Consider the following 55,064-nt stretch of genomic DNA (forward strand, 5'->3'; position numbering starts at 1 on the left):
GCCTACTGCCTACTGCCTACTGCCTACTGCCTACTGCCTACTGCCTACTGCCTACTGCCTACTGCCTACTGCCTACCTCACCACCCTGACCACCGTCCTGTCCGACAGCAGTGGCAGCAGCCGCGCCATGGTCCGCGCCGTCACCGCGACGCAGCCTTGCGTCGGCGTGAAGCCTGGCCGCGCCAGATGGAAAAAGATCGCGCTGCCGCGCCCGCGGCGGCGCGGAGCGATGTTCCAGTCGAGCACCAGGCAGGCGTCATAGAGCCGGTCGTCGCGCCGCATGCGCTCGTGGCTGGCGCCATAGGGAATCTTGACCGGACGGTTGTAGTTGCGGTCATCAGGCACCTCGCACCAGCCGAGATCGGGCCCGATCGGCGTCATCGCCAGCCGGGTCCGGCGCGCGCCGGCAAACTGATCCCCCCGGAAATAGCCTGACAGCACCCGCATCGAGCCGAGCGGCGTGGCGCCATCGCCCTCACGCTTGTCGGCCGAGATGCCGCCACGCCCCAGCGCGCAGGCAAACACCGTGTTTCCGGCCTGCAGCAGGCCCTGGGTTGGGTGCCCTGGCCTCGCCCGCACGGTCAGCACACGCAGCCGTTTTACCAAAATTGCGCCGGCTGCATTGCGATCGTGTTTTTTCTTGTATGATCGTGCCACGGAACAAATCACTGTGATCGGCTGTTGTGCCGGCCAGCTTCCGCATAAATACGCAGCGGTCAACTGAATTCACTTTTCAAAACAACGGATTGATCCATGACTTCACGCACCATCCTGATCGTCGACGACGATGACGACCTGCGCGGCACACTGGTCGAGCAATTGTCCCTCTACGAGGAATTCGACGTGCTGCAGGAATCGACTGCGGCAAAAGGCGTCAACACGGCGCGCGGCGGCCTCATCGATCTGCTCATCATGGATGTCGGCCTCCCCGACATGGATGGCCGAGAGGCGGTGAAGATTCTGCGCAAGGGCGGCTACAAGGCGCCCATCATCATGCTGACCGGCCACGACACCGATTCGGACACGATTCTCGGTCTCGAGGCCGGCGCCAATGACTATGTGACGAAGCCGTTCCGCTTCGCGGTGCTTCTGGCACGCATCCGCGCGCAGCTGCGCCAGCATGAGCAGAGCGAGGACGCCACCTTCTCGGTCGGTCCCTACACATTCAAGCCAAGCCAGAAGCTGCTTATCGACCCGCGCGGCGCCAAGGTGCGGCTGACGGAAAAGGAAGCCTCGATCATCAAATATCTCTATCGCGCCGACCAGAAGGTGGTGACCCGCGACGTGCTGCTCGAAGAGGTCTGGGGCTACAATTCCGGCGTCACCACGCACACGCTGGAAACCCATGTCTACCGGTTGCGCCAGAAGATCGAGCGCGATCCTTCCAATGCGGAAATTCTTGTGACAGAAAGCGGTGGCTACAAGCTGGTTCCTTAAACATTTCATTATCCAATGAGCGGTCTGGGCGGAACCGCTTTCGGGTGCGATCCTGTCGGAGGGGATTCAGGGTCTGCTCGTGAAGGAGGGATTGGACTGACCGTTCGGGGACGCAGCTAGAGATGGCGTTGGATGACGACATCCGCATCCTGTCCGCCGTGAGGCTCTTCGAGGGCTTCACGCAGGAACAGTTGCGCCTACTCGCCTTCGGCGCCGAAACCACCTTTTTGCAGGCCAACCACAAGCTTTACCGTGAAGACGACGTCGCTGACTCGGCCTATGTCGTCGTCAGCGGCCTCATCGTGCTCTATCGCGAACAGAACGGTGAACGCATCCCGATCGGCAAGGTCGGCCCCGGTACCATGCTCAGCGAACTGGCGTTGATCGCCGATACCAACCGGCTGACCAGCGCGTCGGCCGAGATCGACTCGGAAGTGATCCGGCTCAGCCGCAAGATGTTCCGCCGCATCCTGGAGGAATATCCGGAAGTCGCGGTGAAGTTGCATGAGCGCATATCCGAGGAATTCCAGGCGATGATCCGCCGCATCGAGAAACTGGCGCCGCGCTTTTCGGAGTGAGCGGGAGAAGCACGTGGATTTCCAGCTTGTTCGCGCCACCGAAACCGACCTGCCTTTCATCATGGCGACCGAACGGCGCGAGGGCTACGACGCATACGTCGGGCGTTGGGACGAAGCGCCATTGCAAGGCACTTGGCGATGACAGCCATGCCTATTTCGTTGGGATCGCTGGTTCCGTGCCGATTGGCTTCGTGATCCTGCGCGATTGGGCTTCCGCCGAACGGGTGACACTGGTCAAGCGCATGGCCGTCGTCACCCCGGGGCAGGGCCAAGGCAGAATGCTGCTGGCGGCGGCGGTCGACCGGGTATTTGTCGAAACCGACGCCTATCGGCTCTGCATCGGTCTTTTCCCGGACAACCACCGCGCGCGGCGTGCCTATGAGGCTGTCGGCTTCACGGCTGAAGGCATTGCGCGCGGCAGCGCGTTTTTCCAGGGTGTGCATCGCGACGAACTGGTCATGGCGCAGCTGCGGCCGGAGTGGGAAGATCGCCCCGGATAGTCAGTCCAGGTCGAACCGCGCAATCACCGGCACGTGGTCCGACGGGCGTTCCCAGCCGCGCGCCAGGCGCAGGATTTCGTAGCCGGTGAAGCTTGGCACCAGGTTCGGCGACGACCAGACATGGTCGAGCCGCCGGCCCCGGTTCGACGCTTCCCAGTCCTGCGCGCGATAGCTCCACCAGGTGTAGAGTTTCTGTTCTGATGGCACGTTGAGCCGCATCAGGTCGATCCAATTGCCGGCCAGCCGCATCGCTTCGAAGTTCTCGGTCTCGACCGGCGTGTGGCTGACCACGTTGAGCAGTTGCTTGTGCGACCAGACATCATGTTCGAGCGGCGCGATGTTGAGATCGCCGACCAGGACCGAAGCCGAGACCTCGTCATGCTCGGCGCGGATAGCGTTCATCTCGGCGACGAAATCGAGCTTGTGCTTGAATTTCTTGTTGATCACGGGATCTGGCTCGTCGCCGCCCGCCGGCACGTAGAAATTGTGCACCAGGATCGTCTTGCCGCCGGCCCGCACCGTCACCGACAGATGCCGGCTGTCCTCGATCTCGCAAAAGCGGCGCTTCTCGACCACCGCGATCGGCCGCCGCGCCACCGTCGCCACGCCGTGGTAGCCCTTCTGGCCGTGGAAGGCGATGTGCTCGTAGCCGAGCTTGCGGAACGCCTTTTCGGGAAACAGCTCGTCGGGAACCTTGGTTTCCTGCAGGCACAGCACATCCGGCGCCTGCTCGACCAGCAAGCGCTCGACGATCGGCATGCGCAGGCGCACGGAGTTGATGTTCCAGGTGGCGATGGAAAAGGGCATGCGCGGGAATCCAGTCCGGGGCAGAGCAAGCCCCGCCAGCTCTAAGACGGCCGGACAGGACATTGTGCCCTATGAAGTTGGCTCCCGAACTACTGCCAGCCGCGCGATATAAAAACAAGCGGGTGCTAACCGCCAATCTCAGCGCCGCCCCTCATTGCCCTGCCGGGCGTTTCTCCCCGTAAACGGAGAGAAAGAAGCTGGCCGGGCCGCAGCGCCTTCTTTCAACGCTTGCAACTGGCGAAATCGGCAATGGCAGCGTCCTTCTCCCCGTTCACGGGGAGAAGATGGCGGCAGCCAGATGAGGGGCAGCGCTAGCGCCCAAAAACCTTGCCGCAGCGACGGAAACTACCTTGTCTTCGTATTCAGCTCGCGGTTGGCCGTATAGTCGATGGCAAAGGTGTCCGGGGCGAAGCTGACGCCTTCCTTGGTGTTGAAGATCATCACCGTGGTGTCCTTGCCCTGCGCATCGGTGATCGTCCACTGGCGCAAATCATAGGTTTTCGGATCGAACATCATGGTGATGCGCGCATTGCCGAACACCGACTTGTCGGAAAGCTGGATGGTGGTGAGATCATCCTCTTGCTTGACGCTTTTGACGCGGTCGCCGGAGAGGTCGATGCGGTCGTCGAGCAAAAGTTTCAGCGGCGTCTTCGACAGCGGATAGAGATCGGACGTGTTCATTTTCTTGTTGAGGATGACCACCGACTTGCCGTCGGAAATCACCTTGAAATTCGACGAGCCGTCATAGTTGAAGCGGATCTTGCCCGGCCGTTCGAGGAAGAACTTGCCGCCGGTCTGCTCGCCCTTGGGGCCGAACTGGACGAATTCGCCACTCATCGATTTGACCGCGGAAAAATGGTCGGCGATCTTCTGCGCGGCAGCGGGCACGGCCGCCTGCGCCGAGGCCAGCAGCTGGAACCCGGGCACCAAATTGATGGCGGCGGCACCCGCGAAGGCAAGGCCAAGGCCGAGCAGTTGGCGGCGCGTCGGGGCAAGATCGCTGAGCACTGAAAGATCGTTTTTCATATCGGTCACTCTCGTCTGATTCCTGATTTGGTGGCTGTGGTGGACCCCCAGTTGGGCTTAAGTTTGACCGGGCGAACGCTGCCTCCTGCCATGAACGCGCCAGAAAGTTCAAAGTTGCCGCGAACGCCCCATCGTCAGAACTTGTCGTCTTCGGTCGGCACCAGGATTTCGCGTTTTCCCGCATGGTTGGCCGGGCCGACAATGCCTTCCTTTTCCATCTTCTCGATGATCGAGGCGGCGCGGTTGTAGCCGATGCCGAGACGGCGCTGGATATAGCTGGTCGACGCCTTGCCGTCGCGCAGCACCACGGCGACCGCCTGGTCGTAGGGGTCGTCGGAATCCTCGAAATTGCCGCCGCCACCGCCGCCCGATCCGCCCTTGCCGGACGGCTCGTCATCCTCCTCGTCGTCATCCTCGGTGATCGCGTCGAGATATTCGGGCACGCCTTGCAGCTTCAGATGCGCAACGATCTTCTCCACCTCCTCGTCGGCGACGAAGGGGCCGTGCACGCGCTGGATGCGGCCGCCGCCGGCCATGTAGAGCATGTCGCCCATGCCGAGCAGCTGTTCGGCGCCCTGCTCGCCCAGGATGGTACGGCTGTCGATCTTCGACGTCACCTGGAAGGAGATGCGGGTCGGGAAGTTGGCCTTGATGGTGCCGGTGATGACGTCGACCGACGGACGCTGCGTCGCCATGATGACGTGGATGCCGGCGGCACGCGCCATCTGCGCCAGGCGCTGCACAGCACCTTCGATGTCCTTGCCGGCGACCATCATCAGGTCGGCCATTTCGTCGATGATGACGACGATATAGGGCATCGGCTCGAGATCGAGATCCTCGGTCTCGTAGATCGCCTCGCCCGTCTGGCGGTCGAAGCCGGTCTGCACCGTACGCGAAATCTTCTCGCCCTTCTTCTCGGCCTGTTGGACGCGTGCGTTGAAACCGTCGATGTTGCGCACACCGACCTTGGACATCTTGCGGTAGCGGTCCTCCATCTCGCGCACGGTCCATTTCAGCGCCACGACCGCCTTCTTCGGATCGGTGACGACCGGCGTGAGCAGATGCGGGATGCCGTCATAGACGGAGAGTTCCAGCATCTTCGGGTCGATCATGATCAGCCGGCATTCCTGCGGCGTCAGCCGGTAGAGCAGCGACAGGATCATCGTGTTGATGGCGACCGACTTGCCCGAGCCGGTGGTGCCGGCGACCAGCACGTGCGGCATCTTGGCGATGTCGACGATGACCGCCTCGCCATTGATGGTCTTGCCCAGCGCCAGCGCCAGCTTGGCCTTGGTGGTCTCGAAATCACGGCTGGCCATGATTTCCCGGAGATACACCGTCTCGCGCTTGGCGTTCGGCAGTTCGATGCCGATGGCGTTGCGGCCAGGCACCACGGCGACGCGGCAGGCGATCGCGCTCATCGAGCGGGCGATGTCGTCGGAAAGGCCGATAACGCGTGACGATTTGATGCCCGGCGCCGGTTCGAGCTCGTAGAGCGTCACGACGGGACCCGGGCGGACGGCGATGATCTCGCCCTTGACGCCGAAATCTTCCAGAACGCCTTCGAGCAGGCGCGCATTCTGTTCCAGCGCGTCCTTGGAGAGGCTTGGGTCTCGCGCGACGTTCTTCGGTTCGGACAGGAAATGCAGCGACGGCATTTCGAACGTGTCCGAGCCGATCATCGATGTCTGCGCCTCGCGCTGGACGCGGGCGCCCGGGGCCGGGCGCGGCGCCGGCGCCTCGACGCGGGTGGCGGCATCGGAACGGAACTGCTGCACCTTGGCCGTGGGCGCGGCGCGGCGCAGGGCGACGGGCTCGTCGTCGAAATCCATGTCCCGGTCGTCGCGGTCGAAGATGTCGTCATCGTCGGGATCGACGGAAACGCTGCGGTCATTGACCATGGCGGCGAAGAATTCCGGCTCGACGCGGGCGCGGCCGTCCTGACTCATGCGTGATTCGGCGAACTCAGCCGATTCGACCCGTTCGGCGGCACGGCGCCAGGCGCTGGCGCGCGGCTCCATCTCCGGCTCGTACTCGTCCCGCTCGCGCTGGCGGCGCACGGCGCGGCGATGCATCCATGCACGCAACGAGAGCCACCAATGGGTGATCGCACCGAGTGCCAATATGCCCTCGTCGCCCTCATCCTCATCATTGTCGAACAAAAGCTCGTCCTCGCGCGGGTCAGCGGCGGCCGGCTCTTCCATGACGGCGAAGCCGTTCTTGCGTCCGGTCAGCGCCGCGCCGTAGGCGAACAGCCAGAGCGCCGGCGCGGCCAAAAGCACGGCAAGCACGCTGGCGATCAGGCCGGTCGGATAGCCGCCGATGAGGACACCGGGAATCTTCAGCACCATGTCGCCGAACACGCCGCCAAGGCCGGTCGGCAGCGGCCAGGTCTTGGGCGGGACGATGCAGCCGGCGATCGCGGCGCAAAGCAGCGCGAAGCCGAACCAGTACAGACCGCGCTTGGGCAGCCTGTCGACACCGCGCGCCGAAAACAGGAGGTAGCCCCAGATCACCGCCGGAACCAGCGCGGCAACCGCGGCGAGGCCGAAAAACTGCATGGCAAGGTCGGAGAACACCGCGCCGGCATAGCCCATGGCGTTGGTGACGATGTTGTTCGTCGCGTGCGAGAAGCTTGGATCGGCAACGTTCCAGGTGGCGAGGCTGGCGATCCCGAAGGCAACAGTCAGGAACAGGCCGACGCCGACAAGCCGGCCGACCTGGCGTCGCGCGAAAGCCTGGATGCCGTGCCCCGTATCGGCCATCGCGAGCGGTGCTGAAGCCCCTGAACGCATGCTCTTCCCCGTCAGTGATTGCCTGGCCCGAGCGCATGACGCACTCCGGCAGATTCGGAGGCCAGACTAGCCGTGGGAAGGTTAAGGCTGCATTAACTATAAGGCCGGTGAAGCCACTCCCATTGCATGAAAATCTTCCGGCCAACCCAGCCGCATGAAAATGGCGGGCGCGTTGGCCCGCCATCCATTCGTTTTGGGATCGGGCAGCGCGTTACTTGTTGGCCCCGCCAAGCGCCTTCACATTGGCGCAGAACTCGGCATGAGGCTTGCTCATCGCCGCGTCCTGGCATTCCTTCATCATCGCGTCCTGCTTCTCCTTCGGCATGGCCATGAAGGCGGCCTTGAATTCTTCCATCGGCTTCATGGTTTTCATGCTGGAATCGGTGAAGAACGGCGCCATGTTGTCCGGTTCGTCGAGAGCACCGGCAAGTGCCACGCCACTGACCATGGAAAGCGCGAGTGCCCCGAGGCAGATATTCTTGAAGTTCATGTGAAAATTCCTTCCCTGTGTTTAAAAAAACGATCGTCGGAACGGCGATCGTCCCCATAGTTCGGGGCCAGGGCGGTCAATGTTTCCTCGAAAAGCTTGTTCACGCGAACGTGATTTCGTGAATCCGGACAGCGACAGAATGCCTGCACCAAAAAAGAGGCCCGGATGCGATCCGGGCCTCAAGGCGTGAACTCCTTTCGGGAGTGTCACGACGGGATTTTCTTCGAAGCAATTCCAGGGTGCAAGTGCATTGCCGCCCGCGATTGCGTGGAACAGGCAGGGGACCGGCGGGAGGAGGATCCGCCGGTCCCGTTGGCCAAGCAGGCCTTATGGCACCACTTCGCCATGCTGGGAGATGTCGAGGCCCTCGACCTCTTCCTGGGTCGTCGGACGCAGCCCAACCAGTGCCTTGACCACGTAGAGGATCACGAAGGTGGCGACGGCTGTCCATACGATGGTGACCGCAACGCCGTAGATCTGCTTGCCGAGCGAAGCGCCCGACGACAGGCTGTTGATCGCAGGATCGGCCAGCACGCCGGTGAGCAGAGCGCCCACCACGCCGCCGACGCCGTGCACGCCGAAGGCGTCCAGCGAGTCGTCATAGCCGAATATGTGCTTCACCTTGACCGCCGAGATGTAGCAGATGACGCCGGCAAGAATGCCGACGATGAAGGCGCCGGTCGGGTTGACGAAGCCGGAAGCCGGCGTCACCGCGACGAGGCCGGCGACGGCACCCGAGATGATGCCGAGCACCGAAGGCTTCTTGGCGACGATCCATTCGGCGAACATCCAGGCCAGCGCCGCCGCGGCGGTGGCAACCTGGGTGTTGAGCATGGCCGCACCGGCAAGGCCGTCGGCCGCCAGTTCCGAACCGGCGTTGAAGCCGAACCAGCCGACCCACAGCAGCGAGGCGCCGATCACCGAATAGACCAGGTTGTGCGGCGCCATGTTGGTGGTGCCGTAGCCTTCGCGCTTGCCCAGGACCAGCGCGCAGACCAGGCCCGCGACACCGGCATTGATGTGGACGACCGTGCCGCCGGCGAAGTCGAGCACGCCAGCTGAGCCGAGGAAGCCGCCGCCCCAGACCCAATGCGCGATCGGCACGTAGACGATGAGCAGCCAGAGCGCCATGAAGATCAGCAGCGCCGAGAATTTGAATCGTTCGGCGAAGGCGCCGGCAATCAGCGCCGGGGTGATGATGGCAAAGGTCATCTGGAACATCGAGAAGACGAACTCGGGAATGTTCGCGACCCCCGGCAGCCACAACGACGAGGTCGTGATGCCGTGGTGGAAGAATTTCGAGGCGCCGCCGATATAGCTGTTCATGCCGCCGCCGTCTGAGAAGGCCAGCGAATAGCCGAACATGAACCACAGCACCGTCACCAGGCAGGTGATGGCAAAGCTCTGCATGACGGTGGCAAGCACGTTCTTCTTGCGCACCATGCCGCCGTAGAACAGCGCCAGCCCGGGGATGGTCATCATCAGCACCAGCGCCGTCGAGGTCAGCATCCAGGCGGTGTTGCCGGTGTCGAGCACTGGCGTTGGCGCGGCGGCCGCCGCGGCCGGAGCCGCTTCCTGCGCGAAGGCGGCGACGCTGCCCAACGCTGCGAGAGCGAGCGAGCCCAAAAGGGCGGCGCGTCCCGTCGTCTTCAAGGTAGAAGAAATATTCATTGAACTCTCCATTGGAATACGTGTTCGCCGCTCAGAGCGCGTCGGTGTCTGTTTCGCCGGTGCGGATGCGCACCGCCTGATCGATGCCGAAAACGAAGATCTTGCCGTCGCCGATCTGGCCGGTCTTGGCGGCCGCCGTGATGGCTTCGACGGCCTTGTCGACCATGTCGCCACTGACCGCGACCTCGATCTTGATCTTCGGCAGGAAACTGACCGCGTATTCCGCCCCGCGATAGATTTCCGTATGCCCCTTCTGACGCCCGTAGCCTTTGACTTCGGTGACGGTCAGGCCCTGGATGCCGACGGCGGTCAGCGCTTCGCGTACCTCGTCGAGCTTGAACGGCTTGATGATTGCCATCACGATTTTCATAAGGTTTCACCCTTTGCTGTTGCGGTGACCCGCGTTTGCACGACTTCACCGATCCCAAAGAGCCGGAGAGTGCCAACAAGGATTCAAGCTTCATGCCAATTGCGGAGGCAGAACATTAACCCGTTGTAAACAAAAGGATTGAGAGGCTGTCGGCCGCCTCGTGCACGCAGGCACGCCAAAGCGTATGCACAAAAAATGTGCAATTTTTCGAAATTGCCTATTTCGCCGGCTTTGTGCATGGGACCGAAACACGGAGCCGGTTTTCGCGGACAAACGGTTTTCGTTTGTCCAGAGATCCTGCTCAAACAAGACTCGCATTGCTCAACGCTTGAGCCGGATCAAGCCTTCCTGGGCCATCGAGGCGATCAGCGTGCCGTCGCGTGCATAGAGCGTACCGCGGCTGAAGCCGCGCGATCCCGAGCTCGACGGGCTGTCCTGCGCATAGAGCAGCCAGCCGTCGAGCGCGTGCGGCCGGTGAAACCACATCGAATGGTCGAGGCTCGCCGCCTGGATATCGGGATCGAACAGGCCGCGCCCATGCGCGAAGGTCGAGGTGTCGAGCAGCGTCATGTCGGAGAGATAGGCGAGCAGCACCGACTGCAGCGCCCGGTCGTCGGGAACCGGCCCGGCAAGGCGGATCCAGACATTCTGGCGGGGCGGCAGCTTGTCGCGGCTTTCATAGTGCTGGAGATTGACCGGCCTGAGCTCCAGCGGCCGCTCGCGCGCCCAGAAACGGCGCACCGCGTCCGGCACGCGCTCGGCTTTTTCGAGCAACTGACGCTGCGTCTGCAGACCTTCCGGCGGCGGCACGTCGTCGGGCAGCGCGAATTGGTGTTCGAGCCCCTTCTCGTCGACCTGGAACGAGGCTTCCAGCGAAAAGATCGCCTGTCCGTGCTGGATCGCCAGCACGCGGCGGGTGGTGAAGGAGCCGCCGTCGCGAATGCGGTCGACCTCGTAGATGATCGGCACCTTGATGTCGCCGGGCCGCATGAAATAGCCGTGCAGCGAATGCACGAAGCGGTCCGGCTCCACCGTACGCTGCGCCGCCACCAGGGCCTGGGCGATGGTCTGGCCGCCGAACACGCGCTGCCACTCCACCTGGGGGCTGCGACCACGATACAGATTGTGTTCCAGCCTCTCGAGGTCGAGAATGCCGAGAAGCTCGTCCATGGCCGCCGTCATGTTTTGTGACCTCGCCTCAAAATTGCTATGGCGGTTTCCGACAGGAAGAACGAGCCGTCAAGGGCGCAAGCCCCGGCCGACGCGCAAGGAGCCAAGACATGGAACGCAAGGCGGACGCCAAGACCAGATCCGGGCTCGATGTTCTCGTGGCCGGCGCCGGCTATGTCGGCCTGGCCACCGCCGTCTCGCTGAAGCAGGCCCGTCCGGGCCTTGCCGTGGCGCTGGTCGATGCCGCGCCCGCCGGCGCCTGGCAAAAGGATGGCCGCGCCTCGGCGATCGCCGCGGCCGCCTGCCGCATGCTCGACCAGCTCGGCGTCTGGGCCGAGATCGCGCCGCAGGCGCAGGCGATCACCGAAATGATCATCACCGATTCGCGCAGCACCGATCCGGTGCGCCCGGTCTTCCTGACCTTCGGCGGCGAAGTGGCGCCGGGCGAGCCCTTCGCGCATATGGTCGCCAACCAGGTCCTGAACGGCGCCTTGCGGGCCAGGGCCGAAAGGCTCGGCATCGACATCATCGAAGGTGTTGCCGTGCAAGGCTTCGAAACCAATAGCGCCGGCATGTCGGTGCATCTGGCCGACGGTGCCGCGCTGACGGCACGGCTTTTGGTTGCCGCCGACGGCGTCAATTCGAAACTGCGCGACATGGCCGGCATCAAGACGGTGAAGTGGGACTATGGCCAGTCGGGCATCGTCTGCACCGTGGCGCATGAACGCCCGCACAATGGCCGCGCCGAAGAGCACTTCCTGCCAGCCGGCCCGTTTGCCACCTTGCCGCTGAAACCCGATGAGGACGGCACCAACCGCTCTTCGATCGTCTGGGTCGAACGCGCCGAGGATGCCAAGGCGCTCGTGGAAGGCGACGATCTCGTCTTCGAGCACGAACTCGAACTGCGCTTCGGCCTGAAGCTCGGCGAAATCCGCGTCGCCGACAAGCCGCGCGCCTGGCCGCTCGGCCTCACCATCGCACGTGCCTTCGTCGCCCCGCGCATCGCGCTTGCCGGCGACGCAGCCCACGGCATCCACCCGATTGCCGGCCAGGGGCTCAATCTCGGCTTCAAGGATGTGGCGGCGCTCGCCGAGGTGATCGTCGAGGCGGACCGGCTCGGCCAGGACATCGGCGCGCTCGACGTGCTCGAGCGCTACCAGCAATGGCGCCGCTTCGACACGGTGCAGATGGGCATCACGACGGATGTGCTGAACCGGCTGTTTTCCAACGACATCGCCCCGCTGCGCACCGTCCGCGACATCGGCCTCGGCCTCGTCGAACGCATGCCGCGCCTGAAGGATTTCTTCATCCGCCAGGCGTCGGGACTGTCAGCCGGCACGCCGCGCCTGTTGAAGGGCGAAGCGATCTGACCGTCTCACGGACGGACACGCCAGAGAGTGCGGTCAAGCCTAGTTGACCTCGAAACCGAGCTTCTGCCGCAGCCGCAAAATGCGCTGGTCGGCGATCTCGAGGCGCTTCTCGCCGCCCTGGGCGGCGCGGTTGACCATCTGCAGGAGATCGTTGCGTTCCGACACGTCGAGACGCTCGCGCAGGAACGGCGCCAGTTTGTCGATGACGATCGTCGTGTCGTCGATCTGCGAGGCCGCCCATTTGGCGTAGATCACCGCCTCGTCGGTCTTCTTCTTGTCGGCGATTTCCGAGATCACCGACCGGATGACGGCCTCACGCTGCGGCAGCACCGGCCCGTCCTCGGAGACGATCGCGGTGATGAGCGTTGCCGCCGCCACCACCGGGTCTTCGATCGCCGTCAGCGGCGAAAGGGCCGCTTGCTTGCGCAGTTTCTTACGACGCACGGAGCCCTGGACCCGGCCGATCACATCGGCAACGTCACGCGCGGCCTCGTTCATGGCCTTCATCCGGTACCACCAGAGCGCCGCCGCTCCGAGCACGCCAAGAACGGCAATCAGGAAAGGCATGTCGGATTCCCCCAAGATCCCGGCGACGATAGGAGAACTCTCGGCTTGCTTCAACGGCGAAGAAATCTCGGCGGCTCCGCCAGGCACCTAGAGCAATTCCAGGAAAAGTGTGAAGCGGTTTTCCGTCCGGAATTGCGTCAAAACAAAGAGTTAGAGCAGTTCACCGTTTCCGTTAAACGGTGGACTGCTCTATCCCGTTGGGCCGCAGGCAAACAATCCTGCCTATGATCCCGGCACATTGTAGATCGCGCGCACCTCGATGGTGCCCAGTTCAGCCAGCGGAATGTCGCCGGCGATGTCCAGCGCCTCCTCGAGACTGTCGGCTTCGATCATCAAGAAACCGAGCAGCTGCTCCTTGGTTTCGGCGAAAGGGCCGTCGGTGATCAGGCGCTTGCCCTCGCGCCGCCGCACCGACTTCGACGTCCTCACCGATTGCAGCGCTTGCGCGATGATCAGCTTGCCCGCTTGATCCAGGGACCTGTCATGGGCCAGCGAATCGGCATCGAGCTTGGCCATACCCTCCGGGGTCAGCGCGTGGAGGTCTTTCTCCTCACCATAGACCAGGCAGACATATTTCATTTCGAACTCCCGTGCTGCGATGAATCATAGGATGCCGCGACAAGCATGTCAGCCTTGCCGTCGACCGCCGCCGCGTGGTCGAGAAAGCACGCCGCGACCGCGATGATGGCGACAGCCGCCAGCAGCCTGCCGAAACCGGACGCCGGCGGATCCAGCCAGAAGTCTTGCCGTCGCTGAGCCTTGTGGCCCGGCTTGTTCCACAGCGCGAAAAACAGATTGTCCATGTGAACCTCCATCCGGCCACAACCCCGTGGCCGCCCGCAGGACGGTCGGGCCGGATGGAAGTCGACATTTTTGCACGCACTTTTTTCAAAAAGTTCGAAACCGTCGCAGCCCAACACCGCGCAATGTCCAAAGAGCACAGTGGCCTTCGTGTCCGCGCGCGCTATAGTTGACCTGACGCCGGGCTCACCCAGGCAACCAGCCAAGACAACCGGCCACCGCAACCAAGGAGGACTTCATGGACCGCACTGCAAACGCCGTCTGGAAAGGCAATCTGAAAGAGGGCCAAGGCACGCTCGACACGCAGAGCGGGACGCTCAAGGGCACGCCCTATTCGTTCAAGGCGCGCTTCGAGGACGAGAGCGGTAAATCCGGCACCAATCCGGAAGAGCTGATCGCGGCGGCCCACGCCGGCTGCTACGCCATGCAGCTTTCGCACTTCCTGGCCGAGAACGGCACGCCCGCCGCCGAGCTCGACGCCAAGGCCGTGGTGACGCTGGTCCCCGGCACCGGCATCACCGGCAGCGCCATCACGCTGGTCGGCAAGGTGCCCGGCATCGACGCGGCGAAATTTGGGGAATTGGCCGAGAAAGCCAAGGCCGAGTGCCCGGTCTCGAAGGCGCTCGGCGCCATCAACGTATCGCTCGACGCCCGGCTCGGCTGAGCAGGCCGACCTGAAGTGACGAACGCCGGCCTGAGAGCCGGCGTTTTCGTTATGGGCGCCGGCGCCCCTGCGCGGCGACCTGGGATCAGAGCAATTCCAGGAAAAGTGTGAAACGGTTTTCCGTCCGGAATTGCGTCAAAACAAGAAACTAGAGTGGTTCGCCGTTTTCGTGAAACGGTGAACCGCCGCTCTGGCAGCCTCAACCGCCCAGCGCATCAAGCCGGGCGCGTAGTGCGGCGACTTCCTGCTCCAGTGCTTCCAATCGCGCTTCCAGGTCGGAGGCAGGCATGGCCGGCGCGCTCCGCTGGGCCGAAAGGGCGGCAACGTCCACCGGGCCGGCGAGGAGATGCACATAGCGGTCCTCGCGTTGGCCTGGCCCGCGCGGGATTTCCTGGATCAGCGGCGGGCGACGGCCGATCAGCATGTCGAGTTCACCGCGCAGATCCTCGATCGACGAAAACCGCGCCATGCGCTCAGTCCGCGCCAGGAGTTCATGCGCCGTCTGTGGCCCGCGCAACAGGAGCAGGCCGAGCAAGGCGGTCTGCGGCGTCGTCAGCGAGAAGCGCTGCGCCATCTGATGTTCGTAGCGCTCCACGCGCGAGCCGAACATCTGCCGCACCAGCCCCTTCTGCTCGAGCAGCTTCAATGCCCGGTGCACCTCTGTCTGCTCCAGCGCCATCACAGGTTCGCGCGCCGTCTTCTGGTTGGCGGCGGCAAGTGCGGCATTGAGCGTCAGCGGATAGACATCCGGCGTCAGCTCCTTCTTCTCGATCAGGCAGCCGAGCACCCGGGCTTCGATGGGGGAAAGGATGGGAAGGTCTTCGCTCATTGGATGAGTATCCTTTTTGAGGTCGAGGGACAGCACCCCCCTCTGTCCTGCCGGACATCTCCCCCGCAAGGGGAGAGATCAACAGCTTCAGCGCTGTCCATCCACTCTTGCAACGGTGGAAAGTAGCGAAAGTCGAGATGACGGCCAATCTCCCCCCTTGCGGGGGAGATGTCCGGCAGGACAGAGGGGGGTGTGACGGATCGCTACGGACGACAATTTCGTCGAGACTGACCTCCGCCTAGACCCGTCTCTCCACCATCATCTTCTTGATCTCGGCGATTGCCTTGGCCGGGTTCAGCCCCTTTGGACAGGTCTGGGCGCAGTTCATGATGGTGTGGCAGCGATAGAGCCGGAACGGATCCTCGAGATTGTCGAGGCGCTCGCCCGTGGCCTCGTCGCGGCTGTCGATCAGCCAGCGATAGGCCTGCAGCAGGGTTGCCGGGCCGAGATAGCGGTCGCCGTTCCACCAGTAGCTCGGGCACGAGGTCGAGCAGCAGGCGCACAATATGCATTCGTAGAGCCCGTCGAGCTTCTCGCGGTCCTCATGGCTCTGCAGCCATTCCTTGGCCGGCTCCGGCGACACCGTCTTCAGCCATGGCTCTATCGAGGCGTGCTGGGCGTAGAAATTGGTGAGGTCGGGCACCAGGTCCTTCACCACCTGCATGTGCGGCAGCGGATAGACTTTCACGGCGCCGGAAATGTCGTCGCAGCCCTTGGTGCAGGCCAGCGTGTTGGAGCCGTCGATGTTCATGGCGCAGGAGCCGCAAATGCCTTCGCGGCAGGAGCGGCGCAAGGCCAGCGTCGGGTCGATCTTGTTCTTGATCCACAGCAGCGCGTCGAGCACCATCGGCCCGCAATCGTCCATGTCGACGAAATAGGTGTCGATGCGCGGATTCTCGTCATCGTCGGGCGACCAGCGGTAGATGCGGTATTCCCGCAGATTGGTGGCGCCCTCCGGCTTCGGCCAGGTCTTGCCCTGCTGGATCTTCGAGTTCTTGGGGAGCGTCAGTTCGACCATTTATCTCAGGTCCTTTCGGATGACGAGCTTCAGCCCGGACCAGATTTCATTGACGGCGGCGACCTTCACATCGACAAGGTCGAGCTTCAGCGCTTCAGTGCGGACAACGCCTTCGGTGACGTCGGTCGGCACCTTCGACGCTTTTTTCGGCCAGTACACCCAGACCATGCCGCCGCGCTTGATCGCTGCCTCGACATCACCCAGGCGATCCTCGATCTCGGCGCGCTGCCGGGTGAAGGCATGGACGGCGTCGTATCTTTGATGGCTGGCCGAAATGTCGGACCATTCGGCAAGCCGGTCGACCTCGGCAAAGGCCACGGCGTCAGCCAAGTCGTCGAGTTCTGGCGGCAGCGCGATGAAGGCAGCGGTCATACCGTCCTTCAGGCCGAGCTTGGCCGGAAAGGGCGTGCCGGAATATCCCGCTGCCACCAGCGCCATGGTCAATACACCCTGGCCTTGGGCGCGATCTTGGCCGGGTTGATACCGCCGTCGGCTTCCTTGCGCTGCAATTCGGTGTGCACCGGCCGATAGCTGAGCGTCACCTCGCCGGCTTCGTTGAGCCGCGCCAGCGTATGCTTGCGCCAGGTCACGTCGTCGCGCGCCGAAAAGTCCTCGCGGGCGTGTGCGCCACGGCTCTCCTTGCGCGCCGCGGCGCCGTAGACCGTGGTGATGGCATTGGCCATCAAATTTTCCAGCTCAAGCGTCTCGACCAGGTCGGAGTTCCAGATCATCGAGCGGTCGGACACTTTTATGTCCTTGAGCTCGCCCCAGATCTGCGAGACGCGCCTGCAGCCATTGTCCAGCGATTCCTGGGTGCGGAACACCGCCGCGTCCTCCTGCATCGCCTTCTGCATCTTCTCCCGCAGCACCGCCGTCGGCGTCGAGCCGTTGGCGTAGCGCAGCCGGTCGAAGCGGTCCATGATCTTTTCGACCGAGGCTTCGTTGGGCGAAGGGATCGCCGAATTGCGGTCGATGACCTGGCCGGCCCGGATCGCCGCCGCGCGGCCGAACACGACAAGATCGATCAGCGAGTTCGAGCCCAGCCGGTTGGCGCCATGCACCGAGGCGCAGCCCGCCTCGCCGACCGCCATCAGCCCGGGCGACACCCGGTCCGGGTTTTCAGCGGTAGGATTGAGCACTTCGCCCCAATAGTTGGTCGGCACGCCACCCATATTGTAGTGCACCGTCGGCAGCACGGGGATCGGCTCCTTGGTCAGATCGACGCCGGCGAAGATCTTGGCCGATTCCGAAATGCCGGGCAGCCGCTCATGCAGGACGGCCGGGTCGAGATGGTCGAGATGCAGGAAGATATGGTCCTTCTTCGGACCGACGCCGCGGCCCTCGCGGATTTCCAGCGTCATGCAGCGCGACACCACATCGCGCGAGGCAAGGTCCTTGGCCGACGGCGCGTAGCGCTCCATGAAGCGCTCGCCTTCGGAATTGACGAGGTAACCGCCCTCGCCACGTGCGCCTTCGGTGATCAGGCAGCCGGCGCCGTAGATTCCGGTCGGGTGGAACTGCACGAACTCCATGTCCTGCAGCGGGAAGCCGGCCCTGGCTGCCATGCCGCCGCCGTCGCCGGTGCATGTGTGTGCCGACGTCGCCGAGAAATAGGCGCGGCCATAGCCGCCAGTCGCCAGCACCACCATCTTGGCCGAGAACCGGTGGATGGTGCCGTCGTCGAGATTCCAGGCCACGACGCCGGTGCAGGTGCCGTCCGGCTCCATGATCAGGTCGAGCGCGAAATACTCGATGAAGAACTGCGCGTTGTGCTTCAGCGACTGGCCATAGAGCGTGTGCAGCATGGCATGGCCGGTTCGGTCGGCGGCGGCACAGGTGCGCTGCACGGGCGGGCCCTCGCCGAAATTCATCATCATGCCGCCGAACGGCCGCTGATAGATCTTGCCCTCTTCGGTGCGCGAGAACGGCACACCGTAATGCTCGAGCTCGTAGACGGCGGCGGGCGCCTGCTGGACCATATACTCCTGCGCGTCGATGTCGCCCAGCCAGTCCGACCCTTTGACGGTATCGAAGAGATGCCATTGCCAGTTGTCCGGGCCCATATTGGCGAGCGAAGCGGCAATGCCGCCTTGCGCGGCCACCGTGTGCGAGCGGGTCGGGAACACCTTGGTGATGCACGCCGTGCGCAGGCCCTGTTCGGCCATGCCGAGCGTGGCGCGCAGGCCAGCCCCTCCGGCGCCGACGACCACCACATCGAACTTGTGATCGACGAAAGTATAGCCTGCCGTATTGGCCGATTTCGCGTCCTTGGCCAAATCAGCCTCCGAATGCCAGCTTGAGCAGGGCGAAGATCGAGGCGACGCCGACCGCTACGGTGAAAAAAGTATTGAGCGCGACAAGCGCCAGCTTCATGCCTTCGCCATGCACGTAATCCTCGATGATCACCTGCATGCCGATACGCATATGGATCAGCCCGGAGACCAGCACCAGGGCCACCACCAGCGCCACGAACGGATTGGCAAGCGCTGCCCGCACCTCCGCAAAACCGGCGCCGTTGAGCGCGATCAGGAACCCGACGAAAAACAGGATCAGCGGGATGTTGGCGATCGCGGTTAGGCGCTGGCGCCAGAAATGTCCGGTGCCTTCGCGGGCGGAACCCAGGCCGCGGACCCTGGCCAGCGGCGTGCGCATGTCGGTCTTGCCAGTGCTCATGATCAGGCTCCCCGCGCCATGTAACCGGCGACCCAGATCAGCAATGTCAGCAGGATCGAGCCGGCCAGCGTCGCCCAGGCGATCTTCGATGCCGTGTCCTTTTCAAGACCGGCGCCGGTGTCCCAGACGAGGTGGCGCACACCGCCCAGCATGTGGTGCATCAGCGCCCAGGTGTAGCCGAACAGGATGAGCCGGCCGAGCCAGGTGCCGAAGGCCCAGCTGACCCAGTCGAAGGCGCCTTGCGAGCTTGCCGCCGCCATCAGCCAGATCGCGACCAGCAGAGTGCCGAAATAGAGCGCACCGCCGGTGATGCGATGGATGATCGACATCGTCATGGTGATCGGCGGCCGGTAGATCGTCAGATGCGGCGACAGCGGCCGTTCACGTCTGGCATTGGCGCGGGTGGCTGGTGATCTACTCATGGCTCCCCCAGTTCGACGTCCGGAGCCGCGATGGAGAGCGGCATTTGCCGCCCTTATGTATGACTTCGGACAGCGGGTTTCTAATGCTCTTTTTGCACCGCGTCAAAGCCAGAAAATCGTTTTGGAAACGTCATTTAGTCTGACAAAAAGGCAGGCTCGGGCTTCAATCGATTAGGGGCTGGTAGCCCGCGCCGCGCTCGATGTCGCTGCAGTGCAGCATACGCAAGTCGTTAGCCGTGCGATCTATCGCCTGCAGGTTCGCGGCGTCGAACCCCTCTTCATCACCAGCGCCTCGCGCCCATCGATCACGATTGCGTTATGCGTGGCGGCTTCCTGATAGCGGCTGGACTGGTTGGCAGGCGACGCCACGAATTCTTCGGTCGCGCCATCCGGCTCGATCACGCGCAACGATGAGCCGAGATTCTGAATGGTGATCGCGCTGCCATTGCCGCATCCATAGGTTGCCGTACCCACTGCGGATCGCGGCGCGGTAAGGTCGGTGGTGATCTTGGTTGGCGATGTCGGAGGTGCCACGGCTGCCATGGATTGCTGAGCCGGCGCGGGCGAGATGGTGTTGGCCGCCTTCGGCGCATTGTCCTGCGGCACACAGGCGGCAACGATGGCGAGCAACGGAAGAAAGGACACCCAAACCGTCCGGCGTAACGCCATATGCTGTCCTCCCCTGCGGCAAACTAGCCGCGATGCTTTGCCAAGATCAAGGTCGACCCGATGGCTGGCGGCGATGGTGCGGCCAAGCATGGCCGAATGATGGCCACGGGTTTACCCTCAGGTCGGAAATTAACCATGTTTGGCGAGACATCGCCGGCAAACGCGCCGGCCTCTTAACAAAGGTTAAGAAAAGGTTAATTTCTGATTCGAGGAGCCAATGCATGTCGCCCAAAAACGCGTCAGCGGTTTTGGGACAATGGCATGCATCCAAACAAGGATTAAGGCGCGTCGCGACGCGCTTTGGCCTTTAACCATCAGGAGGACGCCATGCGTTCCAACTCTGGCAGATCGCGCCTTGCGGCGCTCATCGTGGCGGCCTCGGTCGCCGGCCTGGCGACGGCACCCGCACTTGCCGGGGCACGCCATCAGGATCGCGTCTACGCCGATTCCTTCGGCAATCTCGTCATCGACAGCGCCGCCGGCTACAAGCGCATCATCGTCGGCGAAGGCAAGCTCGCCAAGCAACTGTCCGACTACACCAGCGCCGGCCAGCCCAAGGTGATCTACCAGGACGAAGCCGATGAGATATCGAGCGGCAGCGATTGCTACCGGCCGCCGGTCTTCGTCAAGGGCCGCAGCTACATGTACGGGCTTTCCGAAGGCGAGATGCCCGAACTCAGCCCCTGCCGCTAGAGCATGATCCCGAAAAGTGGGAACCGGAAGAGATCATGCTCCAAGAAAGAGTCGGATCAGGATCACGGTCCAACCAAACGTCATCCTGATCTGGAACTCACGACGATTGCGTTAGCCGGCCACTCGCCTCCGGGTCCGGCTGAGACACGTACGCAGTCGCGACCGGCATTCTTCGCCAGATAGAGCGCCTCGTCGGCACGCCGCATGAGATCGGCAACGGTTTCGCCCGGATGTAGTTCGGCAACCCCGAAGCTCGCCGTGCAGCGATTGTCGGCCGGCAGCCCGTCGATGGGCAGCGTGCCGAACGCGCTGCGCGTGCCCTCGGCGAACAGCCGGGCGCCGGCAAGGTTGGTTCCCGTCAGGATGATGGCGAACTCCTCGCCACCGATCCGGCCCGCGGCGTGGTGGCCGGCGGCGGCCTCTCGAAGGAGGCCGGCGAAGGTCTCGATCACCCGGTCGCCGGACGCATGGCCGAAACCGTCGTTTATGCTCTTGAAATGATCGAGATCGGCAATCACCAAGGCGACCGGCACGCCTTGCCGCACGGCGCCGAGCACCGCCAGCTCGGCCTGGCGCGTGAAGCCACCGCGATTGAACAACCCCGACAGCATATCCACCTCCGACTTCGAGATCACTTCGACCAGCACATCGCGAGCGAGTATGGCCAGCGTCAGCAGTGCCAGCGCCAGCGCGAAGACGGTGCCGAGCGACTGCGACACCAGCGCGTAGTTGCTTTGCAGGTAGGCCTGCGGATTGGCGCCCCAGCCGCCCAGCGCATGGGCGATGAACGGCTTGGAGGCGAACTGCAGGCCACTGGCCGCGAGCACCCCCATCAATATGAGATCGAGCCGGCCACGCCTTTGTCTTGACGACCAGACGATGACCAGCCCGACGAACTGCATGACGGCATAGGGAAGCTGGTAGGCCATCATGCGGACCAGCGACTGGCGCGGCAGGTCCTGGACGAAATAGACGGCGACGGTGGTGGCGAAAAGGAAGAACAGCATCGGCGACCATGGCGGCGCCACGCCGTATTTGCGGGCCAGCCCGCCATTGAAGGCGATGGTGGCGGCAAGGAAAACCGCGAAGGCGGCGACCACCGGGAGCCGCGCATCGGTGAAGGCGGGAATGCTGAATTCGATGGCCGAATAGACCATGCCCAGCAGGTAGCCGAAGGCAAACCAGCGCGCCGGCGCGCGGCCGGCATCATGCAACGCGACCGCCATGAAGGCAGCCGCCAGCAAGCCGGCAACCGACAGGTTGATCAACAGGATGAAGTTGGCGCCGCTCATCTTCTTTCAAACCCCGAGCCCCACCTAAGCATCGACGGGCGAAAAAGACGTTAACGCGAGGCCGGGCGCGCCGGATCAGCTCGCCTTGAGCGGCTCCGCCACGAACACCGTTTCCGGTCGCTCGTAAGACAGGCGCACACTGTCGCGGCCGTTCTTCTTGGCTTTGTAGAGCGCCTCGTCGGCGCGGCGCATCAGGGGCTCCAGCGCCTCGCCGCCGCTGCGCGCCGCCACGCCGAAACTGGCGGTGACCTTGGTGCCCGGAGGAAGCCCGTCAACGCTGCCGGCCGAATAAAGCGTGCGCACGGCCTCGGCGAACAATCGCGCCGATGCGAGATCGCTGAGCGGCAGGAGCACCGCGAACTCCTCGCCGCCGATGCGCCCCGCGGCACCCCGCGTCCCGGCCGCCGCCTGAAGCTTGGCGGCGAAGTCGGCGATCACGCGGTCGCCCGCCGCATGGCCATGCACATCGTTGAGCGCCTTGAAGTGGTCGAGGTCGGCCAGCACCAGGGCCACCGGGAATTTTGCCCTGGCGCAAGTCTCCAGCAGCCTCGCGGCGCGCTCCTCGAAACCACGGCGGTTGAGCAGGCCCGACAGCGGATCGGTAAACGTTTCGGTCTTCAGCGCCTTCATCACGTCGAGTGCGGCGGCGGTGAACAGGCAGAGCGCGATCAGCAGCGACAAAAGCGCGTGCGACAGCAGCGCCGTCGTCCAGTAGGACGAACCATAGAACCCGTCATAGCTGGCAAACGGGCCGTGCGCGATGACCACGACGAGAGTGCGCACGAAGAAGTTGAGGCCCGACAGCAGCGACAGCACGAACAGGATTTTTTCCGTCGGGCCGTTATTACGCACCGGTCTGAGTTCGGCGGCGACCAGCAGACTGATGCCGCCGAAGGCGAAATTCATCGCCAGGATGCGCCAGGTGAGATCCGGCGCCACGAACAGGAACCAACAGAAGGACACCAGCCCGCCAAGCGCCAGCACGCCGATCCCGACATAAGGCACCTTGCGGCCGTAGCGGGCGACAATGGCGCTGGACAGGCAGCAGCCGGCAATGGCGAAGCAGATGTTGGACACCAGCTTGGTCAGCACGATGCCAATTGGCAAGGTGAAATACTGGAACAGAAAGCCCGGCGCCGAGACGCAGTAACTTATCGCCAGCACGGCCAGATAGGGACGATGGCGCTGATGGGCCCATAGCACGAGGAAGGCCGCGCCGAGTGCCAGCGCGATCGTCGGATTGAGCAGCGCTATCAACAGACCGGTGTCCAAAGGACGATGACTTCCCCTCGCTGACGTCAGGGAAGACCTTAGAGCGCAAGCGCAAACAAGCGGTTAAGCCCGGGCCAAGTCTCGACATATTGTCAGGGAACCCCAACCCGCGGCCAGCGTTCTGAGGTCACAATCGGGAGCAGCCCATGGCCGACATGATTACACTGACCGACCACGAAGCAATCCGCTCGTGGGCTGCCGGACGAGCCGGTTTTCCCGCGATCGTCGATATATCGCCCGAAGCGGGAACACAGCCCATGTTGAGGCTGGTCTTTGGCCAGCATGCCTACCAGGATCAAGACCAGCCGGAACGGCCGATCAATGCCGGAGGCTATGAACTCGTCGAATGGGACGAATGGTTCAGGCTCTTCGAAGAGCAGCAGTTGGCGCTTGTGGTCGCTTCCGACCAGCCGGGACGCCGGGAGGAGTTCCACGAGCTCGTCCGCCGCGACGGAAAACCCTGAACCCGAGCCCGCGCGGCTCGGGTTCTGTTGAAGTTGGGATTATTTCCAGTCGCGGATGTCGACGAAGTGGCCGGCGATCGCCGCCGCCGCCGCCATCGCCGGCGACACCAGATGGGTGCGGCCCTTGAAACCCTGCCGGCCCTCGAAATTGCGGTTCGAAGTCGAGGCGCAGCGCTCATGCGGCTTCAGCCGGTCGTCGTTCATGGCCAGGCACATCGAGCAGCCCGGCTCGCGCCAGTCGAAGCCGGCGGCGAGGAAGATCTTGTCGAGACCCTCGGCTTCCGCCTGTTCCTTGACCAGGCCGGAGCCCGGCACGATCATCGCATCGACATGCGGGCTGACCGTTTTGCCTTCGACCACCTTGGCGACGGCGCGCAGATCCTCGATACGGCCATTGGTGCAGGAGCCGATGAAGACGCGGTCGAGCGCGATGTCGGTGATCTTCGTCCCCGGCGTCAGGCCCATATAGTCGAGCGCGCGCTGCTTGGAGGTGCGCTTGTTCTCATCGGTGATGTCGGCCGGGTTCGGCACGATGCCTTGCACCGAGACGACATCCTCGGGCGACGAACCCCAGGAGACGATCGGCGGCAGCTTGGCCGCGTCGAGCACGATCACCTTGTCGAAATGCGCCCCTTCGTCCGACTGCAGCGTCTTCCAGTATTCGAGTGCCGCATCCCAGGCAGCGCCCTTCGGCGCGCGCGGCTTGTCCTTGACATAGGCGAAGGTCGTCTCGTCGGCGGCGATCAGGCCGGCGCGCGCGCCGCCCTCGATCGACATGTTGCAGATCGTCATGCGGCCTTCCATCGACAGCGAGCGGATCGCCTCGCCGGCGTATTCGATGACATAGCCGGTGCCGCCGGCGGTGCCGATCTCGCCGATGATGGCCAGGATGATGTCCTTGGCGGTGACGCCTTCCGGCAGCACGCCGTCGACACGCACCAGCATGTTCTTGGCCTTGCGCTGGATCAGCGTCTGCGTCGCCAGCACATGCTCGACCTCGGAGGTGCCGATGCCGTGCGCCAATGCGCCGAAAGCACCGTGGGTCGAGGTGTGGCTGTCGCCGCAGACGATGGTCATGCCGGGCAAGGTAAAGCCCTGCTCGGGACCGATGATGTGGACGATGCCCTGGCGGATATCGTTCTCGGAATAATATTCGACGCCGAAATCCCTGGCGTTCTTGGCCAGCGCCTCGACCTGGATGCGGCTTTCCTCGTTCTTGATGCCGAACTTGCGCTCGGGCGAGGTCGAGACATTGTGATCGACCACGGCCAGCGTCTTTTCCGGATGCCGGACTTTCCTGCCGCTCAGGCGCAGGCCTTCGAAAGCCTGCGGGCTGGTCACTTCGTGGACGAGATGGCGATCGATGTAGAGCAGGCAGGTGCCGTCGTCCTGGCGGTCGACGACATGGTCGTCGAATATCTTGTCGTAGAGGGTGCGCGGTGCGCTCATGTGCGTAAATCCGTCGATATGAGAATTGGGGAGAGCAGATGCCGGCAGGTCGGGTCCGGCGCAACGACCTGGACAGGTCGGCCTAGCTAAGTCGGCTGGTCAGCGCGCCGCTGACGCGCGCGGAAAAGCGCGACGGCAGGCGTTTTCTATCCTGCAGCACGAAACCCTTGTAAGCCGGATCGCCAAAAAGCTCTTCCATGGCGTGGCTCATATCAATGTTTTGGCTTTTCGGCAATTGCGGCGTGGCGCGGCGCGGCTTTCCCTTCTCCCCTTGTGGGAGAAGGTGGATCGGCGCGCAGAGCCGAGACGGTTGAGGGGTGCGCGAAGGATCTCCGTCTTTGCCAAGCTGGAACACCCCTCATCCGACCTCGCTTCGCAAGGCCACCTTCCCCCACAAGGGGGGAAGGAAGAACTCGCAGCTCACAGCACCTCGAACACAAACGTCTTCACCAGCGCATCCGGCTCAGCGATCGCGTAACAGCGAAACCACGGGCTTTGCTCCACAGGCCGCCATTTCCTTGTCCGCTCCAGCTCATCGAACGCCGCCTGAAAACCGCCGTTTTCGAACACCTGGTCGCGCACGGTGAAGATGGCGTGGCCGCCCTTTCTGGTGATACGCACCAGCTCGTGCAGGCCCGAGGCCGGCGCGTGGCCTGATGGTGAAGACGCCAGTCGAGAAGAAGGCGCGGAAATACCCGTCCGGCCATGGCAACGGCCCGCCAAGCATCGCCTGCTTCAGCTCGCCATAGGCGTTGCGGCTGCCGGCGATCTTCAGCATATCGTCCGAGAGATCGAGCCCGGCAATGTCGCCGTAACCCAACGCCTTCAGCGACGGCCCCGACAAGCCGGTGCCGCAGCCGGCGTCGAGCAGCGGCCCTTCACCCGCCGGCACGTGGCGCGCCACCCAGGCGGTGATCAGGAACGGCAGCAGGTAGCCGAGCGAGGCGGTTTCGCTGTCATAGGTCGCGGCCCATGCGGCGTAGGCCTCTTCAAGCGCTTCCGGCGTGTCGGCGCCGTAGACGGAATCCAGCGCGGCATTGGCCTTGTCGACGATCATGAAACCTCCCAACCAGATATGTCGAGGTGATCGTAACGCCGTCCTTGTCCAAAAACTATTCCTCGTGCTGGCGGCGCAGCCGCCGCTCCAGCGCTCTGAGCGCCAGCGACAGGCCGACGGTCAGGATGAGATAGATGTAGGCTGTTATCGAATAGGTCTCGAAGAAGCGAAAGGAGCCGGCGGCATAGACCTTGCCCATCTGGGTGATATCGGCGACGCCGAGCACCGAGACCAGTGAGGAATCCTTGACCAGGGCGACGAAATCATTGCCGAGTGGCGGCAGGATGGTGCGGATCGCCTGCGGGAACACGATCAGCCGGAAGCGTTGCGCGCGGCTCAGCCCGAGCGCCTTCGCCGCCTCGATCTGGCCCTTTTCGACAGCCTGGATACCGGCGCGGAAAACCTCCGAGATAAAAGCCGAGTAGCCGATGGTCAGCGCCATGACTGCGCGCCACAAAAGCGACACGTCGCGCACCAGAAGCTCGCCGAACAGGCCGGCATTCTGCAGAGGCGCGGTCAGCGTGTTCCAGGCCGCGACGAAGGCCGGCGCGCCGGCGAAGGCGATCCAGAACAAAAGCACCAGGATCGGCACGCCGCGGATGATCTCGACGTAGAAGCGGGCGATCTGGCGCAGCCAGCGCGAGCCCGACAATCCCATCAGCGCAATGCCGAGACCAATGGCGGACGCCAGCGCAAAGGCGACCACGGTGACGAAGACGGTGACGCCGATGCCCTTGGCGACCGTGGCGAAGACCTGGGCATAAAGGTTGCTGGTGGCGATGAACAAGGCGGCCGCCAGGGCCAGGACGGCGGCAACCGCAAGCCACCAGGGGAAGTCGGGCTTGGAGGAGGACAGAGGTGCCATCAGGCAATGCTGACAAGGCAGATATCGCGAAGGTCAGGTGCCAAGGCGCCCCCCTCTGTCCTGCCGGACATCTCCCCCTCAAGGGGGGAGATTGGCAGCCTCGTCGGCGGTACTCTTCTTACAACATTGCTGATTAGCGAAATCGGAAAAGACATCCGATCTCCCCCCTTGAGGGGGAGATGCCCGGCAGGGCGGAGGGGGGCGTTCAAGCGCAAAGTCAGCGGGAAATCACTGCCCCATCTTGTAGTCAAGGAACCACTTCTTGTTGAGCGCATCGAAGGTCCCATCCGCCTTCAGCGCCGCGATCGCCGCGTTGACCGGCTTCACCAGGTCGGACCCTTTCGGGAAGATGAAGCCGAAATCCTCGGTGCCGAGCGGGCCGCCGATCAGCTTCAGCTTGCCCTCGGAAGCATCGACATAGCCCTTGCCGGCGGTGCCGTCGGTCAGCACCACGTCGACGTCGCCGGACTTCAACGCCTGCACCGTGGCGCCGAAGGTCTCGAACAGCTTGATGCGCGGGTTCTGCTCGTTGCCATCGAGCACGCTATAGACGGCGGTGTAGAAGGGCGTGGTGCCGGCCTGCGCGCCGATCAGCCCGTCCTTGAAGGCGCCGAAGGTCTTGGCATCGGTGAAGCGGCTTTCATCGCCACGCACCAGCATGAACTGTTCCGAGCGCATATAGGGGTCGGAGAAATCGACCTTCGCCTTGCGGTCGTCCTTGATGGTGATGCCGGTCATGCCGATGTTGTACTGGTTGTCGGAAACCGCCTGGATCATCGCGTCCCAGGAGGTGTTCTGGTACTCGACCTTGAAATTGAGCCGCTTGGCGATTTCGTCCATCGCGTCATATTCCCAGCCGATCTGCTTGCCGGTCTTGGCATCGATGAATTGCAGCGGCGGATAGGCGTTCTCGGTCACCACCACTACCTTCTTGCCGCCGAGATCAGGCAGCGCCTGCGCGAGGGCGGCAACGGGCGTCAGGATGAGGGCAAGCAGGCCGGCCAGCAGCAGTTTCGATTTGGTCATGACACACTCCCGAAAATTGAAAGCGCCCGGTCGTCGGCCGGGCTTGCAGGAAAATCCGCGCCGACTTTAGCTTGCCGCAAGCGCCACGCAAGACGGTCCGCTGCGTCAGTGCAGGCGAAAAGGGATTCCGATGCCCTCAATCGATGAATTTCGGGCCGGGAATTTCGGGGTGATCGGTTACACCGCGGCAGGGGTCAACGCTTCCGCGTCCGCCGGCCGGTCATCGGCGATGGCGCTGCGCATGCTTGAAACGAGGCGGGTGAGTGTCGCGTGCAAGGCTTTCACGTCGCCCGGCTCCAGCGGCACGGCGCAAGCCAATGCGGTGGACACGTCCTTCATGCGCGCGCGCAACGCCTGGCCCTTGGCCGTCGGTTCCACCAGCACGCGGCGCTCGTCCGCGGCGTCGCGCCGGCGAGTGACGAGACCGCCTGCTTCCATCCGCTTGATCAGCGGCGTCAGCGTGGCGGAATCCAGGCCGAGCGCCACGCCCAGCTCGCCAACCGTGCTTGGCGTTCGCTCCCACAGCGCCAGCATCACCAGATATTGCGGATAGGTGAGACCGAGCGGCTCGAGCAGCGGCCGATAGACCTTGGTCATCAGCCCGCTCGCCGAATAGAGCGCGAAGCAGAGCTGCTGGTCGAGCCGTGGCACGGGAATCGTCCCGACGGCCTCCGCCGGGACGTCGCTAGCGCTCTTTGTGGTCTTTCCCGTCATGCCGCCCTTACCGAAAGCGCTACGTCGATGTTGCCCCTGATGGCGTTCGAATAGGGGCAAACATTATGCGCCTCCGATACAAGCGCTTCCGCCGCCGCCTGATCAAGGCCTTTCGTCTCCACCGCGAGCGCGACGCCGAGCTTGAAGCCTTCGCCATTGGGAAGAAGGCTGACGGTAGACGTTATCGCGGCATCCTCGAGCGGCAGCTTCTGCTTGCGCGCGATGAAGCGGACGGCGCTTTCGAAGCAGGCGGCGTAGCCGACGGCGAAAAGCTGTTCGGGGTTCGTGGCGCCTCCCGGCCCGCCCAGTTCCTTGGGCATTGCCAGATCGACCTTGAGCAGGCCGTCGCTGGTCTCGCCATGGCCGGCGCGGCCGCCGGTGACGTGAGCGTGTGTCGTATAGAGTGCCATATCAAATCTCCAATTATTTTGTGCACTATTGTTTAGTACACAAGATAATATGCCGTCAACGCCCCGCATCCGATTTTCGGGGCCGAAAGCGTTCACGGTCTGGTGAAACGAAAAAAGGCGGCCGAAGCCGCCTTTTTGAATGTATTTTCCGAAACCTTATTCGGCGGGGGTCGCTTCCGCGGCGGCCTTGGCTGCTGCCTCGGCCTCGGCGGCTGCCTTCTTCTCGGCGGCTTCCTTGGCGGCCGTCTCGGCGGCCAGCGCCTGGGCGGCGGCGACCTTCTCAGCCTCGATGCGGGCCTTCTCGGCGTTCAGCGCATCGCGCTCTTCATCGTTGAGCTTGCGGGCGCGCACGCCGGTATTTTCCGAAATACGGGCCGACTTGCCGCGACGGTCGCGCAGGTAATAGAGCTTGGCGCGACGCACCTTGCCGCGACGCACGATCTCGACGCCCTCGACCATCGGCGAGTAGACCGGGAACACGCGCTCGACGCCTTCGCCGTAGGAGATCTTGCGGACGGTGAAATTTTCCTGGAAGCCGGAACCGGCGCGGGCGATGACGACGCCCTCATAGGCCTGGACGCGGGTGCGGGTGCCTTCGGTCACGCGGACCTGGACGCGCACGGTGTCGCCGGGCTGGAATTCGGGAAGCTTGCGCTTGGCTTCGATCTTGGCGGCCTGTTCGGCCTCGAGCTGACGGATGAGATCCATCTCAATAATCCACTTCTTGTTCTTCCGACAGTCAGAGCGTCCGACACTCGCCTTGCAGTTCCAATGACCACTCGGCTATGTCCTTTGTCGAGAAGACATCCATCTTCAGACATCGGACAGGGGCGACTACACCGTCATTGTTGACGGGCCCGGCAGATTTTTCTTGCCGGTACGGGCGGGCACATACAGCTATTTCAGCACTTTGTCACGCCCGCGCCAGAGACTTTTTTGCCGGCATGGCCCCATTGTAATACCGGCCGTGCCGGGTTGCGCTGGTCACCGGGGCTTTCTAAGCCTGACATAACACAGTTTTCCACGGCGGCACTCCATGTCTGTTCTCGACGCCACCCTGCTTTTCCTGGCGGGCTTTCTGTCAGGCGCCGCCAATGCGGTCGCCGGCGGCGGCACCTTCATCACCTTCGGCGCCATGACATTGGTCGGCGTGCCGCCGATCGTCGCCAACGCGACCTCCTCGGTCACGCAATTTCCGGGCTACATCACTTCGACGCTCGCCTATTGGACCGACATCAAGCATTTCTGGCGCGGCGCCCTGCTGCTATGCCTGATCTCGGCGGCCGGCGCACTGGCCGGCGCCTTCATCCTCCTGGCGCTGTCCAACCCGTCCTTCCGCGCCATGGTGCCGTGGCTGCTGCTGGCGGCGACGGCGCTTTTCGCCGCCGGGCCTTGGCTGAAGCCGGCACCGAAACCAGGGCATGAGGCGGCCGTCGGCTCACTTGCCGGTTCGCTGGCGCAGTTCGCCACCGCCATTTATGGCGGCTTCTTCGGCGCCGGCATGGGCGTGATGATGCTGGCGACGCTCGGCCTGACTCAGGCCGGCGACTACCACCGGCTGAACGCGCTGAAGAACATGCTGGCCGTGGTCATCGCCGCGGTCGCCATCGTCGTCTTCGTCTCGGGCGGCGTCGTCGCCTGGCCGCAGGCGATCGTCATGATCCCCGGCGGGGCGCTCGGCGGCTATGCCGGCGTGTGGATCGCCAAGCGCGTGCCGCAGAACGTGGTGCGCGGCTTCGTCATCGCGGTCGGCCTGTTCCTAGCCTTCTACTATTTCAGCAAAGGCTGATCGCCGAACAGATCCGGCCGGCGTTCTTTCGTCAGTTTCTCGGACTCCGCCCGCCGCCAGGCGGCGATCTTCTTGTGATTGCCCGAAATCAGCACTTCGGGGATCTCCCGACCCTCGAATTCCTGCGGCCGTGTGTAATGCGGGTGTTCGAGCAGGCCGTTTTCAAAACTCTCTTCTTCGCCCGACACCGCATTGCCCATGACCCCGGGCAACAGCCGCACCACCGCGTCGAGCAGCACAAGTGCTGCAGGCTCGCCGCCTGAGAGGATGAAATCGCCGATCGAGACTTCCTCCAATTCCCGCGCGTCGATCACTCGCTGGTCGACGCCTTCGAAGCGGCCGCACAGGATGACGGCTCCCGGCCCGGCGGCGAGTTCGCGCACGCGCGCCTGCGTCAACGGCTTTCCGCGTGGGCTCATCAGCAGGCGCGGACGCAAATCGCCCTCAGGAGAGGCGTGGTCGATCGCCCTGGCGAGCACATCGGCGCGCATCACCATGCCGGCGCCGCCGCCGGCCGGCGTGTCGTCGACGGTGCGATGCCTGTCGGTGGCGAAGTCGCGGATCTGGATTGCTTCCAGCGACCAGGTGCCGGCCTCGAGCGCCCGCCCGGCCAGCGACAGGCCGAGCGCGCCCGGGAACATCTCGGGATAGAGCGTCAGCACCGAAGCCTTGAATGTCACCGGTTGCCCCCGGCATCGCGCGGCCCGCGCGGCCGGCCCTTCGGGTCGAAATCCTCTTCACGCGGCGCCTCGCCATCCTCGTCCTCGACAAGCCCGGCCGCAGCCGGGTCGATGCGGACAAAACCCTCGGCGATCGACACCTGCGGCACGGCGGCTTGCGTGAACGGAATCAGCACGCCCTTGCGGCCGCCCAGCGTCACATCGAGAATGTCGCCGCCGCCGAAATTGTGCACCGCGACCACCTTGCCGAGCGCCGCACCCGTATCGTCGCGGACCTCCAGCCCGATCAGGTCGGCATGGTAGAATTCGTCCTCCTCGCCGTCGTCGGGCAGCATCGAACGGTCGACGAACAGTTCGGTGCCCGCAAGCGCCTCGGCGGTATTGCGGTCGGTGACACCCTTGAAACGTACCACGACGACCGTGTTGGCGGGCCTGATGTCGATGATCTGGAAGGCACGGCCATCCCTGGCATAGAGCGGCCCATAGTCGGCCAGCGCCATCGGCTCGCCGGTGAAGGTTTTCACCCTGAGTTCGCCTTTGATGCCGTGGGCGGCGCCGATCACGGCCATCTGGACGGGGTTCTGGGGCTTGCTCATGGCGCTTTTACCTTCGTCATCCAACGGCGGAGCAGGCGCGAAGCGACTGCGCAGACCCGAGGATCCATTCCGTTACGGTGACCAGTACGCAAGGCGGTTCAGGAGCCAATCACCAAGGTTTGGATTTGCCACCGATCGACTGTCTCCTAGCCCCACAGGGCTGCGATTTCAATGACGGCCTCTTCACCGCTTCCTAACCCGGGTGCCCGAAAATGGCAGCGAACCGGAACGACACCATGCAGGAATTCCTCATCCCGGCAAAACCCGATCTGCAGGCAGCGCGCGAAGGCTGGCTGAAGATGCTCGCGCGAGAACGTCGGCTGTCACCCGAGACGGTGGAAGCCTATGAGCGCGACACCCGCCAGTTCCTGCATTTCCTCACCGGCCATTGCGGCGGCTCGCCCGGCATTTCCGACATTGCCAATCTGCGCCCGGCCGATCTGCGCGGCTTTCTCGCCGCCCGCCGCAATGCCGGCGCCGGCGCCCGCACGCTCGGCCGGGGTCTCGCCGGCATCCGCTCGCTGCTGCGGTTCCTCGAACGGCGTGGCCTCGCCAATGCCGCCGGGGCGGCAGCCTTGCGCGCGCCGCGCCAGCCCAAATCCCTGCCCAAGCCGCTGACGGCAAGCGATGCCAAACATGTGGTGTCGGTGGAAGGCCAACTTGCCGAAGAACCCTGGATCGCCGCCCGCAACGCCGCCGTGCTGACGCTGCTCTATGGCTCCGGCCTGCGCATTTCGGAAGCGCTTGGCCTCGCCGGCGCCGACCTGGCGTCGGAAGCCGACACCGTGCTGCGTGTTACCGGCAAGGGCGGCAAAACACGGCTGGTGCCGGTGCTGCCGGTGGCGCTCAGGGCAATCGCCGAATACCGCCGGCTCTGCCCCCATCATCTCGACCCGAAGGGGCTGTTGTTTCGCGGTGCGCGCGGCGGCCCGCTCAACCCGGCCATCATCCAGCGCGACATGGCCAAGCTGCGCTCGGCGCTCAACTTGCCGGACACCGCGACGCCGCACGCGCTGCGCCATTCCTTCGCCACGCACCTGCTCGGCCGCGGCGGCGATTTGCGCACCATCCAGGAACTGCTCGGCCACGCCAGCCTGTCGACGACGCAGATCTACACCGGCGTCGACACGACGAGGCTGCTGGAAATTTACGAATCGGCGCACCCTAGGGCGTGAACCCTTCAATTTTGCAGTGCCAGTTAACCGTTTTGCCGCTTTTTGCGCTTACCAACGGTGTCATGAAACGCGTCATTGCCATCGCCGACCGCGCAGCGCACGTCTCGCTGAAACTGCTCGTCGCGCTCAACATCCTGTTTTTCCTGTCGTTCCTCGCCGTCCTGCTGTTCGCGGCTGGCAGGGCGCATGCCGAGATCCCGACTTGCACCGGCGCCGACATGGTATCGGCCTTGCAGAAGACCGACCCGGCCGCCTACCAGAAGATCGAGGCCGAAGCCGCAGCCACGCAGAACGGCAAGGGCCTGCTGTGGAAGCTCGAGAAACCGGGCGAACAACCATCCTTCCTGTTCGGCACCATGCACATGACCGATCCGCGCGTCACCACGCTGCCGACGGCCGCGCAGAAGGCTTTTGACGCCGCCGGCACCATCATCATCGAAACCACCGACGTGCTCGACAAGCAGAAGATGATGACGGCGATGCTGAAGGAGCCGGACCTGATGATGTTCACGGACTCCACGACGCTGTCGTCCCTGCTGAAGCCGGACGAAGCGGCCGCCATGAACGCCGCGCTCGACGCACGCGGCATCCCGCCGGCCACCGTCGCCAAGATGAAGCCGTGGATGCTGTCGGCCATGATGGCGCTTCCGGCTTGCGAGCTCGCCCGCCAGTCCGGCGGCGCGCCGGTGCTCGACGTCAAGCTGGCCGAAAGCGCCAAGGCTGCCGGCAAGCCGGTGGAGGGATTGGAAACGGCCGAGAGCCAATTGCGCGCCATGGCATCCTTGCCGCTCGCCTTTCACATGAAAGGCCTGGTCGACACGCTGAAGCTGGGCGACAAGGTCAATGATATCAACGAAACCATGATCGTGCTCTATCAGCGTGGCGACACCGGCATGTTCTGGCCGCTGTTCCGCGCCGCCATGCCGGAGGAGCAGAACGACGCCTCAGGCTATGCCGCCTTCGAGGAAACCATGATCACCAGCCGCAACAAGGTGATGGTCGACCACGCCGAGCCGATCCTGGCCAAGGGCAATGCGTTCATGGCGGTCGGCGCCCTGCATCTCCCCGGTCCGCAGGGACTGGTCGAGGATTTCCGCAAAGCTGGCTATACCGTCACTGCCGTGGGGCTTTAAGCCCTATTTGATCAAGACCTGAGCCAGCATCGCCGGAACGATCATGCGGTGGAACGGCATGATGATGGCGAGATACGTCCGCCCAAACAGATTGTGCGTCTTCACGATCGTCGACGCCGCCACCTCCTGCCGGCCCGCGCCGAGGTCGTTCACCTCCACCAGGATGCGGAAATCGAGATGCCGGTCGTCCAGGCCAAGGACGACCCTGCCATGTGCCTGGCTGATGAGCGGAAATATGCCGATCCTGGTTTCCGGCGGTGCGTCGGGCTCCGCCCCCGTTTTCAGCCCAAATGGCTTGACGGCGAGGTTGCGTAGCCGCGTAAGCCGGTCGACCCATCGCGGTGTCCGCCCCAGGACGCGTTCGGCCGCGCCAATGGCGGTCAGGGCAAGGCCATCGGTTGTCAGCACGTATCGGTCGGCGAACTGAGCGCCGGCAAGATCGCCTTCGGGATCGGGAAAAGTCTGTGCAGTGATCGTCATGCCGGCAATCCCCAACAACCAACGATAGCATCCGTTGGCTTGGCTCGCTGCGTGGCGAAACGCCGCCGTCCGGCGAGGCACCAGTGCTCGAAATCAAGCTGGCGGGAGGCGCCATCTTCCAGTCCTGAGCGACTGGTCGAGGATTTCCGCAAAGCCGGCTATACTGTCACCGCCGTCAATTGAGTCGGACGGCAGCGGAGGGCCACAGGCGCCGTGTTTCCGGCGGTTTGCTCCGCTAGCGTGAAACCCATTCAACGGTTGCGCGTTGATGGCTGTTGATTGATCATTTTCATCCACGGAGGACACTTTTATGGCGAATCCATCAAACGACACTCCCAGGCCGAGTGGCGGCAGCGGTGGCAGTCCCTGGCTGATTGCGCTGGTCGTGGTTATCCTGGCGATTGTCGCTTATTATGTTTTCGGAAGAAGTGGCGAACACCCGGCACCCGCCGAACCGCCAGCGGCCAGCACACCGGCCCCGGCGCCCGCGCCGGCTGAACCGATGAAGCCAGCCGAACCAGCGCCTGCGCCCGCTCCGGCACCAGCACCAGCCCCGGCGCCGGCTCCGGCTCCGGCGCCCGCCCCTGCGCCAGCACCGGCTCAGTAATCGGCTCGAAATCGAATACAAACGGCCCGCCGAAAGGCGGGCCGTTCTGTTTTTGGGCCGTTGGAGACTTTGACGCCAAGCTACTCCCGCGCGTTGGTCGCCTTTAAATGTGGATCGGCTTGAAGAACGTCGCCAGCGCCGCTTCCTTGACCGCTTCCGACATCGTCGGATGCGCATGGCAGGTGCGGGCGAGGTCTTCCGACGAGCCGCCGAACTCCATTAGCACCGCCGCCTCGTGGATCATCTCACCGGCGCCGAAGCCGACGATATGAACGCCAAGCACGCGGTCGCTCGTCTTGTCGGCAAGGATCTTCACGAAACCGTCGGTGTGCAGCATGGCGCGTGCCCGGCCGTTGGCGGTGAACGGGAATTTGCCGGCCTTGTAGTCGATGCCGGCCTTCTTCAGCTCTTCCTCGGTCTTGCCGACCGAGGCGATTTCCGGGCTGGTGTAGACGACGCTCGGGATGACGTCGTAGTTCACATGGCCGGCCTGCCCGGCAATGGTCTCGGCCACCGCCACGCCCTCGTCCTCGGCCTTGTGCGCCAGCATCGGCCCGGCGATGACGTCGCCGATGGCGTAGATGCCGGGCACATTGGTCCTGAGATGACCGTCGGTCTTGACCCGGCCGCGCTCGTCGGCCTCGACACCCGCTTCCTTCAGGCCGAGCGTGTCGGAATAGGCGCGGCGGCCCGTGGCGATCAGCACCACGTCGGCATCGATCGTCTCGGCAGCGCCGCCCTTGACCGGCTCGAAGGTGACGCTGACGCCCTTCTTTGCCTTGGCGACGCCGGTGACCTTGGCGCCGAGCTTGAACTCGAAGCCTTGCTTGGAGAGCAGGCGCTGGAACTGCTTGGAGACCTCGCCGTCCATGCCGCCCAGGATGGTGTCGAGGAACTCGACCACGGTGACCTTGGCGCCGAGCCGCGCCCAGACCGAGCCGAGCTCGAGCCCGATGACGCCGCCGCCGACCACCACCAGATGGTCGGGAACCTTCGCCAGCGACAGCGCGCCGGTCGACGACACGATGACCTTTTCGTCGAAGTCGACCTTGACCCCGGGAATGCCGGCGACGTCCGAACCTGTGGCGATGACGATGTTCGCCGTCTCGATCTCCTCGACCTTGCCGTCCTCGCCGGTCACCGAGACCTTGCCGGCCGCGACCACCTTGCCGGTGCCGCGGAAACTATCGATCTTGTTCTTCTTGAACAGGAAGGCGACGCCGTTGACGTTGGACGTAACCGTGGTGTCCTTGTGCGCCATCATCTTCTTCAGGTTGAGCTTCGGCGCCGGTATCTCGACGCCCAGCGTATCGAAGGAATGGCCGGCCTCGGCGAACATTTCGGAGGCATGGAGCAGCGCCTTGGACGGGATGCAGCCGATGTTGAGGCAGGTGCCGCCGAAGGTCGCGTTCTTCTCGACCACCGCGACCTTCAGCCCAAGCTGCGCCGCCTTGATGGCGCAGACATAGCCGCCCGGTCCCGATCCGATGATTACGACGTCATAAGCCATGTTAATTTCCCTTTGCTTGGCGCTCAACGGCCGCCGCTGACATTCAGGATCGCGCCCGTCGTATAGGACGCGGCGTCGGACAAGAGATAGAGGACCGCGCCCGCGACTTCATCCGCCGTGCCGGCTCTTTTCATCGGCAGCATGTCGCGGAACCGTTCCACCCGGTCCGGCTGCCCGCCGGAGGCGTGGATTTCGGTGTCGATAATACCGGGCCGCACCGCGTTAACACGAATGCCTTCCAGCGCCACCTCGCGGGCGAGCCCGATGGTGAGCGTGTCGACGGCACCCTTGGAGGCGGCATAGTCGACATATTCGCCGGGCGAGCCCAAAGTCGCGGCCGCCGACGAGATGTTGACGATGGCGCCACCCGAACCGCCATAGCGGGTCGACATGCGCTTCACCGCCTCGCGGGCGCACAGGAACGCACCGACGACATTGACGCGCATCATGCGTTCCAGCCGCGCGACATACATCTCGTCGACCCGCGCCTTGAGATCGACGATGCCGGCATTGTTGACGAAGGCATCGAGCCGGCCATAGGCGCGGTCGACGGCACCGAACATGGCCACGACATCGGACTCCACGCCGACATTGCCCTTGACCGGAAACGCTTCTCCGCCGGCGGCCCTGATCTGGGCAACGAGCGCGTCGGCGGCATTCCGGTTCGTGGCGTAATTGACCGCGACGCGGTAACCGGCCTTGGACCCGAGCCGGCAGATCGCGGCGCCGATGCCACGGCTGCCGCCGGTAACCAGCAGCACCTTTTGCGCCTCACTCATTCCTGGCACCCCTTCAAGGCAAACACATCCCACGGCACTTTCGAAAACCCGCCGCCGCCATACAGTTTGGACTGGCGCAGCGCCGGACCGAGATCCGGCAGGATCAGCGTCTTCGGCGCTTCGACACCCTCGGCCGGCAGCAGGCCAATGCCGCCCTTGTCGTCCGACGTGTAGATGACGCCATGCCAAAGCGTACAGGCGGCAAGTTCATCCCCGGTAGCATCGCCCTCCGGGCATTTGTACATCAGCGCGCCATTCGGCCGCGCCACGCCTTCGTTCCACATGACGATTCCGTTCAGCACCACATTGTTGTCGAGGATCATGCGGAATGTGTTGGTGACGGTGGCAGAGGTGCCGGTCGGCGTGAAGTCTATTTCGCTGCCGCTTTGAGCATCGCCATAGACGGCGAGTTCGATGGGGCAGGCAGCATGAGCAACGGAAGCCGCTACGAGAGAAACTATCGACCCAGCGATAAATCCGATCATGGGCGAAGCGACGTTTGTCATCAGCTAGCCCGATCACCTTCTCGGCCGTCGGCGTTCTCCAGCACCTCGAAATCGGTCATCAAGACCAGTGGTTCGCCAGTGGCGTCCAATCCCCAGAAGGACTTATACCCGCCGTCACCGAAACCAGTATCGAACATAGCGACGTTGAGCGGGTTTCCTTCCATCGGACTATCCATGCCAAACCTGTCGAGAGACCACGCAACATCAGCAAGATAGTCGTCAAGTTCTTCCTGGTCGGTCATCAACGTCAGGAGCGACTTGTCCATGAACGACGCGACAGCGTCATCCACGATAAATTCAAGAAATTCCGACTCATAAACCGGTGGGCGATCGCGAGCGAAGGTGGCCAATTCCCAGCTCACCGGCAAGCCGGTACCAAATCGCAAGACTGCCGCGGCAATGCGGCCCTGCGCCTGAAGCAGCATGACTGGATAGCGTCCTGGCTTCACCTTGCGGCTGAACGCAGGCCGTCCTAGTCCGGTGATCAGCGGATCGCAGGCGACGATTTCGCCGGTCGGCAGCTCAAGCTCACCGATTGTGGTGGCGGCGATCTTCCGCTCCGCCATCTCGGCTTCGCTCAGGGCGAAGACGCCGAGATTGCTGCTGACCTCGGAGGCGTCCCAATCGGCGGGCGAAGCGACCATAGGCCGATCGTAGAAAAGCCAGACGCGTCCACGCCGAAACCATCGGCGTAGTGTATCCGGCCAGCCGCTCATTGCGGATCAGCTCCGATCACAAATCCAGCACCAGCCGTTCCGGATCCTCCAGGCTTTCCTTGACCCGCACCAGGAAGGTCACCGCTTCCTTGCCGTCGACGATGCGGTGGTCGTAGCTCAGCGCCAAATACATCATCGGCCGGATCACGATCTGGCCGCCGACCACGACAGGCCGGTCCTGGATCTTGTGCATGCCGAGGATGCCCGACTGCGGCGCATTGAGGATCGGCGTCGACATCAGCGACCCGTAAACGCCGCCATTGGAGATGGTGAACGTGCCGCCCTGCATGTCCGCCACCGACAGCTTGCCGTCGCGCGCGGCGATGCCCAGCCGGCCGATCTCCTTCTCGATCTCGGCGATCGACATCTGGTCGGCATCACGCACGACCGGCACGACCAGGCCCTTCTCGGTGCCGACGGCGACGCCGATATGGGCGTAGTTCTTGAAGATGATGTCGGTGCCGTCGATCTCGGCATTGACCGACGGGATTTCCTTCAGCGCGTGGGTGACGGCCTTGGTGAAGAAGCCCATGAAACCGAGCTTCACGCCATGCTTCTTCTCGAACACATCCTTGTACTTGGTGCGCAGCGCCATCACCGCCGACATGTCGACCTCGTTGAAGGTTGTCAGCATCGCTGCGGTCGACTGCGCTTCCTTGAGCCGGCGCGCGATGGTCTGGCGCAGCTTGGTCATGCGCACGCGCTCCTCGCGCGAGGCGTCGTCGCCGGAGGATGGCGCACGTACGGCAATAGGTGCTGGTGCCGCCTTCGGCGTCTCGGCCGGCTGCGACGGCGCGCCCTTCGAGATAGCGTCGAGCACGTCGCCCTTCAGCACCTGGCCGCGCTTGCCCGAGCCGGAGAGCTGATCGACAGACAGGTTGTTCTCGGCGATCAGTTTGGCGGCGGCCGGCGCCGGCGGCATGGTGCGCGGCTCGACCGGGCCGGCATCGCCGGCGATCCTGGCGGTCTCGGCGGCGGCCTGCTTGGTGGTGTGCGCCGCGTCGGGGCTCGACGCCTGCGCCACCGCTTGCGGCTTGGCCTCCTGCTTGTTCGCGGGGGCAGCGGCAGAACCACCCGCCGAAATCATCCCCAGCAAGGCGCCGACGCCGACCGTCTCGCCTTCCTTGGCGGTGATCTCGCCCAGCGTGCCTGCGGCGGCGGCCGGAACCTCCACCGTCACCTTGTCGGTTTCGAGCTCGACCAGCGGCTCGTCGACGGCAATGGCATCGCCGACCTTCTTGAACCATTTGCCGATGGTCGCCTCGGTGACGGATTCGCCGAGAGTGGGAACGCGGATTTCGGTAGCCATTGTGCCTGTCCGTTCTTTCGGTTCTGTTGTTCGCCCAGATCTTCTCTAATCGCCCAGATCTTCTCTATTCACCAAGCGCGTCTTCGAGCAGGGCGGCGAGCTGGGCAAGGTGCTTGGACATCAGCCCGGTCGCCGGCGACGCTGACGCCGGCCGGCCGGTGTAGCGCACCCGCTGATGCTTGGCGTCGATATGTGCCAGCACCCATTCCAGATAGGGGTCGATGAACGACCAGGCGCCCATGTTCTTGGGCTCCTCCTGGCACCACACCATCTCGGCGTTGCGGAAACGCGACAATTCGGTGATCAGCGCCTTGGCCGGGAATGGATAGAGCTGTTCGACGCGCAGCAGGTAGATGTCGTTGATGCCGCGCTTCTCGCGCTCCTCATAGAGATCGTAATAGACCTTGCCCGTGCACAGCACGACGCGGCGGATCTTGGAATCCTTGGTGAGCTTGATAGGCTGGTTGGGCAAGAGCTGGGCGTCGTCCCACAGCAGCCGGTGGAACGAGCTTTCGCCCGAGATTTCCGGCAGCGTCGACACCGCCCGCTTGTGGCGCAGCAGCGACTTCGGCGTCATCAGGATCAGCGGCTTGCGGAAATCCCGCTTCAGCTGCCGGCGCAGGATGTGGAAGTAGTTGGCCGGCGTCGTGCAATTGGCCACTTGCATGTTGTCCTCGGCGCAAAGCTGCAGGAAGCGCTCCAGCCGTGCCGAGGAGTGCTCCGGGCCCTGGCCTTCATAGCCATGCGGCAACAGGCAGACGAGGCCCGACATTCTGAGCCACTTGCGCTCGCCCGAGGAGATGAACTGGTCGAACACCACCTGGGCGCCGTTGGCGAAGTCGCCGAACTGCGCTTCCCACAGCGTCAGCGCCTTAGGCTCGGCCAGGCTGTAGCCATATTCGAAGCCCAGCACCGCTTCTTCCGACAGCATCGAGTTGATGACTTCGTAGCCGGCCTGCGCCGCCGACAGATTGTTGAGCGGGATGTAGCGGGTCTCGTCGCGCTGGTCGTAGAGCACGGAATGGCGCTGCGAGAAGGTGCCGCGTTCGGAATCCTGCCCCGAGAGGCGGATCGGGTTGCCGTCGAGCAGGATGGCGCCGAAGGCCAGCGCCTCGGCCGTCGACCAGTCGATGCCTTCGCCCGATTCGATCGCCTCGCGGCGGTTCTCGAGGAAGCGGATGATCGTCTTGTGCGCCTCGAAGCCCTTCGGCACCTCGGTTAGCTTCTTGCCGATCTCCTTCAGCGTCTTGACCGGCACGGCGGTCTTGCCGCGCCTTTGTTCGTCCTGGTTGTCGGCCGTGCGCAGGCCCGACCAGGCGCCGTCGAGCCAGTCGGCCTTGTTGGGCTTGTAGTGCTGGCCGACTTCCCATTCCTGCTCCAGGTGCGCGCGCCAGTCGGCCTTCATCTGGTCGAGTTCGGCCTGGCTGATATGGCCCTCGGCGATCAGCCGCTCGCCATAGATCTGCACCGTCGTCTTATGGGTGCGGATGTTGCGGTACATGATCGGCTGGGTGAAAGCCGGTTCGTCGCCCTCATTGTGGCCGAAGCGGCGGTAGCAGAACATGTCGACCACAACGGGCTTGTGGAACTTCATGCGGAATTCGATCGCCACCTTGGTGGCATGCACCACGGCTTCCGGATCGTCGCCATTGACGTGGAAGATCGGCGCCTCGATCATCTTGGCGACGTCGGACGGATAGGGCGACGAGCGCGAGAAGCGCGGATTGGTGGTGAAGCCGATCTGGTTGTTGATGATGAAATGCAGCGTGCCGGCGACGCGGTGGCCGCGCAGGCCCGACAGGCCGAGGATTTCGGCGATCACGCCCTGGCCGGCGAAGGCGGCATCGCCATGCAGCAGCAGCGGCAGCACCTTGGCGCGCTCCTCCAGCGGCACGATCTCCTCGCGGCCGCGACCGAACAGAGAGTCCTGCTTGGCGCGCGCCTTGCCCATCACAACCGGATCGACGATCTCCAGATGCGAGGGATTGGCGGTCAGCGACAGATGCACCTTGTTGCCGTCGAACTCGCGGTCCGACGAGGCGCCGAGATGGTACTTGACGTCGCCGGAGCCCTCGACCTCGTCAGGCGCGGCGGAGCCGCCCTTGAACTCGTGGAAAATGGCGCGGTGCGGTTTGGCCATCACCTGGCTGAGCACGTTCAGCCGGCCGCGGTGGGCCATGCCGAGCACGATCTCCTTCATGCCGAGCTGGCCGCCGCGCTTGACGATCTGTTCCAGCGCCGGAATCAACGCTTCACTGCCGTCGAGGCCGAAGCGCTTGGTGCCCTTGTACTTGACGTCAATGAACTGCTCGAAGCCTTCCGCCTCCACCAGCTTCGAAAGGATCGCCTTCTTGCCGGTGGCGGTGAAGGAGATTTCCTTGTCGGCGCCTTCGATACGAGCCTGGATCCAGGCCTTTTCCTCGGGATCGGAGATGTGCATGAACTCGACGCCGAGCGTCGAGCAATAGGTGCGGGTCAGGATCTCCAGCATCTGCCGGATAGAGCCGAATTCGAGGCCGAGCACGTTGTCGAGGAAGATCGGCCGGTCGTAGTCGGCTTCGGTGAAGCCGTAATTCTCGGGCGACAATTCATTGTAGTCCTCGAGCGGCTTGGCGATGCCGAGCGGGTCGAGATTGGCGTGCAGATGGCCGCGCATGCGGTAGGCGCGGATCATCATGATGGCGCGCACGGAATCCCGCGTCGCCTGGTGCACATCGGCGTCGGACAGGACCACGCCGTTGGTGACCGCCTTGTCCTTGACCTTCTTTTCGATCGTCTTCTCGACGATGCCCCAATTGCCGTCGAGCGCCGACACCAGTTCGCCATTGGCCTGCAGCGGCCAGGAGGGCTTTTCCCATGAGGCGCCCTTGGCATTCCTGCGCACATCGCCGGCATCGTCCTTCAGCCCGGCGAAGAACTCCTGCCATTCGGGATTGACCGAGGCGGGATCGTCCTCATAGGCGGCATAGAGCGCGTCGATGTAATCGGCGTTGCCGCCATACAGGAATGAGGTGAGAGAAAACTGGTCGTTGGCCTGATCTTGTCTTGCCATGTCACTTAGCGGAGCCGCGCTCCGTCTCCTTGTCAGAGCAAATAGGGAGTAGCGAATAGCGAGTAGGGATTTCCCTGGGCCGCGCGCTACTTTGTTCTTCCCTATTCGCTATTCACTACTCGCTACTCACTTAACCCTTGATCGCCTCGACCAGCGTTGTGCCCAGCCGTGCCGGCGAAGGCGATACCTTGATGCCGGCCGATTCCATCGCCGCGATCTTGTCTTCCGCGCCGCCCTTGCCGCCGGAGATGACCGCGCCCGCGTGGCCCATGGTGCGGCCGGCCGGCGCCGTGCGCCCGGCGATGAAGCCGGCCATCGGCTTCTTGCGGCCACGCTTGGCTTCGTCCTTGAGGAACTGCGAGGCGTCTTCCTCGGCCGAACCGCCGATCTCGCCGATCATGATGATCGACTTGGTCTCGTCGTCGGCGAGGAACATCTCGAGCACGTCGATGAATTCGGTGCCCTTGACGGGGTCGCCGCCAATGCCGACGGCGGTGGTCTGGCCGAGGCCGACATTGGTGGTCTGGAACACTGCCTCATAGGTAAGTGTTCCCGAGCGCGAAACAACGCCGACCGAGCCCTTGCGGAAGATGTTGCCGGGCATGATGCCGATCTTGCATTCGTTGGGGGTGAGCACGCCCGGGCAGTTCGGCCCGATCAGCCGCGAGGCCGAGCGGTCGAGCCGCGCCTTGACCTTGATCATGTCCATCACCGGAATGCCTTCGGTGATGCAGATGATCAGCGGGATCTCGGCCTCGATCGCTTCCAGGATGGCTTCGGCGGCACCCGCCGGCGGCACGTAGACGACGGACGCGTTGGCGCCGGTCTTTGCCTTGCCTTCGGCGACGGTGGCGAAGATCGGCAGGTTCTCGCCCTTCGACCCGGTCCAGGTCTCGCCGCCCTTCTTGGGATGGATGCCGCCCACCATCTTGGTGCCGTGATAGGCCAGCGCCTGTTCGGTGTGGAACGTGCCGGTCTTGCCGGTCAGGCCCTGCACCAGCACCTTGGTGTTCTTGTCGACGAGAATGGACATCTGAGCCCTTTTCTAAAAACCGTTGATCGAGGAAGGCGAGACGCGCCGGTAGACGCCGCTCACCATGTCTTGCCAGCTATCGCTGCCGGCAGGTTTGAAATGCAGCCGCATGCGGTAGGTGTCGTCAAAAACATATGTCACGCGCGCCGCGCCGCGCGGCGACGACCGTTCCAGAACCAGCTCGCTGCCGTCCCACGTGCCCGTGGCCGGCGATGTCGGCACGAAACCCATCGAATCGAACTGGTGCATGGTCACCGCGCCGCTTTGCTGGTCGAAGCCGAACACATTGTGCGCGCCGAACGAAACCGTGCCGTCGCGGCGCTGGCGATAGCGCTGCACCACGAACAGGCCGCCGAACTGTGCCTCCGCCAGCACTTCGGAAGTCGCAGTGCCGGCATCGGCCCATTGCGTGCCCGACACCTCTTCCTCGCCGCGCCACGCGCCGACCAGCGCCTGCAGGCGCTGGTGATCGGCCGAGAGCGAGGAGAAGGGGGACGCGTTCATGGCTCAGAGCCGCTTCAGGTCGGTGACGGTAAGATCGCTCTTGGCATTGCCGGTGTTGAGCGTCGTCGCCGGCTCGAACATCAGCACCACCGGCTCGGCGGTCAGCGAGCGCGGCCGGTGCTCGACGCCACGCGGCACGACGATGAAGTCACCCTCGCCAAGCTCGACCGGACCATCACGGAAATCGATGGCGATGCGACCGCGCAGCACCAGGAAGGCCTCGTCCTCATTGTCATGCGCGTGCCAGTCGAAGGTCTCGCCGAACTTGGCGACCTTCGCCTGGCTGTCATTGACGTCGCCGGCAATATGCGGATCGAAGACCTTCTTGATCTTTTGATCCGCCGCCTCGACCAGGTTTATCTTGCGCGGGGGCACCGGCTCAGCCCTTCACCGCCGCCACGATCTTCTTGGCCGCGTCGTCGAGATCATCGGCCGAGACGACATTCAAGCCGCTGTCGTTGATGATCTTCTTGCCGAGCTCGGCATTGGTGCCTTCCAGACGCACCACCAGCGGCACCTTCAGCCCAACTTCCTTGACCGCGGCGATGACGCCCTCGGCGATGATGTCGCACTTCATGATGCCGCCGAAGATGTTGATCAATATGCCCTTGACCGCCGGATCCTTGGTGATGATCTTGAATGCCGCCGTCACCTTCTCCTTGGACGCGCCGCCGCCGACATCGAGGAAGTTGGCGGGCTCGGCGCCGTAGAGCTTGATGATGTCCATCGTTGCCATGGCAAGGCCCGCGCCGTTGACCATGCAGCCGATATTGCCGTCGAGCGCGACATAGGCGAGGTCGTATTTCGACGCCTCGATTTCCTTCTCGTCCTCTTCGGTGGTGTCGCGCAATTCGAGCACGTCGGGGTGGCGAAACAGCGCGTTGTTGTCGAACGACACCTTTGCGTCGAGCACGCGCAGCCGGCCGTTCTTCATGACGATCAGCGGGTTGACCTCGAGCAGGCTCATGTCCTTCTCGACGAACGCCTTGTAGAGTATCGGGAACAGCGTGTTGCCATCTCCGGCCGCGTCGCCGTCAAGCTTGAGCGCGCCGTTGAGCGCCTTCAGATCGGCCGCGGTCACACCCTTTTCCGGATCGATGGCGACGGTGATGATCTTTTCGGGCGTATCATGCGCGACCGCCTCGATGTCCATGCCGCCTTCGGTCGAGACGACGAAGGCGACGCGGCCGACCGAACGGTCGACCAGGATCGACAAGTACAGCTCGCGCTCGATGTCGGCGCCGTCCTCGATGTAGAGGCGGTTGACCTGCTTGCCGGCCGGGCCGGTCTGCTTGGTGACCAGCGTGTGGCCGAGCATCTCGTTGGCGTTGGCGACGACATCGGCGACCGACTTCGCCAAACGCACACCGCCCTTGGCATCGGGGCCAAGTTCCTTGAACTTGCCCTTGCCGCGACCGCCGGCGTGGATCTGGCTCTTCACCACATAGAGCGGGCCGGGAAGCGCTTGTGCCGCGGCTTCCGCCTCATCGGCCTTGAACACCGGCACCCCCTCGGCCACCGGCGCGCCAAAGCTCTTCAGCAGCGCCTTGCCCTGATATTCATGGATGTTCATATGGGTTGTCTCCAGATCGGCTGCTGGGGTTCACTTAGAGGCGAGTTGCGGCGCGATCTTGACGCAGGCCTCGGTCAGGCCCTGCACCGTCGCCACCGAAGCGTCGAACATCTTCTGCTCGGCCTTGTTGAGGTCGATCTCGATGATGCGCTCGACACCGCCGGCGCCGATGACCACGGGAACGCCGACATAGGTGCCCTTGACGCCATACTGGCCGGAAAGGTGCGCCGCGCACGGCAGCACGCGCTTCTTGTCCTTGAGATAGGCTTCGGCCATCGAGATCGCCGAGGCGGCCGGGGCGTAGTAGGCCGAGCCGGTCTTGAGCAGGCCGACGATCTCGGCGCCGCCGTCGCGGGTGCGCTGCACGATCTGGTCGAGCTTCTCCTTCGAGGTCCAGCCCATCTTGATGAGATCGGGCAGCGGAATGCCCGATACCGTCGAATAACGGATCATCGGCACCATGGAATCGCCGTGGCCGCCGAGCACGAAGGCGGTCACGTCCTCGACCGAGACCTTGAATTCCTCGGCCAGGAAGTAGCGGAAGCGCGAACTGTCGAGCACGCCGGCCATGCCGACGACATGGGTCTTGGGCAGGCCGGAAAACTTCTGCAGCGCCCACACCATGGCATCGAGCGGATTGGTGATGCAGATGACGAAGGCCTTCGGCGCGTATTTCTTCAGGCCGGCGCCGACCTGTTCCATGACCTTGAGGTTGATGCCCAGCAGGTCGTCGCGGCTCATGCCCGGCTTGCGCGGCACGCCGGCGGTGACGATGCAGACATCGGCGCCCTCGATGCCGGCATAGTCGTTGACGCCGGTCAGCCGGGAATCGAAACCATCGACCGGCGACGACTGCGCGATATCGAGCCCCTTGCCTTGCGGGATGCCCTCGGCGATATCGAACAGCACCACGTCGCCGAGGTCCTTGAGGCCGATCATGTGGGCGAGCGTGCCGCCGATCATGCCCGAGCCGATAAGCGCTATCTTGTTGCGTGCCATGTGAGGATGTTTTCCCTTTGTCTGTGACTGCGCCCAAGTCTTTGACGACTTGATGACGGTGCCGAGGAAGGAGGCCGGAATGTTGCGGGAAACCGCGAGATTTCGCCGCACCCAATAGCCCCGGTGCGAGGTAAATTCAAACGATTATTTTAGGGCGAGCATTTTCAATCGGTTAGATGGTTTGGGATTTACGTAAACGTCAAAGTTTGTAAGCCGACTTGGAGGTATCTACACAATGAAGATGGAGATCGTAAGGCTTGAAGCTGGCGATGACGCCCTTGTGATGCGGGTCGCCGAGGATGTGTTCGAGTCTTGGAAGCTGGCGGGACAGCGCCCCCCTCTGTCCTGCCGGACATCTCCCCCACACGGGGGGAGATTGGCAGCTTCGGTGCCCCGCTCACCCTTGTAACGTCGCAGATCGGCGACGGCCGATCTCCCCCCTCGTGGGGGAGATGTCCGGTAGGACAGAGGGGGGCGCGAAGGATCGCGGCTTCCAGAGATTCTCTTTACACCTGCGCCTGCGACGCCTCCGGCGCCGCCTTCGCCTTTCGACGCTCCGCCCAATCCTCCAGCCAGTCCCGGCTCTGCATCTCGATCAGGCGTGAGGCCGTGCGTTCGAATTCGAACACCTCTACGCCGCGCTTGGCCACATAAAGCTCTTGCGGCGGAGCGTCGGCGCTCACCACCAGCCGTGTGTGATGGTCGTAAAGCGTGTCGATCAGCAGGATGAAGCGCTTGGCCTCGTTGCGTTTGCCTTCGCCCAGCACCGGCACATGGTCGATGAAGACGGTCGAGAAGCGCCCGGCAATGGCCAGGAAATCGCGAGCGCCGAGCGGCTTTTCGCAGAGATCGGCGAAGGAAAAACGCGCCGCGTCGCCGGCGGCGGCCGGCACGATCACTTGCCGGCCCTTCAGCGTCAGCGATGTCGCGGCCGTCGGCGCGCCGCGCGTCATCGTTTGCCACGCCGCGTCGAGCATATGGTCGGCGGCAGCGTCCGCCGGCGTGACATAGACCGGCGTGCGGGCGAGCTTTTCGAGCCGGTAGTCCTTGTCACTGTCGAGCGACAGCACCTGGGCGTGCCGTTCCAGTATGGCGATGAACGGCAGGAACAGCTGGCGGTTCAGCCCGTCGCTATAAAGGTTCTCCGGTGCCACGTTCGAGGTGGCGACCAGCACCACGCCGCTGGCGAACAATGCCGAGAACAGCCGCGACAGGATCATCGCATCGGCGATGTCGGTGACCGAGAACTCGTCGAAGCACAACACCCAGGCCTGCTCGGCCAGCGTCTTGGCAACCGGCGGGATCGGGTCGTCTTCCCTGACCTCGCCATTCTTGCGCGCCTGCCGATGCTTCTGGATGCGGTCCTGCACGTCGGCCATGAAGTCGTTGAAGTGGACCCGGCGCTTGCGCCGGACCGGTAGCAGCTCGAAGAACATGTCCATCAGCATGGTCTTGCCGCGACCGACGCCGCCATGGATATAGAGGCCCTTGACGATGTCCCGCGTCTCGCGCTTGCGGGCAAACAGCCAGCCCAGCGCACTCGACTTGTGCGCCAGCCGTTTTGCCGAGATCTCCGATGTCAGCCGGTCGAGTGCCGCGGCGATGCGTTCCTGCGCCGGATCGCGTTCGATCCCGCCGGTTTCCACCAGATGGTCGTAGCGCTGCCTGACGGTCGCATGGGTCTGGAGGCCGTCACGCAGATGCATCGGTCACGTCGTTTGTACAGAGCAAGAATCCTCAGGGACTAGGTGTGTTGAGATTCAGGTCAGGCCTAGCCGAGAATGGTGGCTTTCGAGAACCGGAGCGGAGCGTACTTAAAGTACGTGAGCACCGGAAGCGCAGAAAACCGCCGTTCGCAGGCCGGCATCACCTGAATATCGGCATACATAGCCTACCTTGTAAGCGAAATCGCCTGGCCGCTGGAAGTCTGGCCGTCGAATTTCGAGCCGCCCGAGGAATAGAGCCGCGCCAGCGAACCGCCATTCTCGTCATAGAGCGTCAGCTGCTTGCCGGCGACGTTCCAGGACTTGATGCCGTCGATCGGCGCCGGGCAATGCAGCGGCCCGGCGCGGAAGCCGGCGCCGAACTTGGTCTGCGGCGTCGCCACCTTGCAGCTCTGGCCGGCAACGCTGACGTTCCATACGCCGGCGACGCTGGCCGCGCTGAGGTCCGCGGCCCCTGCCGGCGCTGTGCCATCCGGCGGCAAGGACGCGACCTGCGTGTTCGCCGGCGCTGTCGGGAATTGCGCTGGGTCGGTGGTGCCGGGCGCGGCCGGCGGCGGCAGCTGGTTGGAGGTCACCTGGCCGGCCGGGGCCGGCTGCAGCGGCGCCGGCTGCTGGTCGTCCATCGACGAGAAGCGTGAGGTCGAGCAGCCGCCCGCAAAAAGCGCTGCCAACGATACGGCCACCAGACCGCTTTTCGAAAAATTCATTGCAACCTCCGTCGGATCCGGCTGGGGGGATGCCGTCCGCGCAATCTCACCTCCACCAAGATGGAGAAGGTGGCGAAATTTCAACCCGATATGGTTAAAATAGGGTTTGCAGCAAGATTTGTTGCAAATTTATCGCATTTACGGCGCTAGACGCGCGCTCGGCACGAACACACATCCGTCCGGCCCGACGATATGGCATTCGCGCAAGCCATGCGGCTTGTCGATTGAGCCGGCCAGCACGATGTGGCCATGTTCCAGTGCCGCCGCCTCGACCGCATCAGGATCCGCGCCATAGAGACGCAGTTCGATGCCGGCGCCGCGCGTCTCGATGCCGGCGATGACCCCGGTCATCGGATTGTCGAGATAGGAATGGTCGGCGTGCAGCATGAACACCGATCCCAGAAGCTCGATCGCCGCGAAATCTTCGTCGGCATAGATCATATGGGCGCCGAGCACGTCCCGGCAGAAGGCCTCCATCGCCGCCATGTCGCTTACCAGCAGGTTGACGCCGATGCCGCGCGCCAGCGAGCGGCCGAAATCCTCGGCCTTCATCCATGGCGTCTTCGTCCGCTTCATGGCCATGGCGTTGTCCTCGCTCCCAATCCTTGGCGATCCCACTCGAACCGGGGCGATCCTAGTCGAACCGGCTGCCTCACCCTTGGCATTCGCTCGCCAAATGCTTGCGCCAGCCAAGGCAGCGCTTATGTCTAGAAATCCAACCCTGCCGGAGCGCAAGAATTTGGCCGCGAGACCGAAAGTCGCCAACCGCTATTACAGCGGCCCGCCCAGCGATCATTTCGACGGCAGCCTGTTCTTCAATCCCGGCGGCCAGTTGCCCGGCCGTTTCGCCGATCTGCTGAAATGGCAGTTCAGCGGCCAACGCGCCAAATGGCCGGCCACCGATCCGAGCCCCCTGCCGCAGGCGAGGCCGGCGGGGCGAGTAAACGGCTCCGGTCTGACCGTGACCATGGTCGGCCATTCGACCTTGCTGGTCCAGACGGCCGGCCTGAACATCCTCACCGATCCGGTCTGGTCGCCGCGCGCATCGCCGTTTTCCTTTGCCGGCCCAAAGCGTATCAATCCGCCGGGGATCGCCTTTGCCGACCTGCCGCCGATCGACCTCGTGCTGGTCAGCCACAACCATTACGACCATCTCGACCTCGCCACGCTCAGGCAGTTGAAAGCCAGCCATGACCCGCTGCTGATCACTCCGCTCGGCAATGACATGCTGATTGGCCAGGCGGTTCCCGGCATGCGGCTGGCGGCGCATGACTGGGGCGACAGGATCGAGCTCGGCAATGGCGCCTTCATTCATGTCGAGCCGGCGCATCACTGGTCGGCGCGCGGCGCCCGCGACCGGCGCATGGCGCTGTGGGCCGGCTTCGTTGTGGAGACACCGGGCGGCAAGACCTACTTCGCCGGCGACACCGGCTTCCACGATGGCATCAACTACCGGCTGATGGCTGGGAAGCATGGTGGCTTCCGCTTCGCCATCCTGCCGATCGGCGCCTACGAACCACGCTGGTTCATGGCATCCCAGCACCAGAACCCGGAGGAAGCGGTGCAGGGCATGAAACTGTGCAATGCGGCTTTCGCCGCCGGCTGCCACTGGGGCACGTTCCAGCTCACCGATGAGCCGATCGACGAGCCGGTCCGGAAACTGGCCGAGGCGCTTGCGGCCGAGCAGCTGTCGCCGGAGCGCTTTCGCGCCTTGCGGCCCGGTGAAGTCTGGGACGTGCCCTGAGGCTCGGTATCTGCCTGGATTGGCGTTTACCTCACGGCGGTTTTCGCCCACCATGATGTCATCATGTCTCGAGGAACGGAGTCGCGCCTCATGAAAACAGTCCTGGCAGCCCTCGTCGCCGCCGCAATCTCCACCTCGACGGCCTTTGCCGGTGAGATCGGCGACCGTGCCGCCGAAGCCGAAAAGCTGCTCCAGTCCGGTGATTCCGCCGGCGCGCTGGAAAAGTTCCGCGGTGCCGAGGACGCGCTGTGGGAGGCGATGCCGCTCGCCGTCCTCAACGTCAAGCACGTCGACACCGCGGCGGGCTTCGGCATCTACACCGAGCGCGCGAACCACATCTATAAACCCGGCGAGAAGATCGTGCTCTACATGGAGCCGGTCGGCTACGGCTACGGCTCCGACGGGCTCGGCAACAAGCAGATCTCGCTTTCGGTTGACCTGACCGTGGTTTCAGCCTCCGGCGAGGAACTCGGCAAGATGGAGAAGATCAGCCGCGTCCAGGTCGCCTCGCGCTCGCGCAACCGCGAACTGTTCTTCAAGCTGGACCTGTCCCTCGATGGCTTGCCGCCCGGCAAATACCGCTGCGACTTCCTCATGCACGACGAGAATTCGAGCAAGACGGGGCCGTTCAGCACCGACATCGAGATCGCCGGCTAGGTTTCGCCGCTGACATTCCCTCGCGAGCGACGGAACCCAAGCACGACAGCAGCGTTTTCATGCAGTTACAAAATCTGTCGGCTCGAGAGGCATTTCCATGCTCAGATGGATCATCATTCTCCTGATCATCGCCGCCGCCGCCAGCCTGCTCGGCATGCCGGCGTTGGCCGGGGCCGCAGCCACTGGCGCGCGCATCCTTATCGGTATCGTGCTCATCATCTTCCTGCTGATCTTGTTTGGGGTCTTCGCGGTGACGTAAAGCGGCTGCGCACTGGTAATTCCCGCCCGTTTCCGCCATATAGCGCCAAACGGACACGGAACTTTTCGGAGCGATGGCAAGCACGACCCCTTTCGCCAAGATGAACGGCATCGGCAACGAGATTATCGTCGCCGACATGCGCGGTCGCGCCGATCGGGTGACGGCGGCCGCGGCGATCACGCTCAACGCCGATGCCGCGACCGGCTTCGACCAGATCATGGCGATCCATGACGCAAGGACGCCGGGCACCGCCTTTTTCATCGACATCCTGAATTCCGACGGCACCGGTGCACAGGCCTGCGGCAACGGCATGCGCTGCGTCGTCCAGGCGCTCGCCGCGGAGACTGGCCAAAAGAGCTTCACCTTCGAGACCGTCGCCGGCATCCTCAACGCCAGTGAACATGCCGACGGCTCGATCTCGGTCGACATGGGCATGCCGCGTTTCGGCTGGCAGGACATTCCGCTGGCCGAAGAATTCCGCGACACCCGCATGATCGAATTGCAGATCGGCCCGATCGACGCGCCGGTGCTGCATTCCCCCTCCGCCGTCTCGATGGGCAACCCGCACGCCATCTTCTGGGTCGACCGCGACGTCTGGTCCTACGAGCTCGACCGTTTCGGTCCGCTGCTCGAAAACCACCCGATCTTCCCCGAACGCGCCAACATCACGATCGCGCAGGTCACGTCGCCCGAGAGCATGATCATCCGCACCTGGGAACGCGGCGCCGGCCTGACCAAGGCCTGCGGCACCGCCTCCTGCGCCGCCGTGGTGGCAGCGGCCCGCACCAGGCGGACCGGGCGCAGCGTCAGCCTGCTGACCCCCGGCGGCGGCACGCTGCATGTCGAATGGCGCGACGATGACCACGTCATCCTGACGGGTGCCGCCGAATGGGAATTTTCCGGCAGCTTCGATCCCTCGACCGGCGCCTGGGCCCGCGACACCGAAAGCGCGGCCTGATGTCGGTTGCTCTGTCCAAGAGCCCGAACGTCGATGGCTCCCTTTCCGAGGCCCCTAGCCGCATCGACGTGGTGACCTTCGGCTGCCGGCTGAACACCTATGAATCCGAGGTGATGCGGCGCGAGGCCGAAACGGCGGGTCTCGGCGCGCTGGCCGGCGGTGCCGTGATCTTCAACACCTGCGCCGTCACCGGCGAGGCTGTGCGCCAGGCCAGGCAGGCGATCCGCAAGGCGCGCCGCGACAACCCGCAGGCGCGCATCATCGTCACCGGCTGCGCCGCGCAAACCGAGCCTGAAAAATTCGCCGCCATGGACGAGGTCGATCTCGTGCTTGGCAATGAGGAGAAGTTGCGGGCGCATTCCTATCGCGCGCTGCCGGATTTCGGCGTCAATGACACCGAGAAGGCCCGCGTCAACGACATCTTCTCGGTGCGCGAAACCGCCGGTCATATGGTCGACGCCATCGAGGGCCGGGCGCGTGCCTTCGTCCAGGTGCAGAACGGCTGCGACCATCGCTGCACCTTCTGCATCATCCCTTACGGCCGCGGCAATTCGCGCTCGGTGCCGATGGGCGCCGTGGTCGAGCAGGTCAAGCGTCTCGCCGGCAATGGTTATGCCGAGATCGTGCTGACCGGCGTCGACATGACGTCTTTCGGTGCCGACCTGCCGGGTGCGCCCAAGCTCGGCAAGCTTGTGAAGACGATCCTCCGGCAGGTGCCGGACGTGAAGCGCCTGCGGCTGTCGTCGATCGATTCGATCGAGGCCGATGACGAACTGCTCGACGCCATCGCCAACGAGCCCAGGCTAATGCCGCATCTGCACCTCTCGCTGCAGTCGGGCGACGACATGATCCTGAAGCGCATGAAGCGCCGCCATCTGCGCGACCAGTCGATCCGCTTCTGCGAGGATGTGCGCAAGCTGCGCCCTGCAATCGTCTTCGGCGCCGACATCATCGCCGGCTTCCCGACCGAGACCGACGACATGTTCGAGAACTCGATCAATATCGTCGCGGAGTGCGGCCTGACCCATCTCCACGTCTTTCCGTTCAGCCCGCGCGAAGGCACGCCCGCGGCACGCATGCCGCAGCTGCGCCGCGAGGTGGTCAAGCAGCGCGCCGCCCGGCTGCGTGCAGCCGGTGAAGCCGCCTATCGGCGTCACCTGTCGTCACTTCCCGGCACGCGCCAGTCGATCCTGATCGAGCGTGACGGGCTTGGCCGCACCGAAGGCTTCACGCTTGCCGCATTGGGCACCGGCGCGCCGGGCGAGATCGTCGAAGCGACAATTACTGACCACGATGGCGCCCGGCTGATCGCGGCCCCGCTTGCCGCTTGCGCCGCCTGAGAAACGCAAAGCATGGCTGGTTTTTTCAAGAAGATATTTTCGTTCGGCAAGAAAGAAATTGTCGAGGAGCGGATCGACGAGACCGCCCCCCTCCCGCCGATCAAATGGGATGCGCTGGACGCGCTGAAGCCGGCG

The 55,064-nt window shown here is 63.9% G+C and carries 60 protein-coding genes and 2 pseudogenes (1 of these 62 running past the window's edge); 17 read left to right on the top strand and 45 right to left on the bottom strand.

Annotation, left to right across the window (positions count from 1 at the left end):
* Positions 1-72: 72 nt before the first annotated feature.
* Positions 73-609: a L,D-transpeptidase family protein gene (locus LB568_RS29230; protein ID WP_412033934.1), complete on the bottom strand. Its 537-nt coding sequence runs from the start codon at positions 607-609 to the stop codon at positions 73-75.
* A 144-nt stretch (positions 610-753) separates the two neighbouring features.
* Between LB568_RS29230 and LB568_RS29235 the strand changes: the two genes are divergently transcribed.
* The 4 genes from LB568_RS29235 (at position 754) to LB568_RS29245 (ending at position 2,515) form a co-directional block, all read left to right on the top strand.
* On the top strand, positions 754-1,437 hold the full coding sequence (locus tag LB568_RS29235) for a response regulator transcription factor (RefSeq protein WP_013892300.1): 684 nt from the start codon (positions 754-756) through the stop codon (positions 1,435-1,437).
* Positions 1,438-1,559: 122 nt separating this feature from the next.
* Positions 1,560-2,015 carry a cyclic nucleotide-binding domain-containing protein gene (locus tag LB568_RS29240; RefSeq protein ID WP_013892299.1) on the top strand — a complete coding sequence of 152 codons (456 nt, stop codon included), beginning with the start codon at positions 1,560-1,562 and terminating at the stop codon, positions 2,013-2,015.
* Positions 2,016-2,028: 13 nt separating this feature from the next.
* Complete coding sequence (locus LB568_RS33730) at positions 2,029-2,157, top strand: hypothetical protein (RefSeq protein ID WP_318013306.1); 129 nt, start codon at positions 2,029-2,031, stop codon at positions 2,155-2,157.
* 34 nt (positions 2,158-2,191) lie between these two features.
* Positions 2,192-2,515, top strand: coding sequence for a GNAT family protein (locus tag LB568_RS29245; protein ID WP_318013307.1), 324 nt, complete (start codon positions 2,192-2,194; stop codon positions 2,513-2,515).
* Here LB568_RS29245 and LB568_RS29250 read toward each other — a convergent pair whose 3' ends face one another.
* The 7 genes from LB568_RS29250 to tesB all read right to left on the bottom strand — a co-directional run bounded on the left by LB568_RS29250 (position 2,516) and on the right by tesB (position 10,856).
* Positions 2,516-3,322, bottom strand: a complete 807-nt coding sequence (locus tag LB568_RS29250) for an exodeoxyribonuclease III (protein WP_041164004.1) — start codon at positions 3,320-3,322, stop codon at positions 2,516-2,518.
* A gap of 345 nt (positions 3,323-3,667) precedes the next feature.
* Complete coding sequence (locus LB568_RS29255) at positions 3,668-4,348, bottom strand: outer-membrane lipoprotein carrier protein LolA (RefSeq protein WP_013892296.1); 681 nt, start codon at positions 4,346-4,348, stop codon at positions 3,668-3,670.
* Between the two features lie 134 nt (positions 4,349-4,482).
* Positions 4,483-7,143, bottom strand: a complete 2,661-nt coding sequence (locus LB568_RS29260; RefSeq protein ID WP_224731954.1) for a DNA translocase FtsK — start codon at positions 7,141-7,143, stop codon at positions 4,483-4,485.
* A gap of 211 nt (positions 7,144-7,354) precedes the next feature.
* Positions 7,355-7,633, bottom strand: coding sequence for a hypothetical protein (locus LB568_RS29265; RefSeq protein ID WP_013892294.1), 279 nt, complete (start codon positions 7,631-7,633; stop codon positions 7,355-7,357).
* Between the two features lie 327 nt (positions 7,634-7,960).
* A complete protein-coding gene (locus LB568_RS29270) occupies positions 7,961-9,286 on the bottom strand; it encodes an ammonium transporter (protein ID WP_412033935.1) in 1,326 nt (441 codons plus the stop codon).
* Positions 9,287-9,335: 49 nt separating this feature from the next.
* Positions 9,336-9,674, bottom strand: coding sequence for a P-II family nitrogen regulator (locus tag LB568_RS29275; protein ID WP_023765926.1), 339 nt, complete (start codon positions 9,672-9,674; stop codon positions 9,336-9,338).
* 321 nt (positions 9,675-9,995) lie between these two features.
* Positions 9,996-10,856 carry an acyl-CoA thioesterase II gene (gene tesB, locus LB568_RS29280; protein ID WP_023765925.1) on the bottom strand — a complete coding sequence of 287 codons (861 nt, stop codon included), beginning with the start codon at positions 10,854-10,856 and terminating at the stop codon, positions 9,996-9,998.
* 98 nt (positions 10,857-10,954) lie between these two features.
* Between tesB and LB568_RS29285 the strand changes: the two genes are divergently transcribed.
* On the top strand, positions 10,955-12,214 hold the full coding sequence (locus LB568_RS29285) for a ubiquinone biosynthesis hydroxylase (protein ID WP_013892290.1): 1,260 nt from the start codon (positions 10,955-10,957) through the stop codon (positions 12,212-12,214).
* A gap of 39 nt (positions 12,215-12,253) precedes the next feature.
* Here LB568_RS29285 and LB568_RS29290 read toward each other — a convergent pair whose 3' ends face one another.
* The 3 genes from LB568_RS29290 to LB568_RS29300 form a co-directional block, all read right to left on the bottom strand.
* Entirely contained in the window at positions 12,254-12,781 is a 528-nt protein-coding gene (locus tag LB568_RS29290; protein WP_224731955.1) for a hypothetical protein, read from the bottom strand.
* A 222-nt stretch (positions 12,782-13,003) separates the two neighbouring features.
* A complete protein-coding gene (locus tag LB568_RS29295; protein WP_224731956.1) occupies positions 13,004-13,360 on the bottom strand; it encodes a YciI family protein in 357 nt (118 codons plus the stop codon).
* Positions 13,357-13,584, bottom strand: a complete 228-nt coding sequence (locus LB568_RS29300) for a hypothetical protein (RefSeq protein ID WP_224731957.1) — start codon at positions 13,582-13,584, stop codon at positions 13,357-13,359. The genes LB568_RS29295 and LB568_RS29300 overlap by 4 nt, the downstream gene beginning before the upstream one ends.
* Positions 13,585-13,820: 236 nt before the next feature.
* On the opposite strand from LB568_RS29300, the gene LB568_RS29305 reads away from it, so the two are divergent.
* Complete coding sequence (locus LB568_RS29305; RefSeq protein WP_013892286.1) at positions 13,821-14,246, top strand: OsmC family protein; 426 nt, start codon at positions 13,821-13,823, stop codon at positions 14,244-14,246.
* A gap of 199 nt (positions 14,247-14,445) precedes the next feature.
* On the opposite strand, the gene LB568_RS29310 is transcribed toward LB568_RS29305, so the two are convergent.
* The 7 genes from LB568_RS29310 to LB568_RS29340 all read right to left on the bottom strand — a co-directional run bounded on the left by LB568_RS29310 (position 14,446) and on the right by LB568_RS29340 (position 19,857).
* Positions 14,446-15,075: a YceH family protein gene (locus tag LB568_RS29310; protein WP_140572176.1), complete on the bottom strand. Its 630-nt coding sequence runs from the start codon at positions 15,073-15,075 to the stop codon at positions 14,446-14,448.
* Positions 15,076-15,313: 238 nt separating this feature from the next.
* Entirely contained in the window at positions 15,314-16,093 is a 780-nt protein-coding gene (locus LB568_RS29315; RefSeq protein WP_013892284.1) for a succinate dehydrogenase iron-sulfur subunit, read from the bottom strand.
* Entirely contained in the window at positions 16,094-16,531 is a 438-nt protein-coding gene (locus LB568_RS29320) for a DUF3052 family protein (RefSeq protein WP_224731958.1), read from the bottom strand.
* Between the two features lie 2 nt (positions 16,532-16,533).
* On the bottom strand, positions 16,534-18,369 hold the full coding sequence (gene sdhA / locus LB568_RS29325) for a succinate dehydrogenase flavoprotein subunit (RefSeq protein ID WP_224731959.1): 1,836 nt from the start codon (positions 18,367-18,369) through the stop codon (positions 16,534-16,536).
* A gap of 1 nt (position 18,370) precedes the next feature.
* The gene (gene sdhD, locus LB568_RS29330) at positions 18,371-18,766 is read right to left on the bottom strand and encodes a succinate dehydrogenase, hydrophobic membrane anchor protein (RefSeq protein ID WP_224731960.1); all 396 of its coding nucleotides are present in this window, start codon (positions 18,764-18,766) and stop codon (positions 18,371-18,373) included.
* A gap of 2 nt (positions 18,767-18,768) precedes the next feature.
* A complete protein-coding gene (gene sdhC / locus LB568_RS29335; RefSeq protein WP_224731961.1) occupies positions 18,769-19,188 on the bottom strand; it encodes a succinate dehydrogenase, cytochrome b556 subunit in 420 nt (139 codons plus the stop codon).
* Between the two features lie 243 nt (positions 19,189-19,431).
* On the bottom strand, positions 19,432-19,857 hold the full coding sequence (locus LB568_RS29340) for a hypothetical protein (RefSeq protein WP_224731982.1): 426 nt from the start codon (positions 19,855-19,857) through the stop codon (positions 19,432-19,434).
* A gap of 327 nt (positions 19,858-20,184) precedes the next feature.
* Here LB568_RS29340 and LB568_RS29345 point away from each other — a divergent pair, with 327 nt between their 5' ends.
* The gene (locus tag LB568_RS29345) at positions 20,185-20,550 is read left to right on the top strand and encodes a hypothetical protein (RefSeq protein ID WP_224731962.1); all 366 of its coding nucleotides are present in this window, start codon (positions 20,185-20,187) and stop codon (positions 20,548-20,550) included.
* An 80-nt stretch (positions 20,551-20,630) separates the two neighbouring features.
* Here the strand turns inward: LB568_RS29345 and LB568_RS29350 are convergent, their stop codons facing one another.
* Both LB568_RS29350 and LB568_RS29355 read right to left on the bottom strand, forming a co-directional pair.
* A complete protein-coding gene (locus tag LB568_RS29350) occupies positions 20,631-21,842 on the bottom strand; it encodes a sensor domain-containing diguanylate cyclase (RefSeq protein ID WP_224731963.1) in 1,212 nt (403 codons plus the stop codon).
* 75 nt (positions 21,843-21,917) lie between these two features.
* The gene (locus tag LB568_RS29355) at positions 21,918-23,114 is read right to left on the bottom strand and encodes a GGDEF domain-containing protein (protein ID WP_224731964.1); all 1,197 of its coding nucleotides are present in this window, start codon (positions 23,112-23,114) and stop codon (positions 21,918-21,920) included.
* A gap of 146 nt (positions 23,115-23,260) precedes the next feature.
* Here LB568_RS29355 and LB568_RS29360 point away from each other — a divergent pair, with 146 nt between their 5' ends.
* On the top strand, positions 23,261-23,578 hold the full coding sequence (locus LB568_RS29360; protein ID WP_013892275.1) for a hypothetical protein: 318 nt from the start codon (positions 23,261-23,263) through the stop codon (positions 23,576-23,578).
* 39 nt (positions 23,579-23,617) lie between these two features.
* On the opposite strand, the gene leuC is transcribed toward LB568_RS29360, so the two are convergent.
* The 8 genes and pseudogenes from leuC to rplS form a co-directional block, all read right to left on the bottom strand.
* The gene (leuC, locus tag LB568_RS29365; RefSeq protein ID WP_224731965.1) at positions 23,618-25,027 is read right to left on the bottom strand and encodes a 3-isopropylmalate dehydratase large subunit; all 1,410 of its coding nucleotides are present in this window, start codon (positions 25,025-25,027) and stop codon (positions 23,618-23,620) included.
* An 82-nt stretch (positions 25,028-25,109) separates the two neighbouring features.
* Positions 25,110-25,382, bottom strand: a complete 273-nt coding sequence (locus LB568_RS29370) for a hypothetical protein (protein WP_224731983.1) — start codon at positions 25,380-25,382, stop codon at positions 25,110-25,112.
* Between the two features lie 65 nt (positions 25,383-25,447).
* Positions 25,448-26,084: pseudogene (locus LB568_RS29375) on the bottom strand (class I SAM-dependent DNA methyltransferase).
* 55 nt (positions 26,085-26,139) lie between these two features.
* The gene (locus tag LB568_RS29380; protein WP_224731966.1) at positions 26,140-26,949 is read right to left on the bottom strand and encodes an amino acid ABC transporter permease; all 810 of its coding nucleotides are present in this window, start codon (positions 26,947-26,949) and stop codon (positions 26,140-26,142) included.
* A gap of 228 nt (positions 26,950-27,177) precedes the next feature.
* Positions 27,178-27,975 carry a transporter substrate-binding domain-containing protein gene (locus LB568_RS29385; RefSeq protein ID WP_140572183.1) on the bottom strand — a complete coding sequence of 266 codons (798 nt, stop codon included), beginning with the start codon at positions 27,973-27,975 and terminating at the stop codon, positions 27,178-27,180.
* Between the two features lie 177 nt (positions 27,976-28,152).
* Positions 28,153-28,689: a MarR family winged helix-turn-helix transcriptional regulator gene (locus LB568_RS29390; RefSeq protein ID WP_224731967.1), complete on the bottom strand. Its 537-nt coding sequence runs from the start codon at positions 28,687-28,689 to the stop codon at positions 28,153-28,155.
* Positions 28,686-29,099, bottom strand: coding sequence for an organic hydroperoxide resistance protein (locus LB568_RS29395; protein WP_224731968.1), 414 nt, complete (start codon positions 29,097-29,099; stop codon positions 28,686-28,688). Before LB568_RS29395 ends, LB568_RS29390 begins: the two co-directional genes overlap by 4 nt.
* A 156-nt stretch (positions 29,100-29,255) precedes the next feature.
* On the bottom strand, positions 29,256-29,807 hold the full coding sequence (rplS, locus tag LB568_RS29400) for a 50S ribosomal protein L19 (RefSeq protein WP_013892267.1): 552 nt from the start codon (positions 29,805-29,807) through the stop codon (positions 29,256-29,258).
* 328 nt (positions 29,808-30,135) lie between these two features.
* On the opposite strand from rplS, the gene LB568_RS29405 reads away from it, so the two are divergent.
* Positions 30,136-30,888 carry a sulfite exporter TauE/SafE family protein gene (locus LB568_RS29405; RefSeq protein ID WP_013892266.1) on the top strand — a complete coding sequence of 251 codons (753 nt, stop codon included), beginning with the start codon at positions 30,136-30,138 and terminating at the stop codon, positions 30,886-30,888.
* On the opposite strand, the gene trmD is transcribed toward LB568_RS29405, so the two are convergent.
* Together trmD and rimM are read right to left on the bottom strand one after the other, a co-directional pair.
* Positions 30,870-31,568: a tRNA (guanosine(37)-N1)-methyltransferase TrmD gene (gene trmD / locus LB568_RS29410; protein WP_013892265.1), complete on the bottom strand. Its 699-nt coding sequence runs from the start codon at positions 31,566-31,568 to the stop codon at positions 30,870-30,872. The two genes, LB568_RS29405 and trmD, sit on opposite strands and share 19 nt — an antisense overlap.
* A complete protein-coding gene (gene rimM / locus LB568_RS29415; RefSeq protein ID WP_224731969.1) occupies positions 31,565-32,164 on the bottom strand; it encodes a ribosome maturation factor RimM in 600 nt (199 codons plus the stop codon). The genes trmD and rimM overlap by 4 nt, the downstream gene beginning before the upstream one ends.
* Before the next feature lie 236 nt (positions 32,165-32,400).
* Between rimM and LB568_RS29420 the strand changes: the two genes are divergently transcribed.
* Both LB568_RS29420 and LB568_RS29425 read left to right on the top strand, forming a co-directional pair.
* The gene (locus LB568_RS29420; protein WP_013892263.1) at positions 32,401-33,339 is read left to right on the top strand and encodes a tyrosine recombinase XerC; all 939 of its coding nucleotides are present in this window, start codon (positions 32,401-32,403) and stop codon (positions 33,337-33,339) included.
* Between the two features lie 62 nt (positions 33,340-33,401).
* Positions 33,402-34,472, top strand: a complete 1,071-nt coding sequence (locus tag LB568_RS29425) for a TraB/GumN family protein (RefSeq protein ID WP_224731970.1) — start codon at positions 33,402-33,404, stop codon at positions 34,470-34,472.
* A gap of 3 nt (positions 34,473-34,475) precedes the next feature.
* Here LB568_RS29425 and LB568_RS29430 read toward each other — a convergent pair whose 3' ends face one another.
* From LB568_RS29430 to LB568_RS29500, 15 genes are all read right to left on the bottom strand, one after another.
* The gene (locus LB568_RS29430) at positions 34,476-34,952 is read right to left on the bottom strand and encodes a DUF2867 domain-containing protein (protein ID WP_013892261.1); all 477 of its coding nucleotides are present in this window, start codon (positions 34,950-34,952) and stop codon (positions 34,476-34,478) included.
* Positions 34,953-35,662: 710 nt separating this feature from the next.
* Positions 35,663-37,069 (bottom strand): dihydrolipoyl dehydrogenase, encoded by a 1,407-nt coding sequence (gene lpdA, locus LB568_RS29435; RefSeq protein WP_224731971.1) that lies wholly within the window; start codon positions 37,067-37,069, stop codon positions 35,663-35,665.
* A gap of 23 nt (positions 37,070-37,092) precedes the next feature.
* Complete coding sequence (locus LB568_RS29440; RefSeq protein WP_013892259.1) at positions 37,093-37,848, bottom strand: SDR family oxidoreductase; 756 nt, start codon at positions 37,846-37,848, stop codon at positions 37,093-37,095.
* Positions 37,845-38,354, bottom strand: coding sequence for a hypothetical protein (locus LB568_RS29445; RefSeq protein ID WP_013892258.1), 510 nt, complete (start codon positions 38,352-38,354; stop codon positions 37,845-37,847). The genes LB568_RS29440 and LB568_RS29445 overlap by 4 nt, the downstream gene beginning before the upstream one ends.
* Positions 38,354-38,998, bottom strand: a complete 645-nt coding sequence (locus LB568_RS29450; protein WP_224731972.1) for a DUF4241 domain-containing protein — start codon at positions 38,996-38,998, stop codon at positions 38,354-38,356. Before LB568_RS29450 ends, LB568_RS29445 begins: the two co-directional genes overlap by 1 nt.
* An 88-nt stretch (positions 38,999-39,086) precedes the next feature.
* On the bottom strand, positions 39,087-40,379 hold the full coding sequence (odhB, locus tag LB568_RS29455) for a 2-oxoglutarate dehydrogenase complex dihydrolipoyllysine-residue succinyltransferase (protein WP_224731973.1): 1,293 nt from the start codon (positions 40,377-40,379) through the stop codon (positions 39,087-39,089).
* A 64-nt stretch (positions 40,380-40,443) separates the two neighbouring features.
* On the bottom strand, positions 40,444-43,431 hold the full coding sequence (locus tag LB568_RS29460; protein ID WP_224731974.1) for a 2-oxoglutarate dehydrogenase E1 component: 2,988 nt from the start codon (positions 43,429-43,431) through the stop codon (positions 40,444-40,446).
* Positions 43,432-43,561: 130 nt separating this feature from the next.
* The gene (gene sucD / locus LB568_RS29465; RefSeq protein WP_224731975.1) at positions 43,562-44,464 is read right to left on the bottom strand and encodes a succinate--CoA ligase subunit alpha; all 903 of its coding nucleotides are present in this window, start codon (positions 44,462-44,464) and stop codon (positions 43,562-43,564) included.
* 12 nt (positions 44,465-44,476) lie between these two features.
* Positions 44,477-44,968 carry a DUF1579 family protein gene (locus LB568_RS29470; protein ID WP_224731976.1) on the bottom strand — a complete coding sequence of 164 codons (492 nt, stop codon included), beginning with the start codon at positions 44,966-44,968 and terminating at the stop codon, positions 44,477-44,479.
* 3 nt (positions 44,969-44,971) lie between these two features.
* On the bottom strand, positions 44,972-45,343 hold the full coding sequence (locus tag LB568_RS29475; protein WP_224731977.1) for a cupin domain-containing protein: 372 nt from the start codon (positions 45,341-45,343) through the stop codon (positions 44,972-44,974).
* Positions 45,344-45,347: 4 nt separating this feature from the next.
* On the bottom strand, positions 45,348-46,541 hold the full coding sequence (gene sucC, locus LB568_RS29480) for an ADP-forming succinate--CoA ligase subunit beta (protein WP_224731978.1): 1,194 nt from the start codon (positions 46,539-46,541) through the stop codon (positions 45,348-45,350).
* 30 nt (positions 46,542-46,571) lie between these two features.
* Complete coding sequence (gene mdh / locus LB568_RS29485; protein ID WP_013892250.1) at positions 46,572-47,540, bottom strand: malate dehydrogenase; 969 nt, start codon at positions 47,538-47,540, stop codon at positions 46,572-46,574.
* Positions 47,541-48,046: 506 nt separating this feature from the next.
* Positions 48,047-49,246 carry a cell division protein ZapE gene (zapE, locus tag LB568_RS29490; protein WP_224731979.1) on the bottom strand — a complete coding sequence of 400 codons (1,200 nt, stop codon included), beginning with the start codon at positions 49,244-49,246 and terminating at the stop codon, positions 48,047-48,049.
* Between the two features lie 185 nt (positions 49,247-49,431).
* Positions 49,432-49,971: a protease inhibitor Inh/omp19 family protein gene (locus LB568_RS29495; RefSeq protein ID WP_013892247.1), complete on the bottom strand. Its 540-nt coding sequence runs from the start codon at positions 49,969-49,971 to the stop codon at positions 49,432-49,434.
* A 138-nt stretch (positions 49,972-50,109) separates the two neighbouring features.
* Complete coding sequence (locus tag LB568_RS29500) at positions 50,110-50,553, bottom strand: VOC family protein (protein ID WP_224731980.1); 444 nt, start codon at positions 50,551-50,553, stop codon at positions 50,110-50,112.
* 121 nt (positions 50,554-50,674) lie between these two features.
* On the opposite strand from LB568_RS29500, the gene LB568_RS29505 reads away from it, so the two are divergent.
* The 6 genes and pseudogenes from LB568_RS29505 to LB568_RS29530 all read left to right on the top strand — a co-directional run.
* Complete coding sequence (locus LB568_RS29505; protein ID WP_013892245.1) at positions 50,675-51,715, top strand: MBL fold metallo-hydrolase; 1,041 nt, start codon at positions 50,675-50,677, stop codon at positions 51,713-51,715.
* Positions 51,716-51,805: 90 nt separating this feature from the next.
* Positions 51,806-52,372: a hypothetical protein gene (locus tag LB568_RS29510; RefSeq protein ID WP_013892244.1), complete on the top strand. Its 567-nt coding sequence runs from the start codon at positions 51,806-51,808 to the stop codon at positions 52,370-52,372.
* 97 nt (positions 52,373-52,469) lie between these two features.
* Entirely contained in the window at positions 52,470-52,631 is a 162-nt protein-coding gene (locus LB568_RS29515; RefSeq protein WP_013892243.1) for a DUF1328 family protein, read from the top strand.
* A 73-nt stretch (positions 52,632-52,704) separates the two neighbouring features.
* Positions 52,705-53,589 (top strand): diaminopimelate epimerase, encoded by an 885-nt coding sequence (gene dapF / locus LB568_RS29520; RefSeq protein WP_013892242.1) that lies wholly within the window; start codon positions 52,705-52,707, stop codon positions 53,587-53,589.
* Positions 53,589-54,929 carry a tRNA (N(6)-L-threonylcarbamoyladenosine(37)-C(2))-methylthiotransferase MtaB gene (gene mtaB, locus LB568_RS29525; protein WP_013892241.1) on the top strand — a complete coding sequence of 447 codons (1,341 nt, stop codon included), beginning with the start codon at positions 53,589-53,591 and terminating at the stop codon, positions 54,927-54,929. Before dapF ends, mtaB begins: the two co-directional genes overlap by 1 nt.
* Before the next feature lie 12 nt (positions 54,930-54,941).
* Positions 54,942-55,064 (top strand): annotated as a pseudogene (locus LB568_RS29530) (hypothetical protein); its annotated part runs 177 nt beyond the window's last position; the annotation flags it as partial.

The organism is Mesorhizobium sp. B263B2A (assembly GCF_020165775.1).
GTDB classification, from domain to species: Bacteria; Pseudomonadota; Alphaproteobacteria; order Rhizobiales; family Rhizobiaceae; genus Mesorhizobium; species Mesorhizobium opportunistum.

Coding starts and splice junctions, on each gene's coding strand:
- sucC (WP_224731978.1), bottom strand. CDS start 46,541: ATGAACATCCATGAATATCAGGGCAAGGCGCTGCTGAAGAGCTTTGGC.
- LB568_RS29495 (WP_013892247.1), bottom strand. CDS start 49,971: ATGAATTTTTCGAAAAGCGGTCTGGTGGCCGTATCGTTGGCAGCGCTT.
- LB568_RS29460 (WP_224731974.1), bottom strand. CDS start 43,431: ATGGCAAGACAAGATCAGGCCAACGACCAGTTTTCTCTCACCTCATTC.
- odhB (WP_224731973.1), bottom strand. CDS start 40,379: ATGGCTACCGAAATCCGCGTTCCCACTCTCGGCGAATCCGTCACCGAG.
- LB568_RS29430 (WP_013892261.1), bottom strand. CDS start 34,952: ATGACGATCACTGCACAGACTTTTCCCGATCCCGAAGGCGATCTTGCC.
- tesB (WP_023765925.1), bottom strand. CDS start 10,856: ATGACGGCGGCCATGGACGAGCTTCTCGGCATTCTCGACCTCGAGAGG.
- LB568_RS29305 (WP_013892286.1), top strand. CDS start 13,821: ATGGACCGCACTGCAAACGCCGTCTGGAAAGGCAATCTGAAAGAGGGC.
- LB568_RS29350 (WP_224731963.1), bottom strand. CDS start 21,842: ATGAGCGGCGCCAACTTCATCCTGTTGATCAACCTGTCGGTTGCCGGC.
- rimM (WP_224731969.1), bottom strand. CDS start 32,164: ATGAGCAAGCCCCAGAACCCCGTCCAGATGGCCGTGATCGGCGCCGCC.
- LB568_RS29340 (WP_224731982.1), bottom strand. CDS start 19,857: ATGGCGTTACGCCGGACGGTTTGGGTGTCCTTTCTTCCGTTGCTCGCC.
- LB568_RS29380 (WP_224731966.1), bottom strand. CDS start 26,949: ATGGCACCTCTGTCCTCCTCCAAGCCCGACTTCCCCTGGTGGCTTGCG.
- lpdA (WP_224731971.1), bottom strand. CDS start 37,069: ATGGCTTATGACGTCGTAATCATCGGATCGGGACCGGGCGGCTATGTC.
- LB568_RS29395 (WP_224731968.1), bottom strand. CDS start 29,099: ATGGCACTCTATACGACACACGCTCACGTCACCGGCGGCCGCGCCGGC.
- LB568_RS29260 (WP_224731954.1), bottom strand. CDS start 7,143: ATGCGTTCAGGGGCTTCAGCACCGCTCGCGATGGCCGATACGGGGCAC.
- LB568_RS29420 (WP_013892263.1), top strand. CDS start 32,401: ATGCAGGAATTCCTCATCCCGGCAAAACCCGATCTGCAGGCAGCGCGC.
- LB568_RS29450 (WP_224731972.1), bottom strand. CDS start 38,998: ATGGTCGCTTCGCCCGCCGATTGGGACGCCTCCGAGGTCAGCAGCAAT.
- sucD (WP_224731975.1), bottom strand. CDS start 44,464: ATGTCCATTCTCGTCGACAAGAACACCAAGGTGCTGGTGCAGGGCCTG.
- LB568_RS29385 (WP_140572183.1), bottom strand. CDS start 27,975: ATGACCAAATCGAAACTGCTGCTGGCCGGCCTGCTTGCCCTCATCCTG.
- sdhD (WP_224731960.1), bottom strand. CDS start 18,766: ATGAGCACTGGCAAGACCGACATGCGCACGCCGCTGGCCAGGGTCCGC.
- LB568_RS29275 (WP_023765926.1), bottom strand. CDS start 9,674: ATGAAAATCGTGATGGCAATCATCAAGCCGTTCAAGCTCGACGAGGTA.
- LB568_RS29360 (WP_013892275.1), top strand. CDS start 23,261: ATGGCCGACATGATTACACTGACCGACCACGAAGCAATCCGCTCGTGG.
- LB568_RS29505 (WP_013892245.1), top strand. CDS start 50,675: ATGTCTAGAAATCCAACCCTGCCGGAGCGCAAGAATTTGGCCGCGAGA.
- mdh (WP_013892250.1), bottom strand. CDS start 47,540: ATGGCACGCAACAAGATAGCGCTTATCGGCTCGGGCATGATCGGCGGC.
- zapE (WP_224731979.1), bottom strand. CDS start 49,246: ATGCATCTGCGTGACGGCCTCCAGACCCATGCGACCGTCAGGCAGCGC.
- LB568_RS29510 (WP_013892244.1), top strand. CDS start 51,806: ATGAAAACAGTCCTGGCAGCCCTCGTCGCCGCCGCAATCTCCACCTCG.
- LB568_RS29320 (WP_224731958.1), bottom strand. CDS start 16,531: ATGGCGCTGGTGGCAGCGGGATATTCCGGCACGCCCTTTCCGGCCAAG.
- dapF (WP_013892242.1), top strand. CDS start 52,705: ATGGCAAGCACGACCCCTTTCGCCAAGATGAACGGCATCGGCAACGAG.
- sdhC (WP_224731961.1), bottom strand. CDS start 19,188: ATGAGTAGATCACCAGCCACCCGCGCCAATGCCAGACGTGAACGGCCG.
- LB568_RS29500 (WP_224731980.1), bottom strand. CDS start 50,553: ATGGCCATGAAGCGGACGAAGACGCCATGGATGAAGGCCGAGGATTTC.
- LB568_RS29390 (WP_224731967.1), bottom strand. CDS start 28,689: ATGACGGGAAAGACCACAAAGAGCGCTAGCGACGTCCCGGCGGAGGCC.
- LB568_RS29295 (WP_224731956.1), bottom strand. CDS start 13,360: ATGAAATATGTCTGCCTGGTCTATGGTGAGGAGAAAGACCTCCACGCG.
- LB568_RS29445 (WP_013892258.1), bottom strand. CDS start 38,354: ATGACAAACGTCGCTTCGCCCATGATCGGATTTATCGCTGGGTCGATA.
- LB568_RS29285 (WP_013892290.1), top strand. CDS start 10,955: ATGGAACGCAAGGCGGACGCCAAGACCAGATCCGGGCTCGATGTTCTC.
- LB568_RS29235 (WP_013892300.1), top strand. CDS start 754: ATGACTTCACGCACCATCCTGATCGTCGACGACGATGACGACCTGCGC.
- rplS (WP_013892267.1), bottom strand. CDS start 29,807: ATGGATCTCATCCGTCAGCTCGAGGCCGAACAGGCCGCCAAGATCGAA.
- LB568_RS29240 (WP_013892299.1), top strand. CDS start 1,560: ATGGCGTTGGATGACGACATCCGCATCCTGTCCGCCGTGAGGCTCTTC.
- LB568_RS29300 (WP_224731957.1), bottom strand. CDS start 13,584: ATGGACAATCTGTTTTTCGCGCTGTGGAACAAGCCGGGCCACAAGGCT.
- LB568_RS29515 (WP_013892243.1), top strand. CDS start 52,470: ATGCTCAGATGGATCATCATTCTCCTGATCATCGCCGCCGCCGCCAGC.
- LB568_RS29470 (WP_224731976.1), bottom strand. CDS start 44,968: ATGAACGCGTCCCCCTTCTCCTCGCTCTCGGCCGATCACCAGCGCCTG.
- LB568_RS29255 (WP_013892296.1), bottom strand. CDS start 4,348: ATGAAAAACGATCTTTCAGTGCTCAGCGATCTTGCCCCGACGCGCCGC.
- LB568_RS29345 (WP_224731962.1), top strand. CDS start 20,185: ATGCGTTCCAACTCTGGCAGATCGCGCCTTGCGGCGCTCATCGTGGCG.
- LB568_RS29315 (WP_013892284.1), bottom strand. CDS start 16,093: ATGGTCGAACTGACGCTCCCCAAGAACTCGAAGATCCAGCAGGGCAAG.
- LB568_RS29265 (WP_013892294.1), bottom strand. CDS start 7,633: ATGAACTTCAAGAATATCTGCCTCGGGGCACTCGCGCTTTCCATGGTC.
- LB568_RS29290 (WP_224731955.1), bottom strand. CDS start 12,781: ATGCCTTTCCTGATTGCCGTTCTTGGCGTGCTCGGAGCGGCGGCGCTC.
- LB568_RS29250 (WP_041164004.1), bottom strand. CDS start 3,322: ATGCCCTTTTCCATCGCCACCTGGAACATCAACTCCGTGCGCCTGCGC.
- LB568_RS29310 (WP_140572176.1), bottom strand. CDS start 15,075: ATGAGCGAAGACCTTCCCATCCTTTCCCCCATCGAAGCCCGGGTGCTC.
- mtaB (WP_013892241.1), top strand. CDS start 53,589: ATGTCGGTTGCTCTGTCCAAGAGCCCGAACGTCGATGGCTCCCTTTCC.
- LB568_RS29425 (WP_224731970.1), top strand. CDS start 33,402: ATGAAACGCGTCATTGCCATCGCCGACCGCGCAGCGCACGTCTCGCTG.
- LB568_RS29405 (WP_013892266.1), top strand. CDS start 30,136: ATGTCTGTTCTCGACGCCACCCTGCTTTTCCTGGCGGGCTTTCTGTCA.
- LB568_RS29440 (WP_013892259.1), bottom strand. CDS start 37,848: ATGAGTGAGGCGCAAAAGGTGCTGCTGGTTACCGGCGGCAGCCGTGGC.
- leuC (WP_224731965.1), bottom strand. CDS start 25,027: ATGAGCGCACCGCGCACCCTCTACGACAAGATATTCGACGACCATGTC.